Source organism: Ruegeria sp. HKCCA5839, from assembly GCF_013035585.1.
Lineage (GTDB): Bacteria > Pseudomonadota > Alphaproteobacteria > Rhodobacterales > Rhodobacteraceae > Ruegeria.
The window spans coordinates 1-57,671 of the sequence record NZ_WQIE01000008.1 but is presented as its reverse complement, the minus strand read 5'-3'; the positions used below and the strand labels follow the sequence as shown (position 1 = coordinate 57,671).

At 54.8% G+C, this 57,671-nt stretch carries 49 protein-coding genes (1 of these 49 running past the window's edge); 26 read left to right on the top strand and 23 right to left on the bottom strand.

Annotation, left to right across the window (positions count from 1 at the left end; all coding sequences use genetic code 11):
* The 3 genes from GOV38_RS18590 to GOV38_RS18580 all read left to right on the top strand — a co-directional run.
* Nucleotides 1-867: the 3' portion of an ABC transporter permease gene (locus GOV38_RS18590; RefSeq protein WP_171102568.1), read on the top strand. It extends 54 nt beyond the left edge of the window; the window shows 867 of its 921 coding nt (coding positions 55-921); the start codon falls outside the window, past its left edge; it ends in the stop codon at nt 865-867.
* A 31-nt stretch (nt 868-898) separates the two neighbouring features.
* Entirely contained in the window at nt 899-1,972 is a 1,074-nt protein-coding gene (locus GOV38_RS18585; RefSeq protein WP_171102570.1) for a BMP family ABC transporter substrate-binding protein, read from the top strand.
* Nucleotides 1,973-2,252: 280 nt separating this feature from the next.
* Nucleotides 2,253-3,956, top strand: a complete 1,704-nt coding sequence (locus tag GOV38_RS18580) for an adenylate/guanylate cyclase domain-containing protein (RefSeq protein WP_171209329.1) — start codon at nt 2,253-2,255, stop codon at nt 3,954-3,956.
* Nucleotides 3,957-4,015: 59 nt separating this feature from the next.
* On the opposite strand, the gene GOV38_RS18575 is transcribed toward GOV38_RS18580, so the two are convergent.
* The 10 genes from GOV38_RS18575 to GOV38_RS18530 form a co-directional block, all read right to left on the bottom strand.
* Nucleotides 4,016-4,441, bottom strand: a complete 426-nt coding sequence (locus GOV38_RS18575) for a VOC family protein (protein WP_171209330.1) — start codon at nt 4,439-4,441, stop codon at nt 4,016-4,018.
* Nucleotides 4,431-5,162 carry a proteasome-type protease gene (locus tag GOV38_RS18570; protein WP_171102576.1) on the bottom strand — a complete coding sequence of 244 codons (732 nt, stop codon included), beginning with the start codon at nt 5,160-5,162 and terminating at the stop codon, nt 4,431-4,433. The genes GOV38_RS18575 and GOV38_RS18570 overlap by 11 nt, the downstream gene beginning before the upstream one ends.
* Nucleotides 5,163-5,173: 11 nt before the next feature.
* Nucleotides 5,174-5,971, bottom strand: coding sequence for a transglutaminase family protein (locus GOV38_RS18565; protein ID WP_171209331.1), 798 nt, complete (start codon nt 5,969-5,971; stop codon nt 5,174-5,176).
* Nucleotides 5,972-5,974: 3 nt separating this feature from the next.
* Nucleotides 5,975-6,916, bottom strand: a complete 942-nt coding sequence (locus GOV38_RS18560) for an alpha-E domain-containing protein (RefSeq protein WP_171102580.1) — start codon at nt 6,914-6,916, stop codon at nt 5,975-5,977.
* 3 nt (nt 6,917-6,919) lie between these two features.
* Nucleotides 6,920-8,338, bottom strand: a complete 1,419-nt coding sequence (locus tag GOV38_RS18555) for a circularly permuted type 2 ATP-grasp protein (protein ID WP_171102582.1) — start codon at nt 8,336-8,338, stop codon at nt 6,920-6,922.
* A gap of 116 nt (nt 8,339-8,454) precedes the next feature.
* Nucleotides 8,455-9,297: an agmatinase gene (gene speB / locus GOV38_RS18550; protein ID WP_171209332.1), complete on the bottom strand. Its 843-nt coding sequence runs from the start codon at nt 9,295-9,297 to the stop codon at nt 8,455-8,457.
* Complete coding sequence (locus tag GOV38_RS18545) at nt 9,294-10,463, bottom strand: carboxynorspermidine decarboxylase (RefSeq protein WP_171209333.1); 1,170 nt, start codon at nt 10,461-10,463, stop codon at nt 9,294-9,296. Before GOV38_RS18545 ends, speB begins: the two co-directional genes overlap by 4 nt.
* 86 nt (nt 10,464-10,549) lie before the next feature.
* Nucleotides 10,550-11,761: a saccharopine dehydrogenase family protein gene (locus tag GOV38_RS18540; protein ID WP_171209334.1), complete on the bottom strand. Its 1,212-nt coding sequence runs from the start codon at nt 11,759-11,761 to the stop codon at nt 10,550-10,552.
* Between the two features lie 19 nt (nt 11,762-11,780).
* Nucleotides 11,781-13,670, bottom strand: a complete 1,890-nt coding sequence (gene speA / locus GOV38_RS18535; RefSeq protein WP_171209335.1) for a biosynthetic arginine decarboxylase — start codon at nt 13,668-13,670, stop codon at nt 11,781-11,783.
* 266 nt (nt 13,671-13,936) lie between these two features.
* Entirely contained in the window at nt 13,937-14,242 is a 306-nt protein-coding gene (locus GOV38_RS18530) for a YciI family protein (protein WP_171209336.1), read from the bottom strand.
* Nucleotides 14,243-14,330: 88 nt separating this feature from the next.
* On the opposite strand from GOV38_RS18530, the gene GOV38_RS18525 reads away from it, so the two are divergent.
* From GOV38_RS18525 to GOV38_RS18515, 3 genes are all read left to right on the top strand, one after another.
* Nucleotides 14,331-15,206 (top strand): LysR family transcriptional regulator, encoded by an 876-nt coding sequence (locus GOV38_RS18525; RefSeq protein WP_171209337.1) that lies wholly within the window; start codon nt 14,331-14,333, stop codon nt 15,204-15,206.
* A gap of 193 nt (nt 15,207-15,399) precedes the next feature.
* Nucleotides 15,400-17,112 carry an aspartate-alanine antiporter gene (aspT, locus tag GOV38_RS18520; RefSeq protein ID WP_174838758.1) on the top strand — a complete coding sequence of 571 codons (1,713 nt, stop codon included), beginning with the start codon at nt 15,400-15,402 and terminating at the stop codon, nt 17,110-17,112.
* 14 nt (nt 17,113-17,126) lie between these two features.
* On the top strand, nt 17,127-18,716 hold the full coding sequence (locus tag GOV38_RS18515; protein ID WP_171209338.1) for a bifunctional aspartate transaminase/aspartate 4-decarboxylase: 1,590 nt from the start codon (nt 17,127-17,129) through the stop codon (nt 18,714-18,716).
* A 48-nt stretch (nt 18,717-18,764) separates the two neighbouring features.
* On the opposite strand, the gene GOV38_RS18510 is transcribed toward GOV38_RS18515, so the two are convergent.
* The 4 genes from GOV38_RS18510 to GOV38_RS18495 form a co-directional block, all read right to left on the bottom strand.
* Complete coding sequence (locus tag GOV38_RS18510; protein WP_171209339.1) at nt 18,765-19,109, bottom strand: DUF427 domain-containing protein; 345 nt, start codon at nt 19,107-19,109, stop codon at nt 18,765-18,767.
* Between the two features lie 61 nt (nt 19,110-19,170).
* Nucleotides 19,171-20,961 carry an aminopeptidase P family protein gene (locus GOV38_RS18505; protein WP_171209340.1) on the bottom strand — a complete coding sequence of 597 codons (1,791 nt, stop codon included), beginning with the start codon at nt 20,959-20,961 and terminating at the stop codon, nt 19,171-19,173.
* Between the two features lie 166 nt (nt 20,962-21,127).
* Nucleotides 21,128-23,005 carry a cobaltochelatase subunit CobT gene (gene cobT / locus GOV38_RS18500; protein WP_171209341.1) on the bottom strand — a complete coding sequence of 626 codons (1,878 nt, stop codon included), beginning with the start codon at nt 23,003-23,005 and terminating at the stop codon, nt 21,128-21,130.
* 99 nt (nt 23,006-23,104) lie between these two features.
* Nucleotides 23,105-23,377 (bottom strand): hypothetical protein, encoded by a 273-nt coding sequence (locus GOV38_RS18495; RefSeq protein ID WP_171133103.1) that lies wholly within the window; start codon nt 23,375-23,377, stop codon nt 23,105-23,107.
* A 657-nt stretch (nt 23,378-24,034) separates the two neighbouring features.
* On the opposite strand from GOV38_RS18495, the gene GOV38_RS18490 reads away from it, so the two are divergent.
* From GOV38_RS18490 to GOV38_RS18460, 7 genes are all read left to right on the top strand, one after another.
* Nucleotides 24,035-25,060 (top strand): LacI family DNA-binding transcriptional regulator, encoded by a 1,026-nt coding sequence (locus GOV38_RS18490; protein WP_171209342.1) that lies wholly within the window; start codon nt 24,035-24,037, stop codon nt 25,058-25,060.
* A 94-nt stretch (nt 25,061-25,154) separates the two neighbouring features.
* Nucleotides 25,155-26,459 (top strand): sugar ABC transporter substrate-binding protein, encoded by a 1,305-nt coding sequence (locus tag GOV38_RS18485; protein WP_171209343.1) that lies wholly within the window; start codon nt 25,155-25,157, stop codon nt 26,457-26,459.
* 109 nt (nt 26,460-26,568) lie between these two features.
* Nucleotides 26,569-27,435, top strand: coding sequence for a carbohydrate ABC transporter permease (locus tag GOV38_RS18480; protein WP_171209344.1), 867 nt, complete (start codon nt 26,569-26,571; stop codon nt 27,433-27,435).
* 12 nt (nt 27,436-27,447) lie between these two features.
* Nucleotides 27,448-28,278: a carbohydrate ABC transporter permease gene (locus tag GOV38_RS18475; protein ID WP_171133107.1), complete on the top strand. Its 831-nt coding sequence runs from the start codon at nt 27,448-27,450 to the stop codon at nt 28,276-28,278.
* Nucleotides 28,279-28,290: 12 nt separating this feature from the next.
* A complete protein-coding gene (locus GOV38_RS18470) occupies nt 28,291-29,295 on the top strand; it encodes an ABC transporter ATP-binding protein (RefSeq protein WP_171209345.1) in 1,005 nt (334 codons plus the stop codon).
* On the top strand, nt 29,292-30,065 hold the full coding sequence (locus tag GOV38_RS18465) for an L-iditol 2-dehydrogenase (RefSeq protein WP_171209346.1): 774 nt from the start codon (nt 29,292-29,294) through the stop codon (nt 30,063-30,065). The genes GOV38_RS18470 and GOV38_RS18465 overlap by 4 nt, the downstream gene beginning before the upstream one ends.
* Entirely contained in the window at nt 30,065-31,579 is a 1,515-nt protein-coding gene (locus tag GOV38_RS18460; protein WP_171209347.1) for a mannitol dehydrogenase family protein, read from the top strand. The genes GOV38_RS18465 and GOV38_RS18460 overlap by 1 nt, the downstream gene beginning before the upstream one ends.
* 208 nt (nt 31,580-31,787) lie before the next feature.
* Here GOV38_RS18460 and GOV38_RS18455 read toward each other — a convergent pair whose 3' ends face one another.
* Nucleotides 31,788-32,474: a GntR family transcriptional regulator gene (locus GOV38_RS18455; RefSeq protein ID WP_171209348.1), complete on the bottom strand. Its 687-nt coding sequence runs from the start codon at nt 32,472-32,474 to the stop codon at nt 31,788-31,790.
* Between the two features lie 78 nt (nt 32,475-32,552).
* Between GOV38_RS18455 and GOV38_RS18450 the strand changes: the two genes are divergently transcribed.
* Nucleotides 32,553-33,617: an AbrB family transcriptional regulator gene (locus tag GOV38_RS18450; RefSeq protein WP_171209349.1), complete on the top strand. Its 1,065-nt coding sequence runs from the start codon at nt 32,553-32,555 to the stop codon at nt 33,615-33,617.
* A gap of 605 nt (nt 33,618-34,222) precedes the next feature.
* Here GOV38_RS18450 and GOV38_RS18445 read toward each other — a convergent pair.
* Nucleotides 34,223-34,522: a hypothetical protein gene (locus GOV38_RS18445; RefSeq protein ID WP_170418729.1), complete on the bottom strand. Its 300-nt coding sequence runs from the start codon at nt 34,520-34,522 to the stop codon at nt 34,223-34,225.
* Between the two features lie 569 nt (nt 34,523-35,091).
* Between GOV38_RS18445 and GOV38_RS18440 the strand changes: the two genes are divergently transcribed.
* The 3 genes from GOV38_RS18440 (at nt 35,092) to GOV38_RS18430 (ending at nt 36,971) form a co-directional block, all read left to right on the top strand.
* Nucleotides 35,092-35,607, top strand: a complete 516-nt coding sequence (locus GOV38_RS18440) for a DUF805 domain-containing protein (RefSeq protein WP_171209350.1) — start codon at nt 35,092-35,094, stop codon at nt 35,605-35,607.
* Nucleotides 35,608-35,680: 73 nt separating this feature from the next.
* On the top strand, nt 35,681-36,451 hold the full coding sequence (locus GOV38_RS18435; RefSeq protein ID WP_171209351.1) for a hypothetical protein: 771 nt from the start codon (nt 35,681-35,683) through the stop codon (nt 36,449-36,451).
* Nucleotides 36,435-36,971, top strand: a complete 537-nt coding sequence (locus tag GOV38_RS18430; protein WP_171209352.1) for a hypothetical protein — start codon at nt 36,435-36,437, stop codon at nt 36,969-36,971. The genes GOV38_RS18435 and GOV38_RS18430 overlap by 17 nt, the downstream gene beginning before the upstream one ends.
* A 437-nt stretch (nt 36,972-37,408) precedes the next feature.
* Here the strand turns inward: GOV38_RS18430 and GOV38_RS18425 are convergent, their stop codons facing one another.
* Both GOV38_RS18425 and GOV38_RS18420 read right to left on the bottom strand, forming a co-directional pair.
* Nucleotides 37,409-40,552, bottom strand: a complete 3,144-nt coding sequence (locus tag GOV38_RS18425; protein WP_171213028.1) for an efflux RND transporter permease subunit — start codon at nt 40,550-40,552, stop codon at nt 37,409-37,411.
* 12 nt (nt 40,553-40,564) lie between these two features.
* Nucleotides 40,565-41,725, bottom strand: a complete 1,161-nt coding sequence (locus tag GOV38_RS18420) for an efflux RND transporter periplasmic adaptor subunit (RefSeq protein ID WP_171209354.1) — start codon at nt 41,723-41,725, stop codon at nt 40,565-40,567.
* A gap of 87 nt (nt 41,726-41,812) precedes the next feature.
* Here GOV38_RS18420 and GOV38_RS18415 point away from each other — a divergent pair, with 87 nt between their 5' ends.
* Nucleotides 41,813-42,454, top strand: coding sequence for a TetR/AcrR family transcriptional regulator (locus tag GOV38_RS18415; protein WP_171209355.1), 642 nt, complete (start codon nt 41,813-41,815; stop codon nt 42,452-42,454).
* 260 nt (nt 42,455-42,714) lie between these two features.
* Here the strand turns inward: GOV38_RS18415 and GOV38_RS18410 are convergent, their stop codons facing one another.
* Entirely contained in the window at nt 42,715-43,188 is a 474-nt protein-coding gene (locus tag GOV38_RS18410) for a cupin domain-containing protein (protein ID WP_171209356.1), read from the bottom strand.
* Between the two features lie 36 nt (nt 43,189-43,224).
* On the opposite strand from GOV38_RS18410, the gene GOV38_RS18405 reads away from it, so the two are divergent.
* Complete coding sequence (locus GOV38_RS18405; protein ID WP_256368678.1) at nt 43,225-43,857, top strand: TetR/AcrR family transcriptional regulator; 633 nt, start codon at nt 43,225-43,227, stop codon at nt 43,855-43,857.
* A 283-nt stretch (nt 43,858-44,140) separates the two neighbouring features.
* Nucleotides 44,141-45,907, top strand: coding sequence for an adenylate/guanylate cyclase domain-containing protein (locus tag GOV38_RS18400; protein ID WP_171209357.1), 1,767 nt, complete (start codon nt 44,141-44,143; stop codon nt 45,905-45,907).
* A 576-nt stretch (nt 45,908-46,483) separates the two neighbouring features.
* Here the strand turns inward: GOV38_RS18400 and GOV38_RS18395 are convergent.
* Nucleotides 46,484-47,410: a LysR family transcriptional regulator gene (locus tag GOV38_RS18395; RefSeq protein WP_254430576.1), complete on the bottom strand. Its 927-nt coding sequence runs from the start codon at nt 47,408-47,410 to the stop codon at nt 46,484-46,486.
* 60 nt (nt 47,411-47,470) lie between these two features.
* Between GOV38_RS18395 and glyA the strand changes: the two genes are divergently transcribed.
* From glyA to GOV38_RS18380, 3 genes are all read left to right on the top strand, one after another.
* Entirely contained in the window at nt 47,471-48,781 is a 1,311-nt protein-coding gene (gene glyA, locus GOV38_RS18390) for a serine hydroxymethyltransferase (RefSeq protein ID WP_171209358.1), read from the top strand.
* A gap of 265 nt (nt 48,782-49,046) precedes the next feature.
* Nucleotides 49,047-49,403 (top strand): adenylate/guanylate cyclase domain-containing protein, encoded by a 357-nt coding sequence (locus tag GOV38_RS18385; RefSeq protein WP_171209359.1) that lies wholly within the window; start codon nt 49,047-49,049, stop codon nt 49,401-49,403.
* Nucleotides 49,372-50,556, top strand: coding sequence for a hypothetical protein (locus tag GOV38_RS18380; RefSeq protein ID WP_171209360.1), 1,185 nt, complete (start codon nt 49,372-49,374; stop codon nt 50,554-50,556). Before GOV38_RS18385 ends, GOV38_RS18380 begins: the two co-directional genes overlap by 32 nt.
* A gap of 647 nt (nt 50,557-51,203) precedes the next feature.
* Here the strand turns inward: GOV38_RS18380 and GOV38_RS18375 are convergent.
* Nucleotides 51,204-51,818, bottom strand: coding sequence for a response regulator transcription factor (locus GOV38_RS18375; protein WP_171209361.1), 615 nt, complete (start codon nt 51,816-51,818; stop codon nt 51,204-51,206).
* Nucleotides 51,819-51,953: 135 nt separating this feature from the next.
* Between GOV38_RS18375 and GOV38_RS18370 the strand changes: the two genes are divergently transcribed.
* Nucleotides 51,954-52,433 carry an oxidoreductase gene (locus tag GOV38_RS18370; RefSeq protein ID WP_171209362.1) on the top strand — a complete coding sequence of 160 codons (480 nt, stop codon included), beginning with the start codon at nt 51,954-51,956 and terminating at the stop codon, nt 52,431-52,433.
* Nucleotides 52,434-52,479: 46 nt separating this feature from the next.
* A complete protein-coding gene (locus GOV38_RS18365; protein WP_171209363.1) occupies nt 52,480-55,041 on the top strand; it encodes an ATP-binding protein in 2,562 nt (853 codons plus the stop codon).
* Between the two features lie 580 nt (nt 55,042-55,621).
* Here the strand turns inward: GOV38_RS18365 and GOV38_RS18360 are convergent.
* Together GOV38_RS18360 and GOV38_RS18355 are read right to left on the bottom strand one after the other, a co-directional pair.
* Nucleotides 55,622-56,455: a c-type cytochrome gene (locus tag GOV38_RS18360; protein ID WP_171209364.1), complete on the bottom strand. Its 834-nt coding sequence runs from the start codon at nt 56,453-56,455 to the stop codon at nt 55,622-55,624.
* 42 nt (nt 56,456-56,497) lie between these two features.
* The gene (locus GOV38_RS18355) at nt 56,498-56,971 is read right to left on the bottom strand and encodes a cupin domain-containing protein (protein WP_171133940.1); all 474 of its coding nucleotides are present in this window, start codon (nt 56,969-56,971) and stop codon (nt 56,498-56,500) included.
* 36 nt (nt 56,972-57,007) lie between these two features.
* On the opposite strand from GOV38_RS18355, the gene GOV38_RS18350 reads away from it, so the two are divergent.
* Nucleotides 57,008-57,640 carry a TetR/AcrR family transcriptional regulator gene (locus tag GOV38_RS18350; protein ID WP_256368677.1) on the top strand — a complete coding sequence of 211 codons (633 nt, stop codon included), beginning with the start codon at nt 57,008-57,010 and terminating at the stop codon, nt 57,638-57,640.
* Nucleotides 57,641-57,671 lie beyond the last annotated feature (31 nt).

The window sequence follows — 57,671 nt, the reverse complement described above, 5'->3', positions numbered from 1 at the left end:
GCAACACCGCTGCTGTTGGCTGCCATCGGAGAGTTGGTCGTCGAAAAAGCCGGCGTTCTGAACCTGGGTGTCGAGGGGATGATGATCGTGGGTGCGATCAGCGGCTTTGCGATTTCGGTCGAGACCGGCTCACCCTGGCTGGGCTTCATTGCCGCAGCAATTGGTGGTGCGGTGCTGTCGCTGTTGTTTGTGCTGCTGACGCAAGTGGCGCTGGCCAATCAGGTGGCGAGCGGTCTGGCGCTGACACTGTTCGGGCTGGGGTTCAGTGCGCTGATGGGGCAAGGCTATGTGGGCATCAAACCGCCCGATATGGCCGATATCCATATTCCGGTGATCAGTGATATCCCGGTGATCGGCCCCATCCTGTTTCAGCACGACCCGATCTTGTATCTGGGCATCGCGCTGACGGCCGCCGTCTGGGCCACGCTGAAATACACGCGTGTCGGGCTGATCCTGCGCGCTGTGGGCGAAAACCACGATGCGGCGCATGCGTTGGGCTACAAAGTCATCAAGATCCGCATCATGGCGATCCTGTTCGGCGGGGCCTGCGCGGGGCTGGGTGGGGCCTATATCAGCCTGATCCGTGTGCCACAGTGGACCGAAGGCATGACCGCCGGTGTGGGCTGGATTGCGCTGGCCCTGGTCGTGTTTGCCAGTTGGAAGCCATGGCGAGCCCTGCTGGGTGCCTATTTGTTTGGCGGCATCACGGTATTGCAACTGAATCTGCAGGCGGCAGGCGTTGCCATTCCCGTCGAGTATCTGGCAATGTCGCCCTATATCATCACGATCCTTGTGCTTGTGATCCTTTCGGCTGACAAGAGCAGCGCACCTGCCTCACTGGGCCGAACCTTCCATGCCTCACACTAGGGGCCAAATGAACCAACTTGGGGAGTAACACATGAAATTCACCACTCTATTGGCAAGCGCCGCCATGGCGCTTGGTCTGGCGACAAGCGCCATGGCCGAAGACAAAACAAAGGTCGGCTTTGTCTATGTCGGCCCCGTGGGCGACGGCGGCTGGACCTATGAACATGACAAGGGCCGTCTGGCCGTTGAAGAGCATTTCGGCGACAAAGTCGAAACCGTGTTTGTTGAATCGGTGCCCGAGGGGCCCGACGCTGAACGCGTGATGACCCAAATGGCGCTCGACGGCGCGGATCTGATCTTTACCACGTCGTTCGGTTATATGGACCCGACAATCAATGTCGCCAAGAAGTTCCCGAATGTGAAATTCGAACACGCAACCGGATACAAGACCGCCGACAACGTTTCGGTCTATTCCGCCCGTTTCTATGAGGGTCGCGCCGTTCAGGGGCATATCGCGGGCAAGATGACCGAGTCCAACATCATCGGCTATATCGGCTCTTACCCGATCCCCGAAGTGATCCGTGGCATCAACTCGGCCTATCTGCACGCCAAGGCCGTCAACCCGGATGTCGAGTTCAAGATCGTCTGGGCCTATACTTGGTTTGATCCGGCAAAAGAGGCGGATGCGGCCACCGTTCTGATCGAACAGGGCGCGGACGTTATCCTGCAACATACCGACTCGACCGCGCCGCAAGCTGCCGCGCAAGAGGCGGGCAATGTTGTGACCTTTGGCCAAGCCTCGGACATGAGCGAGTACGCACCCTTCCCGCGCGTCTCCTCGATCATCGACAACTGGGCACCCTACTACATCGCCCGCACCCAGGCCGTCATGGACGGCTCGTGGGAGACGGTGAACACCTGGGACGGTATCCGCGAAGGCATGGTTGAAATCGGCGAGATCTCGGACCGCGTACCTGCGGATGTCAAAGAAGAGGCGCTGGCCATGAAAGCGGCCATGGCCGCGGGCGAATACCATCCCTTTACCGGACCGATCAACAAACAGGACGGAAGCGTTTGGCTGGCCGAGGGCGAAGTGGCGGATGACGGCACCCTGGCCGGTATGAACTTCTATGTAGAAGGCCTTGAGGGCGAAATTCCTCAGTAAGCCGATCATCAAACGAGATCAGGCCCGCTGTGATCGGCGGGCCTTTTTTGTTTGGACATCTATCATCTGTTTGACACTGCCTTGCGCAAGCTGGCCCACCTTCAACATGTATTGATGAGTGCGAGCCTGCCCAAAACGTTTCAAAGAAACATCGCGCCCAATGGCCTTTGCGCGCTGAAGAGATTGCTCGAGTTTCCTCGTCAGATGTTTCCTCGCAATTGTTTCGCCAATGGATTTCCGACAAGCGTTTCGTTAGCTTCAACTGTGTATAGGAGCAGAAATGGCGCGACGGCTAGCAGCGATACTAATGGCAGACGTGGTCGAATATTCGCGTCTGATGCGAGAGGATGAGACCCGCACTCTGGCAGCGTTGCAGCAGTTTTGGGCTGAAATTTTTGATCCGATCGTCGCTGAGCGAAGGGGACGGATCGTAAAGAAAATGGGCGACGGAGCGCTCTTGGAGTTTTCCAGTGTGGTTGATGCCGTCGAGGCGGCGCTCAAGATACAACGGCGAAACATCGAGGTGAATGGTAAGATCCGACTTCGGATCGGCGTCAATCTTGGTGACATCATAATCGATGATGATGACATTTTTGGTGACGGCGTGAACGTAGCTGCCCGTCTCGAAGCTTTGGCCGAGCCCGACGGAATTTGCATTTCGTCGCTGGTGCACGAAAGTGTGGGAAACAGGGTCGAAGCGAGTTTCGTCGATGCCGGTGAGCACGACATAAAGGGGCTGGAGCGTCCAATCCGGGTTTTTCGCTGGCCTGAAAAAGGAGCGGTACAGGCAAAGCAGGATAAGCCATCTATCGCGATCTTACCGTTTGAAAACCTGTCGAGTGACCCGGATGACGAATACTTTTCCCAGGGTGTTGCGGATGACATCGCTACCGACTTGTCCAAAATTTCAGGTCTCTTTGTTGTGGCCCGTAACGCGACCCGAGAATACAAAAACCGATCCCAATCCGTTGGGGAAGCAGCGGTTGAACTGGGCGTTCGCTACATTCTTCAAGGAACTGTTCGCAGGGGAAGCGGTCGCGTGCGTGTGAACGCCAGTCTGATCGATACAGACAATTCAATCCAACTTTGGGCTGACCGTTTTGACGGCGATTTGGCGGAAGTCTTTGAGTTTCAAGATCGTATCGCCGAAAGCATTGTTGCCACTTTGGCCGTCACTCTTACTCAGGCAGAGCAAGATCGTGCGTTCCGAAAAGTGGTCAAAAGCTTGAAGGCTTACGACTATGTGTTGCAAGGCAATGCTTTTCATGCGCGCAGCACCAAGATCGACAACGCCAAAGCGATGGAACACTATTCCCGCGCCATCGAACTGGATCCCGAATACGCACCAGCACATGCAGGGCTCGCATGGGCCTTGGTGCACGACGCCAACCAACGGTGGGGGTCTGATCCCGAGGCCTCGCTTGATCTGGCTTTGAAGCATGCAAAACGTGCTGTGCAGTTAGACGTCAGCCTGGGCAAGGCTCACATGGTTCTTGGGGATGTTTATTGCTGGACAAAACGGCACTCGCTTGCGGTCGCAGAAGGGCGAAAAGCTGTCGAATTGGAACCCAGCAACGCCGACGCTCATTTTGCGTTGGGTTACTATCTCATAGCGGCCGGTGCGAGCGAAGAGGCCGTTAAAGAGGCGCAACTCGCTTTGCGATATAACCCGGTATTTGCCATGGGTTTCTATTACGAAGTGTTGGGAACGGCACTATACCTCACCAAGAGTTACGACGCTGCTATCGCGGCGCTTGAAGAGGGACTGGGAAAATATCCGGATCATGACGGGTTGCACCAGCTATTATCAGCCACCTACGCGAAGCTAGACGACTTGGACGCAGCTCGTGTGCATTCGCAAGAGTATCTTAGACTGAGACCAGAAGACTCACTTACGAAAATCTCTGAACGGCTTCCTTACAAAAACAAGAGTGACCTGGAACATCTCATAGACGGTTTGCGTCTGGCTGGCTTGCCAGAATGATCTTATCTGACCCTAGTGGCACCGAAAACAGCGTCGAAAACCGACAAGCAGAGCCCGCATCACATCATTGTCGAGACCTGTTGGTGAACCTCAATGATGTTGCCTTCGGGGTCTTGAAAGAACACCTGATGCCATTCCTTGGAAAACGTCGTGCCGTAGTCGGAATAGGGGATGCCCTTTTCGTCAAGCATCTTGAGGAACCCTTTTAGATCATCGGTGCGAAAGGCGATGTGGCCGCGTTCAACGGGGTTGATGACGTGTCCGTTCTTGAAGGCTACACCAAAATCGCGCTCGGCTAGGTGCATCTGCATATGGCCATCGGTGGCAAACTGGATGTTGCCGTCATAGCCCTTATCTTCATTGGCCTCGGATCGGGGGAAATTCTGCTGTGGGATGTCATCAAGACCCAACACATTCGTATAGAAGTCGTGCAAGCGGTCCACATCATCGGCCACAAAGTTTATGTGGTGAAATTCAAGTTTCATATTCGGGCAACTTGGATAGGGCCGATTTCAAAGCGTCTCCCCACCCGTCCGAGATTGTTCGGAAATAGGGGTCGTCGGCCTCGAACCGGGATTTCTCACCAGCTTCAAAACTGTCTTCGGTGTAAAGCAGCAAGTCCAGCGGGGCACCAACCGACAGATTAGCTTTGATCGTCGAATCAAAACTGACCAGCAACAGTTTCACCGTTTCGGGAAAGCTCATATTAGGGTCGTAGGCGCGCACCAATATGGGGCGGCCATATTTGGTCTCGCCGATCTGAAAGAACGGTGTATCGTCGCCTGCTTCGATGAAGTTTCCTTCGGGATAGATCAAGAAAAGGCGCGATTCCCCGCCTTTGATCTGACCACCCAGAATAAGGGTGGCATGGAAGGCGCTGTCAGCCTCTTGGCCCGACCGCCCGTGTTGTTCGATGACGTCGTTCAGTGTTTCGGCGACAATTTGCGCCACCTGGAACATCGTTGGCGCTTCAAGGATCGAAGGGGACCGATCTGCCGGGGCTTTGGTGCGTTCTTCCAGCAGGCTGATGGTTGCTTGCGTTGTCGCCAGATTGCCTGCGGTCAAAATGGTGATCGCCCGTTCACCCTCGACCGTCCAATTGAACATTTTGTTGAAGGTAGAGACGTTGTCGACCCCCGCATTCGTGCGCGTATCGGACATGAACACCAATCCGCGCTTCAAACGCATCCCTACTGCGTAGGTCATCTAAGTCTCCGTCACTGCTGTGCAACTTGCAACTGAACACTCAGTTGCTCGGCCGCATGCCCAAGCCTGCTGCCTACTACCGGGGCCGCCTGCGTATAATCCAGCCCTGTCGCAACGCGCACATAGCGATTGTCGGGCGATATGCCGTTCGAGACGTCGAACCCGACCCAGCCCAGCCCGTCCAGATGAACCTCGGCCCAGGCATGGGTGGCATCCTGAAGCTCGGTCTCGTTCATCATCAGATAGCCCGAAACATAGCGTGCGGGCAGCCCCATATGACGGGCACAGGTGATGAAGATGTGGGTATGGTCCTGGCAGACGCCGCACCCAGCTTCGATGGCGTCCTCGGCGCTCCAGTCCGGGCTCGAACTGCCGATCTTGTAGGTCACCGCCTGCCGGATTGCCTCGGAAAGCGCGTGCATCTGCTCCAAGGGTTCGAGCTTGGGCAGCGAGCGGACTAGTTCCATACAGCCCCGACCCGGCTTGGTCTGTGTGGTGCCGCGTTGAAACAGCCATAGGGGCGTTGATCCTTCGTGACGTCCCAGAACACCATGAGTATCCTCGACCTCGACCACGCCTTCCGAGATCAACACAACAGTCTGCGTGTTGGGTTCAAAGCTGATCAATTCAACCGTGTTGCGGTGATAGTCTTCAAAGCTCAGCTCTTTTCGACCACCTTCGATCTCGGTGGTCCAGTTGATGATCTGCTGATTGCGAAAGGATTTCGGCGTCTTTCTCAGCTGCTGCAGCCCAAACGGCACCGGCGCGTCAAAATCATATCGGGTTTCATGTTTGATCCGTAGTTTCATGGCTTACTCATAGAACCGATAGTCAATTTCGATCTGCCGACTTAACTGATTGAGATCCCTCAGAAAGTCCTCGATATATTCATGCAGGCCAGCCTCAAAAATATTCGCGATGCTTCTGTCGAGATACGTATCGAATAACGTGTTCGAGGCTTCGCAAGAAGACCCGGCGAAACCATAGTCCTTTTTCAGATAGGCCAGGTTTTCCTGAATCTTGCGGCAACAGAAATGCAGGCTTCGCGGCATACGCTGATCGAGGATCAGAAACTGCGCGATATCGGAGGGCGTTGTCTTTTGTCCATGGGTAATGCGGTAACCGCCACCCGCGCCCACCGAGCGCAGAATGCTCTCCCATTGGATATTGTCCAACGATGAGCCAACCGAAAACGCGGTGGGCAGCAGGACATAGTACTTTACGTCCAAGATCCGGCCCGTATTGTCCGCGCGTTCGACAAAGGTGCCGATGCGCGTGAAGTCGAACATGTCATTGCGCAGCATGGTGCCCAGGTTCGCGCCGCGCACCAAAGCCGCCTGATGGCGGATCATTTCCAGCACGCCAGGCAAATCGCGTTCACTGACACGGCGTTTCATGGTGGCATCGACCCGCATCCAGGTGGCGTTTACCGCGCTCCAGACATCATGGGTCAGCGCTGTCCGTACAAGTCGCGCATTGTCGCGCGCCTGTTTGATCACCGACCGGATTGACGAGGTGTTTTCCATGTCCCGCAACACCCAATCGATGGCGTTGTCTTTGGTGACCTCATCATATTTGCTCAGATATCCGTCCAGCACGCCCGTGGTCTTCAACACCGAAGCCCATTCCTCGACCGAGTTATGGGTTCGGGTCAAAGCCATACGCTGACCAGTTTCCAACAGCCTTGCGGAGTTTTCTGCGCGTTCCAGATATCGCGCCATCCAGAACAATCCGCCTGCGGTTTTTCCCAACATGGCCTAGTCCTCCAGAACCCAGGTGTCTTTGGTTCCGCCACCTTGGCTGGAATTCACAACCAGAGAGCCTTTCTTCAGCGCCACACGCGTCAGGCCACCCGGTGTGATTTTTACACCTTCTGGTGACACCAGCACAAAGGGCCGCAAGTCCACGTGGCGCGGGGCAAGCCCGGAACGGGCGAAAATCGGAACGGTCGACAGGGACAAGGTCGGCTGTGCGATGTAATTCCCCGGGCGCGCTTTCAGCTTGGCCCGGAAGGCCGCAATTTCCTTTTTGCTGGCGGTGGGTCCGATCAACATCCCGTACCCGCCCGATCCGTGCACCTCTTTCACCACCAGGTCAGAAAGGTTGTCCAAGACGTAAGCCAAAGAGTCCGGATCGCTACAGCGCCAGGTCGGGACGTTCTGCAACAATGGCTTTTCGCCGGTATAGAACTCCACGATTTCAGGCATGTAGGAATAGATAGCCTTGTCATCGGCGATCCCCGTCCCCGGCGCGTTTGCTATCGTAATGCCTCCGGCGCGATAGACGTCCATGATACCGGGCACACCCAGCGCACTGCTGGGATCAAAATTCAACGGATCAAGGAAGTCGTCATCCACCCGGCGATAGAGCACGTCAATCGGTTTGTAGCCCCGCGTGGTTCGCATACAGACGCGACCATCCACCACGCGCAGGTCATGACCTTCAACAAGTTCAACGGCCATCTGATCGGCAAGAAACGCGTGTTCGTAATAGGCCGAATTGTATATGCCCGGCGTCAACACCGCCACGGTTGGTTCACCTTCGGCGCACGCCGGTGCGCAAGCCGCAAGCGACCGCCGCAGGTTGCGCGGGTAATCCGAGACGTTCCGCACATTGGTCGCGCTGAACAGTTCGGGGAACATCTTGAGCATGGTTTCCCGGTTTTCCAGCATATAGCTGACACCGGAGGGCGTGCGCGCATTGTCTTCCAGCACGAAGAACTCGTCAGGCCCGGTACGCACCAAATCGATCCCAACGATATGCGTGTAGACCTGACCCGGAGGGGCAACGCCCAGCATCTGAGGTAGAAACGCCTCGTTGGACGCAATCATTTCGGCCGGAACACGCCCTGCCCGCACGATTTCCTGTCGATGATAGATGTCATAGAGGAAGGCGTTGATCGCCCGCACCCGCTGTTCGATGCCGCGTTCCAGGCGCTGCCATTCCCGGCCCGAGATCACGCGTGGAACGATGTCGAAGGGAATTAATCGTTCTTCGGCTTCGGCCTTGCCATAAACGTTAAAGGTAATACCCGTAAGCCGGAAAACCTCTTCCGCTTCGCGCTGTTTCGCCCGCAGCCGCGAGGCATCTTCCGCATTGAACCACCGACCGATTTCTTCGTAGGGCCCCCGAAGCGTCCCCTCGCCGGTGAACATCTCATCAAAATATTCACTCATAGAGTCAGTTTGACGAACGCACCGAGGTTTGCAAGAGGGACAATCTTAGGAAAGTCGCTACCTTGGGCGACGCGACTATTTTTCGGGCACCGCCCAAAACCAAGGGGACCGGCCATTCAGCACGCTGCCATAAGCCGGTACACGATCTGAGCAGCGGTGAAATCCCATGCGGCGTCGCCATTTGGGGCCAGTTCGACCACATCGAACCCAACACATTGCCGCCCCTGCAACGCGTTCTCAACCAAATGCAGCGCCTGATAGAACGAGATACCACCAGGCACCGGCGTGCCCGTCGCGGGCATTTGGCTTGGGTCGAGGCCATCAACATCAAAACTGACATAGACCTTTTGCGGAAAATCCTTGGGCAATTCGACCGAGTGGACATTGCCGGTCACCAGCTCTTCGGCGTCCACGTGAAAGACGTTGTTCGCGACACGGCTTTCCGCCTCTTGCGGGCAGAGCGCACGGACACCGAACTGTGCAAGGCGTATGCCTTGCTGGGTGAGCAGGTGCATGACCGAGGCATGGGAATGTACCTCACCCTGATACGCAATCCGCAGGTCTGCATGAGCGTCTATCTGCACGATGCCGATAGGTTCATCCAAAGCCCGCGCGACGCCTGAAACGGCGCCATAGCTCAGCGAATGCTCACCACCCAAAGCCACCGGGATTTGGCCGGCTCTAACAACAGCTTCGGTTTTGGCCGCGATACGCTCCATGACCTCGGGCAAAGGTCCGTCGCAGGCGACGGCGTCATGAGTGAATATGCCCGCAGCACAAGGCTCAATCCCCTTGCACAAACGCTCCAGTTCGTTCGACGCTTCAATGATGGCCGATGGCCCCGCCTGGGTGCCAGACCCATATGACACGGTGCGCTCCAACGGCACAGGAATGAGGTGAAAGCGAGCGCTTTGCTGTCGTTCGCTTTCAGACAATTCGCTGTCTAGAAAAATGCTCATGATAGCCGGTCCTTGAAGTCGTCATAGCCGAACTGCCTAACGATTTTCAGTTCATCCGTTTCGCTGTTCCACAGCGCAATCGTCGGCAAGGGTACGCCGTTGAACGTATTGGTCTTGACCATCGAATAATGCGCCTGATCAAGGAAAGCAAAGCGTTGGCCGATTTCCAGCGGCCTGTCCCACGTGTAGTCCCCGATCACGTCGCCCGCCAGACAGGACGGCCCACCCAGACGGTACGTATGGCCTGCTTTGGCCTCATCCATCAGCGCAGGGCGGTAAGGTGCTTCGATCACATCGGGCATATGACAGGTGGCCGAGATATCGGTAATGGCGAGGTTCATGGCATTCACCGGGAGGTCAAGGATCTCGCCCACAAGGATACCGGCGTCCAGCGCCACGGCTTCGCCGGGTTCGAGATAGACATCGGCACCATAGGTTTCTCGGATGGATAGGATAAAGGCGACCAACCCATCCCGATCATAATCATCGCGGGTGATGTGATGGCCGCCACCAAAGTTCAGCCATTTCAGCTGGCCAAGATAGGGTTTGATTTTGGGTTCAACGGCCGCCCAGGTTCGCTGTAGTGGCGCGAAGCCCTGTTCGCAGAGCGTATGTATATGCAGCCCGTCGACACCTTGCAGAATGTCCGGGCCTAATTGGCTGACCGGAGTGCCCAAGCGCGAGCACGGGGCACAGGGGTCGTATTTAGGGATTTCGCCCTCAGAATGTTCGGGATTGATCCGCAGCCCAACCTGAACACCTGCGGCCTGTGCTTTGGCCCGGAAACGGTCCTTTTGCGCCGGAGAATTAAAGATCACGTGGTTAGAGAGCGACAGGATTTCGTCAATATCGCCGTCTTTGTAGCCCGCGCAAAACGTAGCGACCTCGCCGCCATATTCCTCGCGGCCCAGACGCGCCTCATAGATGCCGCTGGCACAGGTGCCGCCCAGGTGTTGTCGCACCAGGGGGGCCAGCGCGAACATCGAAAACGCCTTGAGCGCGCTGAGGACATGCGCGCCGGAACGGTTGCCGATATCGGCCAGTGTCATCAAATTACGCTCAACCGCCTTTTCGTCGACCACGAAACACGGGGATGGGACGCGGGTAAGGTCGAATTCGCGGAAAACACCGGCATCTCCGGCTCGGGTGGTCATCATATCGGACATGTCAGGCGTCTCCGCTGCTTGGAGAAGCCGGGGGGCGCTGCCCCCCGGACCCCCCGAGGTATTTTTGAACAGAAGAAGTTCTGGAGTTAGAAATCGACGGGACCGTCGAGCTCATGAACCTGCCAGGGCAAACCGTGGGTGTTGAGCATGTCCATGAAATCATCAGGGTCGAGCTGTTCCATGTTCCACACGCCGGGATCACGCCAATTGCCTTTCAGCACCTGCGCCGCGCCGATCATGGCGGGAACACCGGTAGTATAGCTGACGGCTTGGCTGCCGACCTCGGCAAAACACTCTTCGTGATCGCAGATATTGTAGATATAGAAGGTCTTTTCGCCCGAGCCGTCGTTGGCCTGACCCGTGGCGATATCGCCGATGCAGGCTTTGCCTTTGGTTTCGGCCCCCAGATCGCCGGGATCGGGCAGCAGGGTTTTCAGAAACTGGATCGGGATGATTTCCTTGCCGTCATGCATGACCGGGTCGATCCGGGTCATGCCGACATTTTGCAGCACCTTGGCATGGGTGATGTAGGCGTCGCCGAATGTCATCCAGAACCGGGCGCGCTCGATCTCGGGGAAGTGGGTCGAAAGCGATTCCAACTCCTCGTGATACATCAGGTACATGTTCTTGGGACCGATGGCGGGGAAGTCGAATTCGACCTTGTGGGTCATTGCCGGGCTGTGGTGCCATTTGCCCCCTTCCCAGTGGCGCACCTCGGCCAGCACTTCACGCAGGTTGATCTCGGGGTTGAAATTGGTGGCAAATTCCTGATCGTTCGAGCCGCCATTGGCGTCCAGCACATCGATCTGGCGGATTGTCTCAAGCTTGTGTTTCTTGAGCCATTTGGCGAAGACGGATGTAACCCCGGGATCAAAGCCGGAACCCAAAATGGCCGTCAGACCAAGCTCTTCGAATTTTTCCTGATAAGCCCATTGCCAGTGGTATTCGAACTTGGCCTCATCTTCGGGCTCGTAGTTCGCGGTGTCGAGATAGTGACACCCGGCCTCAAGGCAGGCGTCCATCAGCACCAGATCCTGATAGGGCAGCGCCAGGTTCACAAGGATCTCGGCCCCGGTTTTGCGGATCAGCGCCACCGTATCTTCGACCTTATAGGCATCCAGTTCAGCGGTTGCGATATCGACGCCGACACGTTCCTTGACCGATTTGGCAATCGCGTCGCATTTCGATTTGGTGCGGCTGGCCAAGGTGATTTCGGTAAAGATGTCCGAATTCATCGCCATCTTGTGCACGGCAGCGTGGCTGACGCCGCCGGCCCCTACTACAAGTGTCTTTCCCATAGTCTTCTCCTTACCGAGATCATTCAAAATAGGTATAGCCATTCATCGAGTCGCGATACGCCCCGATCAGAGTTTTCCGTTCATTGGCCTGGATCGCACCGGCCGAGATGGCTTCATCCACGATTTTGCGGAAGGCGGCGACGCAATCGGCTGGGTCATATTCGACATAGGACAGGACCTGAGCGATGGTGTCGCCCTCTTGTTCGTGCAGCAGGTCGAACTTGCCATCCGGGCGCAGGTCGATTGTCACCACATTCGTGTCGCCAAACAGGTTGTGCAGATCACCAAGGGTTTCCTGATAGGCCCCCACAAAGAACACGCCCAGGTAATAGGGCTGATCTTCGGGCAGTGAGTGCACCGGAAGAGACGGAGCGATATCCCCGGCCAGTATGAACTGATCCATTTTTCCATCACTGTCACAGGTGATATCGGACAGCACCGCGCGCCTGTCTGGCGTTTGGTTTAGCATCTGCAACGGCACAATCGGGTGCAATTGATCGATGGCCCAGACATCCGGGAGAGACTGAAAGACCGAAAAGTTGCAGTGGTAGACATCAGCGATTTTTTGCAGTTCGCGGTCCAGCTCGGCGTTTTGCGGGTTACCCTGCGCGATATCCTTGATCCGGGCCATCAGGTTCAGATAGATGCGCTCGGCTCGGGCCATTTGACGGATATCGACATAGCCGCGCCGGAACAGGGCGCGCAGCTCGTCCCGATAAAACCGGGCGTCGTTCCAGCATTCCTGCGCCCGATCTTCAACCAGATAGCCCGATACGGCAGCAAGGTCCGAAACCAGATGGTGATCATCGGGTTCGACCGAAGGTGCATCTGGCGCATCGTAAAGCGTGCTTTCCAGAACGTCGAAGATCAGCATCGACGAGGTCGCCGAGACCGCCCGCCCGCTTTCGGTGACCAGAACAGGGTGATCGATCCCGGCCTCGTCCATCGCATAAGCCACGGTTTCCACGATATTGGCGCAGTATTCAGCCACCGAATAGTTGATCGAATTCTCGGTTGCGCGTTGCTCACCGGTGTAGTCCACACCCAAACCACCCCCAAGGTCCAGATGGGTCAGTGGTACACCGTCGCTGGTCAGCTCGGTGAAATAGCGGCAGGCCTCGGTGACCGCGCGGCGCACATCGTTGACGTCGGGAACCTGGCTGCCCAGATGCGAATGCTGGAGCTTGAGGCAGTGCAACAGGTTTGCACCGCGCAGACGGTCGACGACGCGCAGCAGTTGATCGGTGTTCATGCCGAACGCAGACCGATCCCCCGAACTGCTTTGCCACTTGCCGCTGATCTGGTTGGTCAGCTTGACCCGAACGCCCAAGAGCGGATCGATGTTCAGCTCTTGCGCCACTTCGACCACGATCTCGGCCTCTTTGGGGCTTTCCAGGACGATGACGGTGTTGAACCCCAGCCGACGCGACAGGACTGCCAAACGCACGAATTCGGCATCTTTCACCCCGTTGCACACGATCAGCGCGTCCTTGGCCAAACGGTGCGCCAAGGCGATCACCAGTTCGGGTTTTGACCCGGCTTCCAACCCATAATCATACTGCCGCCCAAAGGCGACAATCCGGTCAACCACCTGTGCTTGCTGGTTCACCTTGATCGGGAAAACGCCGCGATACTGGGCCTTGTAATTCGACTTTGCGATTGCTGCGGCGAAGCTTTCGTTCAGATGACGGATTTCAGCCTCAAGAAAGCTTTTGACCCGCAGAACCATCGGGCTGGCAATGCCGCGCTGTCGCAAGTCGTCCAAAATACCGGGCAGACTGATCGGCGGCGCCTGAGGGTGCGCCGGGTCCTTCAGCGCCACATCCCCATTGGGCAGTACAGACAGCAGATCTTTGCCCCAACGGTCGATACCGTAAACAGAGTCGGAAACGGGCTGTTCAGCAGACATGGGAACATACCTTTTTCAGTATTTAGGTGAGGATAGAGGTTTCGACGCGACAGAGGAATAGCGCGGTTCTAGGCGGGCTCTATCTGTCCAGCATTCAGAAGATGATGCCACATCATCAACGTACTCCAATACCCAAAGGCGGCCCAGAATCGTACGACCCGCACGCGCATCGTATCTGATTTTCGCAGGCTAAAATCAACATGTGAAACTCGGCACAAAGCGTGGTCACTGCATTAGGGTGCTTGTGCGCCGAGCCCATGGTGGCCCTATGTTACTTTGAACCGGCTTACGCCGCCTGAAAACACTTGGGTCCACGGGATGATCACGTAGGACTGACGTAGGCCCGTCGGCCAAAACGGGTCCTCGTGCACAAGCTTTTCGATTTCGGCTTGAGAATCGGCTTCCAAGATCCACAGGCCGTCGCGGCCTTTGTTTTCGGGGTCGGCCAATGGTCCCGCTGCCTCGACCTTGCCCTTGTTCTGTTCCAGAAAGGCCAGGTGCCGGGACATATGAGTTTTGCGGATGTTCGGGTCAGAGTCAGGGTTATCCTCGAAAAGTATGATGTATTTCATAGCTCATTTCCTTGGTTTGGTGCGCACAATGCATCGCACGGCAAACTTGAAGATTGAGGTGCAAATTTTGCCGACCTAATCTGCATTTATGCAGCCTCATGATTGGAACGATCTCAAATACGCTCTGGCCCTCTTTCGTACGGGAAAACTGAAAGAGGCGAGCCGATTGCTGGGCGTAAGCGAAACAACCGTATCCAGAAGGATCAAGGCGCTTGAACTCAGTCTGGGCACCTCTCTTTTTCTACGCAGCCCACAAGGTCGCTATGAACCCACAGATAACGCACTGGCGATCCTGCCTCGGGCAGAGGCCATTGAGCGCGAAAACTTGGCCTTGAGCGAAAGCATCGGACAAAAGCCGCATCAGATCGTTGGGCAAGTACGCGTCAGTTCGGTGCCTTTGATCGTCAATCGTTTTCTGGTGCCCAAGCTTCGGCCGATGTTGCAAACCCATCCCCTCTTGACGGTCGAACTGGTTCCGACGTCAGAGAACCTTGATCTCTCAAAGCGCGAAGCCGATCTTGCGGTCCGCCTTGGGCGTCCTTCAAGTGGGGGTTTGCGCACAAAGGCTCAGAAATTGGGTGCGCTGACATTTGGGGTCTATGCGGCAAGTTCGTGCCCCGCTGCGCATCCCGATACACAGTGCTGGATCACCTATGATGATGTTCATGCCGAACTCCCACAGGCGCGCTGGCTTGAAGCCCATGTTCTGGATCCAGAAAGGAAGCGGTCCAACCTGAGGGTTGCTGATGCGGAAACCGCGCTAGAAGCTGTGGCCAAAGGTCTGGGCACATCACTTCTTCCGGACGCCGTCGCTGCGCATGACCCAAGATTGAAACGCCTTTCCGGTGACAAACTGACAAACCTTCCGACGCGTGAAGTTTGGCTGTTGTCTCATATCGATCAGTCTTCGCGCAGATCGGTTGTTGCCGTCAAAGAATGGTTGGCAAACCTTTCCTGGGTTTGAACAATTTACCAGGCAAGTCGCATAGACTTGGTTTTTGCCCATCCGAAGCACACTCAAAATCGCTGGCGCGCGCGTCACGTTGTGCTTGCGCGCTGCGTAAATAAGCCGAGACGACCCAAAGATGGGCTTGTTTTGTCACCTGAAAGTGGCTGTAATAACCCAATAGTTGAATTTGTATTTGATAGGGTTGCCCATGATTGATGCTGTTGAACATCTTTTCACAGTTGCACCGTTTGCAGCCCTTTTTGTGACGATCGCCTTAGGGTTCTTGGTTGGAAAGCTAACAATTGGCCGCTTTGTCCTAGGTGGGATCGCAGGCACTTTGCTGGTCGGTGTTGTCATAGGGCAGTTTGGTGTCGAGCTGGACGCCAGCGTCAAAACCGTTTTCTTTGCCCTGTTTATCTACGCGGTTGGATATCAGGGCGGGCCTCAATTTGCCCATGCGTTGAATTTGCGGTCGTTGAACCAGCTTGCTTCGGCATTTGTCATGTGTGTTGCGGGTCTGGCCTGTGTGATCATTGCCGCTTTGGTCTTCAATCTTGACCGGGGAACCGCTGCGGGGCTGGCAGCAGGAGGTCTAACGCAATCAGCGATCATCGGAACGGCGGGGGGCGCTATTTCGAAACTGGATGTCTCGGCCGATCTGATGCGCGAGATGGAGACCAATGTCGCGGTTGGATATGCGGTGACATATATCTTCGGCTCGCTTGGCCCAATTCTGATCGCCACATGGTTCATACCCATGATTATGAAATGGGATATTCGCGCCGAGGCTATCAAGCTGGCGGAGCAGATGTCCGGGGGGCGCACGGTTTTGGGACCTGGACAGTTCAATGCAGTCCGGGACGTAGTTACGCGGTTCTTCGAGGTCAGCCCTTCAGCCTCGGTCGTTGGTAAGTCGCGGTCTGACGCCGATGGAATGATCGGTGATGCTGCGATTGAGGCAATCATTCGAGATGGAAAAGCTTTAGATCTGACAGATGCGCTTGAGATCGCCGCAGGAGATGTCATTGCGGTTTCGGGCCCAACGGCTTTGGTTCAGAAAAGCGCTCCTTCGATTGGCGAAGAGGTGATTGCACCTGCGGGTTTCGAACTGGTTCAGGAAGGCCGAGAGATCGTTTTGTCCAATCGCGCTTTGGTCGGCAAAGAGCTGCGCCAGTTGCACGACGAAATCGGGGCAGACATCCGTCATGGCGTGTTTCTGACAAGCGCGAAACGACTGGGTCACGATCTTCATATCGCGCCGAAACTGGAACTGCGGCGCGGCGACGAGTTGCATTTCACGGGTGCGCCCAAGGATCTCGACCGGATCGAAAAACTGGTCGGGTACAAGATTTCGGCGGCTGCCGTGACCGATTTTGTGTTTTTCGGCCTGGGGCTGGTGATCGGCTTTTTGCTGGGTTTGATCGAATTCAAGATAGGTGGCGTGCCCGTCAGCATCGGAACCGGCGGTGGATGCCTGCTGTCCGGCCTGTTCTTTGGCTGGCTACACAGCACGCATAAACGCTTTGCGGCTTTGCCCGTTGGGGCTTCGAATTTCCTGAGGGATTTCGGGCTGGCTGTCTTTGTTGGCGTCGTTGGAATTTCAGCTGGACCGCAAGCCCTGACCACGCTCAAAGAGTCGGGGCTGACGCTGTTCTTTCTGGGCGTCTTCGTTACGATCGTGCCGCAGATCGTGGTCTTTTTCTTTTCCTATTACGTCTTGCGCATCCAGAACCCGATTGAAGCTTTGGGCTGCCTTGTCGGTGGACGCAGCGCAAACCCGGGTTTTGCGGCGCTTCTGTCCAAAGCCGGAAACGCTACACCTGTTGTGTCCTTCACGGTGACCTATGCGGTTGCAAACGTCTTTCTGACACTTTGGGGGCCGATCATTATCGGCGTCGTCACAACGAACCCGACACCATAACTCGGAGACAATCCATGAGTGATATCGATACTGCCAAGTTAGCCGCGCTCAGCCCGTTCGAGCTGAAGGACAAGCTGATCGAGATTGCCAGCTCCGACGCGGAACGGATGATGTTGAATGCGGGTCGTGGCAACCCGAATTTTCTGGCCACGCTACCCCGTCATGCCTTTCTAAAGATGGGAGAGTTCGCGTTACAGGAGGCTGAAAGGTCTTACTCCTATCTGAACAGTGGCTTTGGGGGATTGCCGGAAACTGACGGCATCGTCGGTCGGTTCGAAGCCTTCGCCAACACGCATCACGATGACAAGGGCATTGGCTTCATTCGGGCGGCCATTGCTTATGTCAAAGACCAGTTGGGATTGGACCGGGCCGCATTTCTGTCTGAGGCCGTAGGGGCGTTCTTGGGTTCAAACTATCCAGTGCCACCGCGCATGCTTCGCCATGCCGAAGAGATAACCAAAGCCTATATTGCCCAGGAAATGTTTGGAAAGATGCCGCGGCGCGGTGACTTTTCGCTGTTTGCGACCGAGGGCGGTACCGCGGCGATGACCTATATTTTCCAGACGCTCAGCGTGAATGCATTGGTCAAGCCGGGGGACAAGGTTGCGCTGGCAACCCCCATATTCTCGCCTTATCTGGAAATCCCGCCGCTTCCTGGGCTGGACCTTGAAGTGGTCGATATCCGTATGGATGAGGAAGACGACTGGCAGCTTCCGCAAAGCGAGATCGACAAGCTCAAAGACCCGTCGATCAAAGTTTTCTGTGTGGTCAATCCCAGCAACCCGCCCTCGGCCAAACTGTCTGACGCATCACTTGCGAAAATCGCGAAGCTGGTCGATACCGAACGCAAAGACCTGATCATCGTCACCGATGACGTCTACGGCACTTTCGCGGATGATTTTGTCTCGCTCTTTGCAAGCTGCCCGCGCAATACGCTGTGCGTCTATTCCTTCTCGAAATATTTTGGCGCAACGGGATGGCGCTTGGGTGTCATCGGGCTGCACGAAGACAATGCGCTGGACGACGCGCTGGCAGCGCTGCCAGAAGAAACCAAACAAATACTCGATCGCCGTTATTCGTCTCTGACCACCGAGCCACGCGCGATCAGGTTTATCGACCGTCTGGTGGCAGACAGCCGCGCCGTTGCGTTGAACCACACCTCTGGACTGTCACTGCCGCAGCAGTTGCAGATGACCTTGTTTGCGCTGAACGGGTTGATGGATATCAACGGCGATTACAAGGCGGCGGCAAAACGACTGGTCCGGCATCGGTTTGATACGCTTTATGCCCATATGGGTATTTCGCTGGTCCGCACGGAAAACGATATCGCCTATTATTCCCTGATCGACCTGAAAAAGCTTGCTTCAAACCTTTATGGCGATGGGTTTTCCAAGTGGTTCGAAGACAACGACAAGGCGACCGATTTTCTGTTCCGTCTGGCCAAGGAAACGGGGGTGGTGCTGTTACCGGGCAAAGGGTTTGAGGTCTTGGACCCCTCGGCGCGTGTGTCGCTGGCGAACCTGACGGAACATGACTATGCGAGCATAGGCAGATTCACACGCCAGGTCCTGGACGAATATTTCGCAGAGTACCAAAAAGGCTGAGGGTGGCGCCGACCAGAGGCCGGCCCAGAAAGCAGTTGGCGAATTCGCTTACAACTGTTCGACTTTGACCGAGTCGGACTGATAAAAAGCGAGGTACCCTTTGATTTCCGATACCGCATCTGAAGGGTCTTCATAGCTCCACGCAGCATTTTCGGTCACCGAGGATTTGTTGACAATCGAATAATGTGTCGCCGTCCCCTTGGTCGAGCACTGGCTTGTCTTGTCGGTCTGGTCCAAAAAAGCCATCGCGATATCAACGCGTGGGAAATAGATTACCGGGTCGTGATCACCTTCAAGCAATTCCAGCGCGTGCAGCGTTTCCCCCAAGATAGCGCCGCCCGAGCGAACACTCCACTTACCGGTGGCTTTGCGTATTGTGATCTTATCGGTCATATTCCGTTGTCCTTTGTATTTCAGCGCTGTTCCTGTGCCTGCCAGATGTAACAACTTGGTGTCAAATCGGGGCAGTTGCGGCATCCAACCACAGTTGCGCAGCCTCACCCACCCGATGGCGCGTCTTTTGCGCGACTTCATGGTGGTAGGCGTTCAACCATTCGCGTTCGGCCCCGGTCAGCATATCGACGTTGATCAAGCGCCGGTCAATAGGAACATAGGTCAAGGTCCGCCAGTGCAGCATGGCCCTTTCGGCATCGCCTTGGGGCAAATTGGGTGCGTTTTCGACGACCACAAGGTTTTCAATCCGAATACCAAAGGCACCCTCGCGGTAGTATCCCGGCTCGTTCGACAGGATCATTCCCGGCTCGAGCGGGACATGGCTGACCCGCGATAGCCGTTGGGGCCCTTCATGGACGCTGAGATACGCCCCAACACCATGGCCCAAACCATGATTGAAATCCTGCCCCGCCTGCCATAACGGCGCCCGCGCCACGCATTCGATATCCCGCCCGGCCAGACCCATCGGCCAGCGCAGCATCGACATTGCAATCATGCCCTTCAGGACCCGCGTGAAACAGGCTTTCTCTTCATCACCCACCTCTCCGATCGCGATGGTCCGGGTGATGTCCGTCGTCCCGTCCAGATATTGCCCACCACTGTCGAGCACTAGAAGATGGCCGTTTTCCAGCACAGAATCCGTCTCTTCGCTGACGCGGTAATGAATGATTGCGCCGTTGGGCCCGGTTCCCGAGATCGTGTCGAATGAAATGTCCTGCAATGCATTGTCGCGGCGCCGGCTTTCTTCGAGACGGGTCACCACTTGTGTCTCAGTCACGCTGCCCGGGGTCTGCGCATCCAGCCAACAGAGCAATTCGATCACGGCAGCTGCGTCGCGCAAATGGGCCTGCGCGCTGCCCTCAATTTCGGCCGCGTTCTTGCAGGCCTTGCGCAAGGCACAGGGGTCGCTGCCTTTCACCAGCTTTTCGCCCAATCGGTCGGCGACGATTTGAGGTACGGTTCCGGGATCCACTTGGATCTTGCCTTGAAGGCCCTCAAGCGCAGACAGAAACTCCGCTGGCTCGCGTTGTATGACCTTTGGATCCAAATGATCGTCGAGCCCCGCAAGTTTGACCGCGGACATGAACAGATCCACCTGCCCGTCGCTGTGCAAAACAGCAAAGCCGTGTGCAACAGGGTTGTAAGAGATGTCCGAGCCCCTGATGTTCAGCAGCCACATAATGGAATCGGGCAAGGTGATCACCGCCGCCGCGTGCCCGTCTTTGTCCAAAACCTGCGCCAAACGCTTGATCTTGCTTGCCGCCTCTTCCCCTGCAAATTCGATCGGATGGGGTTTCACCGGGTTCATGGGCGGTTCCGGCTGATCCTCCCAGATGCGATCCACGAGGTTTTCGCTGCGCACCAGCTCGATCCCGGTCCCTTGCAACTGCGCCTGCGTCTCGGTGATCTGACCCAGCGAATGCAGCCAAGGGTCAAAGCCCACCTTACCTCCGTTTGGCAATTGCTCTTTCAACCAGGCGCTCAGGCTGACATCCGGCCAGGGAACAGGCGTGTACTCTGCCGCCACCTGAGCCTTCACCTGTGTGCGATATCGCCCATCGACAAATACCCCCGCGATATTTCGCAGTGCGACACAGAACCCAGCCGATCCCGTGAAGCCGGTCAACCAGGCCAGACGCTCATCACGCGGAGCCACATATTCGCCCTGATGCGCGTCCGAACGCGGGATCAGAAACCCATCCAACCCATCGCGTTCCAATTCTCCGCGCAAAGCCGCAAGCCGGGGCGGCCCCTGCTCTGGTCGCGCGGTCACTTCGAATGATTGGAACATGGCAGGCCTCGTTTTCAGCGGTTCACGAGAACCTGATGGGCAAACCCCCAAATGTCCAGAAGCAGTTCCCCTGAGCACTTTCAACGGAGGATGAAATCGTCGCAACGATGCGCGATGCTCGCGACCAACAGCTTCTCAAAACCAGCTAAACGAAGGCAGGACGCGTCTAGCTGGCCCGCTTCATCCCCATGACACGCGCCCTTGCGCGGGGGTCGCTGTCGAACAGGGCGGCAAGCTGTTCGGTCATGGCACCCGCTAGCTGCTCGACATCGGTGATCGTCACAGCGCGGTCGTAATAGCGGGTCACGTCATGGCCGATGCCGATGGCCAGCAGCTCGACCATCTTGCGCTTTTCCACCATAGCGATCACGTCGCGCAGGTGCTTTTCAAGATAATTCGCCGGGTTCACGCTGAGCGTGGAATCATCAACCGGGGCCCCGTCAGAAATAACCATCAGGATCTTGCGCTGTTCGCGTCGGGCCAGCATGCGCCGATGGGCCCATTCCAGCGCCTCACCGTCGATGTTTTCTTTCAGCAGACCCTCTTTCATCATCAGGCCCAGATTGGGCCGCGCGCGTCGCCATGGGGCATCAGCCCCTTTATAGATGATATGGCGCAGGTCGTTCAGACGGCCCGGTTGCAGCGGGCGGCCATCGTTCAACCAGGCCTCACGCGCTTGACCGCCTTTCCAGGCGCGCGTGGTAAAGCCCAGGATTTCGACCTTCACGTTGCAACGTTCCAGCGTCCGCGCCAAAACATCCGCACAGATCGCGGCAATAGAGATCGGACGACCGCGCATCGAGCCCGAATTGTCCAGCAGCAGAGTTACAACCGTGTCGCGGAACTCGGTATCTTTTTCGACCTTGAAGCTGAGCGGCGTGGTCGGGTTGGCCACAACACGTGCCAGACGGCCGGCATCCAGAATGCCTTCTTCGCGGTCAAATTCCCACGACCGGTTCTGCTGCGCCTGCAAGCGGCGTTGCAGCTTGTTGGCCAATCGGCTCACGGCACCTTTCAACGGTTCCAGCTGTTGGTCCAGATAGGCGCGCAGCCGTTCAAGCTCGGCCGGTTCGGCCAAATCTTCGGCGGCGATTTCCTCGTCGTGAGTGTCCAGATAGACCTTGTAGTCGGGGTCGGCCTCGGATGCGGGTGGCGGCGCAGGCGGTTCCAGCGGAGCCTCGCCCTCGGGCATCTCCGCCTCATCGCCCATCTCCTCTTCGGCCATCTCATCCATCGAGACCTGGGCCTGGGATTGGTCCTGCTGCTCTTCCTGAGACTGTTCGGGGTTGGCGTCGGCGTCCTGTTCGTCTTGATCGTCCTGACCCGTGCTGTCGGGATCGGGCTGTTCTTCGGCGTCTTCTTCGGCCTGATCTTCCTGTTCTTCGTCCAACTCATCCGGGTCGTCACCCAGCTGGTCTCCATAGCCCAGATCCTTGATCATCTGACGGGCGAATTTGGCAAACTCCGCCTGATCCGAGATCACGTCGTCAAGGTTTTCAAGCAGGCCGCCGGCCTGTTCCTCAATAAAACCGCGCCACAGGTTCATGATATTGTCCGCAGCTGGCGGCAGGTCTCGCCCGGTGGCCAGATGCCGGATCAGATAACCCGCGGCAACCGACAGGGGCGCATCGGCAGGTTGCTTGCATTGATCGTAGCCACGCCGGATTGCCTCATGCCCGATCTTGACGTCGATATTGCTTGCGGTACCGGGCATATCGCGCGCGCCCATTGCCTCGCATCGCGCGACTTCCATCGCCTCATAGAGATCCCGCGCCATATCCCCCGGAGGCGCATAGCGCGCATGGGTGGAATCGTCGTGATACTTTCGCTGCAGCGCCAAGGCATCCGCAGTTCCCCGCGCCAGAAGAACCTCTTCTCGGGTCATCCGGCGCGACACCTGCGGCAGGCGCATGGACTCGCCCGTCATGCCCGACGGATCCACCGTATAGGTCACGTTCAACTCGGGATCATCCGCCATCACCTTGGTCGCTTCGGCCAAGGCTTTCTTGAACGGATCTGCGGGGTTGTCGTTGGGCTTGTTCATCGGCTGCGGGTCCGGCGCTGTTCTTTCCGGGCAACCTAGAGCCATTCAGACCCCTTGGCCATAGGGCCAGCCGCGTTTTCCCATCAAACCAGCTGAGGTCTAGAGCACAACCTTCCGGCATTCGGCAATGCGATGGCCGAGTTGCCGATTGGCGACCTGAGTGATCCGCGCATCAAAACTGTAATCCACGTCTGCCAATAAATAGGCGATCTCAACCCAACCGCGCACGCGCCACCGTTTTGGCTCTTGTGTATCGACGCCTTCCATAAGGGCCGAGGGCAAGACCGTCTCCAGCAGCAGGTCAAACTGCTCTTGCATTGCGATCGTACTGTCCAGATCCTTGCTTTCCAGTGCGCGCTGTCGGGTCGCCAAAGCTTCTAGCCTGCCAGAACAGATAGCAAATAGCTCTGCCCTTGCCGAAGACGTCGCCGGAAGCGCCGAGGCTGATGTTGACAGCACCAACGCGCAAAAAAGCCCGATAAGTGAGGTATGTAATCTCGACATGCTTTAAACATACACTTGATGCAATATGTATAAAACAAGTATATACAGCTAACGCTGCTCCATGTGTTGATCATGTAACAGGATGGTAGGCGACCGACGAAGGCTTTGACCCTCGCCTAAAACCGGCAGCTGACCAGTTCGACTAAGCAGCGTGAAAAGGGCGTCCCTGACCTGCGAACTCGTACAGCTGGTGCTTTCGCATATTTTATTTTGAAAAGCAGAGACTTACGCCCAGAGACCGTTAACACGCGCCCGTATTTTTTTGGTCAAATCCCAGAACGGCAAACAAACGATGCAAAGCTGAACTGAACCGTAGGTCCTTGATATGCGTAGCTTACACAGCATGGGCTACCGTAAACCCATCAAGAGGATCTGCGTCTCGCATTAGCCCCCTCTTAAGCCCGATCACATCAACAAATCGTTGTCACGCGTGTACCAGCCCTGCTATTGCTTTTTTTGGCGCGCGCAAAGAATATGTAAAGTTATGATAAGACTAAGGCGGCCAGGACCCGCAGGCTGAACGGCATGACAAAAATAAAAAACATGGAAGAGTTCGCGACCCTGAGCGGCATCTCGCGACCCACAGTTTCTAAATACTTCCAAGATCCTGACAGTGTTCGTGCAACTACCCGGGCACGCATCGAAGACGCTCTGGAACGGTTCGACTATCGCCCGAATATGTATGCGGTGAATCAGAACAGGAAATTGACCAAGAATATCGGTATTGTTGTACCTTATCTGGCCGATCCCTTCTTTGCAGAGATAGCCCGCTATCTAGAGCAAAGCTGTATTGCCGCAGGGTATCGCCCATCTCTTTTCAGTGCGCATGGTGAGCAAAAATTGGAGAACGATATTCTGGACGGGCTTCAATCCATGAAACCCGCCGGAGTTCTGTTGGCCCCGTTGGGTCGGATCTCTGACAGATCCGCGATCGAGAAATTTTGCGCCAATGTGCCGACTGTTCTGTTCGACAGCAACCTCGACGGTCTGGGCGCTGCGTTTATCGGATCTGACAATCACAGCTTTGTATCGCAGACCGTGGAATATATGACCCGCACCGGAGAGCCACCCTCGTTCTTTGAAATGCGCACCCCTGCCAACCCCAACGCCAACAAGCGCAGAAAAGCCTATGTTGAAGTGATGGAAGGTCTGGGGTTCGAACCTCATATCATCAAAGTTGATGGCAAAGGCTGGGCGTTTGAAGAAATTGGGCACAAGGGTGCGCTGAAAGTTCTGGAAGAGCGTGGGTTAAAAACGGATTCCGTCCTGTGCAGCAATGACCGGCTTGCCATCGGCTTTTTGGCAGCATGTTTCGAACAGGGGATTCGGGTCGGTCGCAAAGAGGATTGCACATTGCGCTTGGCGTCGAACGATGATCATCCCTTCGCAAAGTTCACCTGCCCGTCGCTTACCACAGCGGCCCACGACTATGACAACGTGGCCACGCGGGCCGTGGAAACCTTGTTTGAACTCATTGAAAACGGTGGGAAATTCGAGAATCGAACCGAGACGCTTTTCCCGACACGACTTGTATTAAGGGACTCCGCGTAAGCTATTTTTTTAACGCGCGTAAAGTTTTTATTGACGGCGCGACAATTTACGATCTACCCTCCCTGCACGACATCCAAGCTCAGGGAGGACAGGGATGTATCTAAAGAACGCACTTCGTGCGGCGACTGCGCTGACTTTCGTCGCCACCGCCGCGGCTCAGGCACAGACGATCACAATCGCCACAGTGAACAACGGCGACATGATCCGGATGCAGGGCTATACCGACAACTTTACCGAAGCGACCGGAATTGATGTCGAATGGGTAACGCTGGAAGAGAACGTACTGCGTCAACGCGTGACCACAGACATCACCACCAAAGGTGGTCAGTTCGACATCATGACCATCGGTATGTACGAGACACCCATCTGGGGTGCAAATGGCTGGCTGGTTCCGCTGGACGGCATGTCGGAAGAGTATGATGTGGGCGACCTGTTGCCTGCAATGGCCGGTGGTCTGAGCCATGAAGGCACGCTTTATGCCGCGCCTTTCTATGGCGAAAGCTCAATGATCATGTATCGCACCGACCTGATGGAAAAAGCGGGAATGGAGATGCCCGAGGCGCCGACCTGGCAGTTCATCCGCGAGGCGGCGGCGGCCATGACCGACCGAGACAACGACATCAACGGTATCTGCCTGCGCGGCAAGGCCGGTTGGGGTGAAGGCGGTGCGTTTATCACAGTTACCGCAAACTCATTTGGTGCCCGCTGGTTTGACGAAGACTGGAAACCTCAGTTCGACCAACCCGAATGGAAAGAGGCTTTGACCTTCTTTGTCGACATGATGAATGAATCTGGTCCGGCGGGATATGCGACCAACGGGTTCAATGAAAACTTGTCGCTGTTTCAGCAGGGCAAATGTGGCATGTGGATCGACGCCACGGTTGCGGCCTCTTTTGTAACCAACCCGAATGACTCGACAGTGGCCGACCAGGTTGGGTTTGCCTTGGCTCCGAACTCGGAAGGTGTTGAAAAACGTTCAAACTGGTTGTGGGCTTGGGCGCTGGCAATCCCAGCAGGGACGCAGCAAGAAGATGCGGCCAAAAAGTTCATCGAATGGGCGACCTCGAAAGACTATATCGAATTGGTTGCCGAGAACGAGGGTTGGGCTAACGTTCCGCCCGGCGCCCGGACATCCTTGTACGAAAACCCGAACTACAAAGACGTCCCATTTGCCGCAATGACGCTGGAATCGATCTTGGCCGCTGATCCGCAGAACTGCTGCGCTCAGCCAACGCCCTATACCGGCGTCCAGTTCGTCGCGATCCCCGAGTTCGCAGGTATCGCCACCCAGGTGAGCCAGGAATTCTCGGCGGTTTATGCCGGACAGCAAACAGTGGATGAAGCCCTGGCCAAGGCGCAGGCCTTCACCGAGGAAGAAATGGAAGCCGCAGGCTACTGACGGCACACTCCCAGCGGGCGGGCAGTGTCTTGCCCCCCGCACCACCCTTCCCCAACTCGCGTTTTTCTCGCAGGCTGGACCTACCGCCTGAACAGAGAGGGTTTGCGTTATGGCTACTCAACACTCCCGATCCGTCGCCCGGCTGATGATGGCACCCGCTGTGGTCCTGCTGCTTGGTTGGATGCTCGTACCGCTGACGATGACGCTGTACTTTTCCTTCAAGAAATACCTGCCGCTGCGCGGAGGGGATCTGGGTTGGGTCGGGTTCGACAACTACATACGTTTCGTCTCATCCAGTTCCTTCTGGCCTGCGGTCCAGGCGACCCTGACAATCGTCGGCGGAGTTCTGATCATCACGGTCATCCTCGGCGTCTTGCTGGCGATGCTGTTGGATCAACCGATGTGGGGCCAAGGCGTCGTCCGCATTCTGGTCATCGCACCCTTTTTCGTAATGCCAACGGTATCCGCTCTGGTCTGGAAGAACATGTTCATGGATCCCGTCAATGGCCTGCTGGCGCATCTGTGGCGCTTTTTTGGGGCCGAGCCGATCTCGTGGCTGTCCGAGGCGTCGATGACCTCGATCATCATGATTGTCTCATGGCAGTGGCTGCCCTTTGCTACGCTGATCCTGTTGACCGCGATCCAGTCGCTGGACAGCGAACAGCTGGAAGCCGCCGAGATGGATGGTGCGCCGCCATTGAAACGCTTCTATCACATCATCCTGCCGCATCTCAGCCGCGCGATCACAATCGTGATCCTGATCCAGACGATCTTTCTTCTGTCGATCTTCGCCGAGATCTTTGTGACCACCGGCGGCGCGTTCGGCACCCGCACCCTCACCTACCTGATCTTCCAGCGCGTTCTGGAAAGCCAGAATGTCGGTCTTGGGTCGGCCGGAGGGGTATATGCCATCATCCTTGCCAATATCGTTGCCATCTTCCTGATGCGCATCGTCGGCAAAAACCTGGACGCGTGAGGAGGTAAGACCATGGCCCGCGCTGTCACATCCCGCCGCAAAACACTGAACACCGCCCTTGCCTGGGCCGTTGGACTGCTGATCTTTTTCCCGATCCTCTGGACCATCCTGACCAGCTTCAAGACCGAGGCACAGGCGATTGCCAGCCCGCCTCTGTTCCTGAATTTCGACTGGACGCTTGAAAACTATGCCATCGTGCAGGAGCGCTCGGATTATATGCGGTTCCTGTGGAATTCGGTCATCATCGCGGGTGGCTCGACCATCCTGGGTGTGATCATCGCGGTGCCTGCGGCCTGGGCCATGGCCTTTGTACCATCCAAGCGCACCAAGGATATCTTGCTGTGGATGCTGTCCACCAAGATGCTGCCTGCGGTGGGGGTTCTGTACCCGATCTACCTGCTGTTCATCCAACTGGGTCTGCTGGACACGCGCGGCGGGCTGGTTGTGGTGCTGATGCTGATCAACCTGCCAATCATCGTATGGATGCTTTACACCTATTTCCGCGAAATTCCCGGCGAAATCCTCGAAGCCGCCCGCATGGACGGAGCCACGTTGAAAGAGGAAATCCTCTATGTCCTGACGCCCATGGCCGTGCCCGGCATCGCCTCGACCGTATTGCTGAACTTCATCCTGGCCTGGAACGAAGCATTCTGGACCCTGAACCTCACCGCCGTTGACGCGGCCCCGCTGACCGCCTTTATCGCCAGCTATTCCAGCCCAGAGGGCCTGTTCTTTGCCAAGCTCAGCGCGGCCTCGACCATGGCGATTGCACCGATCCTGATCCTGGGCTGGTTCAGCCAGAAACAACTTGTCCGCGGCCTGACCTTCGGCGCAGTGAAATAAGGAACACGACGTATGGGACGTATCCAACTCAAGTCTGTGACCAAAAGCTTCGGCGACGTGCAGGTCATTCCGCCGCTGGATCTGACCATCGAAGATGGTGAGTTCACCGTATTCGTCGGCCCCTCGGGCTGCGGTAAATCCACCCTTCTGCGCCTGATCGCGGGGTTGGAGGATATCACCTCGGGCTCCATCGACATCGATGGCGCGGATGCCACCGACGTACCGCCCGCCAAACGCGGGTTGGCGATGGTGTTCCAGTCCTATGCGCTCTACCCGCATATGACTGTACGCAAGAACATCGCTTTTCCGCTGCGCATGGCCAAGCTGGATCAGGCTGAGATCGACAAGCGGGTTGAAGGGGCGGCAAGCGTGTTGAACCTGACCGACTATCTGGACCGCCGCCCCGGGCAATTGTCTGGCGGTCAACGTCAACGCGTTGCCATTGGTCGCGCGATCGTGCGGGAGCCCGCCGCGTTCCTGTTTGATGAACCACTGTCCAACCTCGACGCTGCCTTGCGCGTAGGGATGCGACTTGAGATCAGCGAGCTGCACGAACGTCTGGCAACCACGATGATCTATGTAACACATGACCAGGTCGAGGCCATGACAATGGCCGACAAGATCGTCGTCCTGCAAGCCGGTGTGATCGAACAGGTCGGCAGCCCGCTGGATCTGTATCGCACGCCGCGCAACCTGTTTGTGGCGGGCTTTATCGGCTCACCCAAGATGAACTTCATCGAAGGGGAAGAGGCCGCAAAACATGGTGCCCACACAATCGGCATTCGGCCCGAACACATCGCTGTGTCAGAAAGCCAAGGGGACTGGTCGGGGGTTGTCAGTGTTTCCGAACATCTGGGGTCAGACACGTTCTTCCACGTACACGACACCGGGCTGGCCGAGACGATAACTGTGCGTGCCGATGGCGAGGTCGGTTTTCGCCACGGGGACCGGATTCACCTGACCCCACGCGCGGATGTGATCCACAAGTTTGACGCCAAGGGCCTGCGGATCGAATGACACGTCTGGCCGGAAAAACCGCCCTGATCACCGGGGCCGCACGGGGCATCGGGCTGGCCTTTGCCAAAGCATATGTGGCCGAAGGCGCGCGTGTTGCCATCGCTGACATTGACGTCCAACGCGCAAAGGAAGCTGCCGAAGAGATTGGCGCGGCCGCATTGGCTGTCGAAATGGACGTGACACGCCAATCAAGCATCGACAACGCCGTCGACAAGACCATAGAACACTTCGGCCCCATCGACATCCTGATCAACAACGCGGCCATCTTCACCGCCGCACCGATCACCGAGATTGAGCGCGCCGATTATGACCGCGTGTTCGCCATCAACGTAGCGGGCGCGCTGTTCACGATGCAGACCGTCGCGCGCCACATGATCGAACATGGCACCAAGGGCCGGATCATAAACATGGCGTCCCAAGCCGGACGCCGGGGCGAACCGCTTGTGGCCGTCTATTGCGCGAGCAAGGCGGCGATCATCTCTCTGACCCAATCTGCGGGCCTCAACCTGATCTCACACGGGATCAACGTCAACGCGATTGCTCCCGGAGTCGTGGACGGCGAACACTGGGACGGGGTCGATGCGTTCTTTGCGAAACACGAAGGCAAACCCCCCGGCCAAAAGAAACGAGAGGTTGCAGCCGCCGTTCCCTACGGCCGCATGGGACGCGCCGAGGACCTGACGGGCATGGCGGTGTTTCTGGCTTCGGACGAGGCCAAGTACATCGTGGCTCAAACCTACAATGTTGACGGTGGAAACTGGATGAGCTGATGGATCCCGAGGCGACTGCAATCCCCCTGACAAAACTGCACCGCGACCGGTTTGCCGCTTTGCCGGTTGGTGTGAGCGCTCCGACCTATCGCAGATCAGATCTGACACCCGGCATCGTTCATATCGGCGTGGGGAATTTTCACCGCGCTCATCAAGCTTGGTACATTCACCAAATGATGCAAAACGGGCTGGCCCATGACTGGGCCATCATAGGTGCCGGGGTAAGAGATTACGACGCCGCGATGCGCAAGACGCTTATTGCACAGGACTGCCTGACAACATTGATAGAGCTTGACCCAAAGGGGATTTCTGCCGAGGTGATCGGCCCAATGATCGACTATCTACCGATCGAGCGAAATAATGCAGCCTTGATCCAAAAGATGGCCGACCCAGCCATCCGCATTGTGTCTCTGACCGTGACGGAAGGTGGCTATTTCCTGGATGCAAATACCGGTGCATTTGACACCGACCACCCCGATCTAAAGCATGATGCCACCAACCCCGACCAACCCCGCACGGCCTTTGGCGCTCTGGTGGCAGCACTTGATCAACGTCGCCTGAACGGGGCTCAACCGTTCACGGCGCTCAGCTGCGACAACCTTCAAGGCAATGGTTCGATCCTGCGAAGCTGCGTTGTCGGATTGGCGCAAATGTCCAACCCTGATCTGGCCAGCTGGATTGACCAGAACGGCGCGTTTCCAAATTCGATGGTCGATTGCATCGTCCCGGCGACAACGGACCAGGTGGTATCTCAATGCCATGCGCTTGGCCTTGATGATCAGGCACCCGTTTCCCACGAAAACTTTCGTCAATGGGTGGTAGAAGACGATTTCTGCGCGGGGCGCCCCCCTTTTGAACGGGTTGGTGTAACGCTGACCCGCGATGTGCACAGCTATGAGACAATGAAGCTGCGTATTCTGAACGGTGGACATCAATTGCTTGCGAATGTGGGTGAAGTTCTGAATGTTCCCACAATTGCCTACTGCATGCAGGATCCCGATATCGTTGCGTTTTTCAGGAAGGTTCAGACAGAAGAAATTCTGCCCCATGTCCAAGCGGTCCCGGGAACAACAGCGCAGGAATACCTAAGTTTGGTCGAACGGCGATTTGCAAACACCGCAATCCATGACACCACCCGCCGCGTGGCCTTTGACGGCTCATCACGGCATCCGGGGTTCTTGCATCCGTCTTTGAACGACGCAATTGCGGCTGGATCTTCCTTGTCAGGCTTGGCACTGGCCGAAGCATTCTGGTGTCGGATGTGCGCAGGGGTTCGTGAAAACGGCTCGGAAATCGAAGCCAATGACCCTCAATGGGAAGACCTACATCTGACCGCTCGGGCCGCGAAAGCCAACCCTGAACTCTGGATCAGGAAAACGCAAAACTTTGGCGACATGACCCAGCAGCAAGGCTTTGCCAAAGCGTTTGCGCACTGGTTGACCCTCATCTGGGGGCGTGGGTGCCGCGCAGCGATCGCTGAATTTACCGTTATTGGTTCTGCTTCGATCCAATAGAGTTCGAGACCGAAGATCATGCTGCGCACTCTCGGCAGGCGAACACGATTCCAACGGCGCGAGCCACGAATTCAATACGGCTTAGGCGTTGTTTCCGTGATCAAAACGCTTGCTTTGGTATCAGCGGTGGTTATCGCTGCGGATCTGTGAGCGTTGCCAACACCAATTAGTCTGAGGTCGTACTCTTCGGTCCGAGCGGCCACCGCGCTTACGCTTGGTGGTTCTCATCCGACGAACGGTCACGTTGTTGCAACGCGCGAATACGCATTCTTTGAGCCGCTTCAATATGAGCGCGCATTTCCGTTTCAGCTGCTGCACCGTTTCGTTTCTTCAACGCTGCCATGATACGTTGGTGTTCTGTGACAGCGGCCTCTGATCTTTCGCTGTCCAACAACTGTGATGGCCCAAGGATCAGCAGCGCTTTTTGCAAAGACAACATGGATTTAGCCAGAAACCGGTTCTTCGCAGCGTCCAGTAGTGTAGCGTGGAAAATACGATTAATCCGAATTGCCTCGGGGCCAGTACCCGCGTCGGCCAGGTGTTCGTTTAGGGTTTCGAGCTCGTCCAGTTCAACATCTGACGCCGCCCGCGCAGCCAACCGCGCTGCGGTTCCTTCCAAAACCGCGCGCATCTCATAGAGCTCCATGACCTCGGCATAATCCAGAAAACGCACCGTCGCGCCCTGCCTGGGAACATGCGAAACCAACCCGTCAGCCTCCAGTTGACGGATTGCCTCGCGTATCGGTGTACGACTGACACCCAGTCTCTCTGAAAGCTCTATCTCGCGAAGACGTTCACCCGGCGAAAGGCTGCCACTTCGGATTTCGTCCAGCAGGCGTTGATAGACCGAATTCCCCTGCGGGCCGTTCTGAATTGGGTCGTCTTGAAACGTCATCTTAAGGCCTCTTGCGCGCGTGTGTCCTGTTGCATACAATTGAATACAATCTGGGTCAATAACTCTGGAACGGTCGTTTTGCTCTTCCGAACCAACGAACATTCTCTGGCAGTTAAACGCGCCGTCACTTTGGGTCTGGCGCTTTTGGGGACAGGGCTTTTCTGGGTGTTGGGCTTGCCGCTGCCATTCCTATTTGGCCCGATGAGCGCGTGTCTGATTGCGGCCCTAGCCCACGCCCCGATGGAGGGTTTTGGGCAAGTTTCCATTGCCGCTCGCACCATCCTCGGGGTGGCGGTTGGCGCGTCGATCACCCCATCACTATTCGTCGAATTACCAAAAATGGCAGCATCCGTTGCCCTTGTTCCATTTTTCATTTTGCTAATTGCGTTGGTCGGGGTGCCATTCTTTCGCAAGGTTTGGGGCTTTGATACGACCACCGCGTTTTACGCAGCCATGCCCGGCGGGTTGCAGGACATGATCATCTTTGGCTCTGAGGCCGGGGCCAATCCGCGCACTTTGTCCCTGATCCATGGAACGCGTGTGCTGATAATTGTCACGCTTGCCCCGCTGTTTCTGACAGTTTTTTACGACGCGAAGCTCACAAATCCAATCGGGGAACCCGCGCTTGATCTGCCGATTCACGAGTTGGGTCTAATGGTTTTGGCGGCTTTTGTTGGCTGGAAAGGCGGAGAACGGATCGGATTGTTCGGTGCGTCCATCCTTGGCCCCATGATCGTGACCGCTGCACTCTCACTCGGCGACTTGATACACACCCGACCACCCCGAGAAGCGATTTTGATAGCGCAGTTTTTCGTTGGCTGCGGGATCGGTGTGCAGTTTTTGGGTATTACCTGGGTCGAATTGCGCAGAATCGTGGCAGCAGGCGTTGCCTATGTCATTGTTCTCGCAGCACTGGCCGCCGGTTTCACTGCTGCTATTACGACATTGGGATTTGGTCAGCCGGTCGAGGCCTTTCTGGCCTTCGCCCCTGGTGGCCAGGCCGAAATGACCGTTCTGGCAATCGTTTCAGGTGCCGATCTTGGCTTTGTGATCATGCACCATCTTACCAGAATTGTACTGATAATCATCGGCGCACCGATAGCGGCCAGCCTGATCTTACGACGTTCCAAACCTCACAACTAGTCGCGCGCTCGGGCTACCACCGCAGAAACGCGCGCCTAATTGAAAAGGTCTGAGGATTTCAGGTCAAACTCGTCGCAGATCACAAGACCTACATGCGAATGAGGTACCAAATGAGAATGAACCAAGACCATATCACTGTCTGCAGAGCACGATTTTCCCGTTAGCTCGCGACAACCGCCATTTCTTCCAATGCAATCAAAGGAAAGTGGCGGACCGAGGAGCAACTATATATTTTTTGTAATTATTTGTTTAATTTTAATAAAAAAAATAGCCATAATACACATACCACTAAATATACCCCACTGAACATAGAATCTGGTGTTTCAGAGCCTCAGGTTCGAGCATGATACAACGACCGGTAAGACGTAATATAACAGACACTCACACAGATTGCAGCAAACGACTGCTTTGAGCCCAAAGTGCCAGATGCTGCAGCCCGCGCTAACGACGGCAATGCGCAGAAAGCTGACTTTGCAAAGTTGCCGTTCAAAGTTTCGCTTGCCTACAGAACAGCGAATACGATGATGGTGGTTCTACAAACCAAGTCGAGCCTCAGAAGACCAAGCCTGTGCTGCGCAGCCGATTTCAGCTACGCAGCAGACAGGTCACAATGCGCCTTCGTCACCCAGGAACTCGATACCAGCTGTCGTGCCATCACTGTAAGCAATGCAGTTCCAAGGAGCGCGATCCTCGCCAACGCCGACTGTGACCTGTGTTCCCGCCTCGCTAAACGCGGATGAGAGCACCACGACTTGTGAATTGTTCGTTGTGCTGGCTACATCTCGCAAACACGCTTGCTGAGCCGGCGTGAGTTCGGCGGACGCGCTTGATGTACTCGTATCGTCGCAGGCCGCAAGCAGTGCGAAACATGTCGTGCCTGCAATCATCACCATCTTGTTAGACATTTTCTTCTCCCTCTGGTTCCCTTGAAATTAGTGAAATTGGATGGGCTTGTTTGAAGTTCTCGCGTCAGAGCGGGCTATGGAACATACTTCGACCCTGTGATTTCCCTTTCCAACAACTTGTCGCGGGGGGCTTGGCGGGCAGAGCGATTTTACTTTGACTACCGAGACCGCCGACGACGTGTGAAAGCTGAATGACGACACTGGCAAAAGCTCGAGCGAATTCTGGAAATAGGGCGAGTACGTTTAGTCTGAGCATCGCGTCCTCCCAGCGCTCAATCATTGTAAAGTGCCTTCCGACCGCCAGCACTCACTCCAGCAGTCGGAAGGGCTCGGCACAGCGAGCAGCAACGACAACAACGGAGGTAAAATAAAGTTGTGTCGAATTCGCATGTTTGAATCTAATTTTTAATAAATCAATATTTTTTCCGCGCGTAAAATTCTTTACGCTCTCGCACGATAGGCTTCTGCTTTCAAACAAAAAGGTAAGAGGGAGCATCCTTAGGGGCGAGTGCGTTCTCCCGAGCGGCGAAGCGTTTGAGACCGCACAGAAAGTAAGAATGGAGTGAAATATGGGATTTGGTGAAGCAGTTAAAACGTGTTTCTCGAAATACTTCCAGTTCTCCGGTCGAGCTTTACGCTCAGAATACTGGTGGTTCTTCTTGTTCGTAGTTCTCGCGAGCGCTGCTTTAGCTGTGCTGGATACGATCATATTCGGGACCAACCCAGAAACTGGGCAAGGATCTCGGGTCCTGTCCTCTGTTTTCCAACTGGCTGTTCTCATACCTATGCTGGCCGCCGGTTGGCGGAGACTGCATGATACAGGACGACCTGGCTGGTATTTGCTGCTGCCGATGGCGCTCAGCATTACAACGCTCTTTGTTATGCTGGGTGGGGTGGCGTTCTTCTCGGTATTGGAGCAAGGGACCGAGAACCCTGACGCATTGCGAGGACCTGCGGCAGTCCTGGGCGTGACCGGTATTGTTGTTGTCTCAATTCTTCAATTGGTTCTGTCCATTCTGATGATCTGGTGGTTGACGCGCCCTTCGGAAGAAGGCGCAAACGAATACGGCGAACCTGTTTCCTGACCTGGTTGTCCAGGCAACAAGCCGGCACCTTTGCTGAATGACAGTGCGAACCGCAGCGCCATGGAGAGAGAAAATGAGTTGCAAGCCGATTTCCCTTGGAATGTTACTGATGGCTATGGCGACCACAGCATCAGCGGAGTGGTCGTTCAGTTCCGGGCCTAATCCCAATGCATTTATTCAGACCGGAAACATGACGCTGGAACTTCAGTGTAACCGTATCCGATTTGCTCCAGCTGGATATGAGGACAGCCAGGACATTGTGGAGAAGCACGGGCTTTCCATTCGATTTTTGAAGAACGGCACCACCGAAGTTGGGGCATTTCAAGTTGGCGCAGAAAACGCGGCTTTGAAGATCGTCGACAATTTTCCTGTCGAGGTCAGTTTCAATAGTCAGCAAGACTATGGTTTTGTGCTGGACCAGCTTGCGGCCAATGCATCGGTTAATTTGTCGATGATTGATCAAGATGTCAGCTACGGAATCTTTGACTTGAAGGGTTCCAGCGCGGCAATCCGGTCCCTTCGTTCCGCCTGCGAGTCAGATATTAACCAGGGGGCCTCCTACGAAGCGCCCGAAGGCATTGTCTATTGTGGTGGCGGGGCGATAGAGCGCGTGATCGAACCCGTAATTTTGGACAATCCAGAGGGGGAGTGGGACGCGCGAGTAACGGTCAACGGCGAGTCGATCAGAGCCATGACAGCCTACAGCTACTTCGGAAACTCTGAGCCACCGGCCGGATTTGTCGTCGCCCTTCTTGGTGAAGACAGGTCCGAATTTCTGATTTTTAACGAAGGCTCGGCAAACTGGCTGGAATATGGGGACTACAGGTATGAACAATGCAATTGAAGCCACCTTCCAACCGGCTTCCCAATTGGCAAGTTACTTGAAACGTTTGGTATCTGTGATCCTGCTTGGTTCGGGCCTGGTTTGGATCTCACCAGTTGTCGCGGCTGACGTTTCGCACCTTCCAACCGGTTTGCGAGCAAAGGTTGATCTGGCGGCGCAGGCATGCGCGGAGTTCAACAACGGTCAGTTTGACTTAGATTGGGGCGCGGTTGAAAGGGTCGATTTCGACGGAGATCTACAACGCGACTGGGTTTTGAATGAGGCTGGTTTTGCGTGTTCGAGCGCCGCATCTCTTTACTGCGGAACTGGCGGATGCATGTCGCACTTTTGGGTAAGCGAAGAGGTGCACTCCTTGCTGAACCAAGGCTGGACAGTCGTTGATTTTGGGCGTCAACGCGTTGTTGTTGCGGATATTCATGGATCCAATTGCGACGGAATAAACCCAACGCCTTGCGTCACCGCCAGTGTTTGGGATGCGGAAGCTAAGACGTGGCGCTCGTCTGCTGGTGATTGGGAGTAAACTGTAATTGGGCACCAAAGATAAGCCTGAGAACCTTTTTGTTCGGTGGTTCCTTTGTGGCATGCAAACTTGTGGGCAAACTTCCAAGCTTTTCTTTTATGAAACCAATGTCAGAAACGCAGCGTTATGAGCGCACCCACATCCGGTCGCGGAAATTACAAAGTCTTGTCACGATTGTTCGCTTTGGGTGGATTGCGGTCCTTTGGAGTAAAAATGCGGATATCCGCAAAGTCCGCACAGCGGTCATTCAAGCCGAGTGCTGCGAATAGCTGCTTTGAGCCCTTGGTTACCGATGCTGCACGATGCACGAATGCCGAAAACGCGCAGAAACCAGACTTTGCGAAATTCAGCGTGCGGCCCCTACCAGAAATGGGCCTTGCTTCGAACAAAGACGGCTTTGAAGCATGCCAACTCGTAAGGCGAAGTAATCTCAATACTCATTCTGCCACAAGCGCGACAATTGCTTCTTGAGGCTGGGAAGGTTGGTTGTTTGCCTCGAGCGGTTTGTCGAGCTTACCACGATACACCAACGCAAACATTGGCGGGGTGAAATAAAACGATACGACAGTCGACAACAGTACACCCCCGGCGATTGCAACGGCGAATGGTGGCCAAAATGCTCCACCGCCTATGATTAAGGGTAGGAACCCGCCAAAGGTTGTGACCGTTGTTGAGATGATGTGCCGACTTGAACCAGTCACAACACGTGCCATGGCCGTTCGGTCGCCTTGGCTTGCGTCAACGTCTTGTTGCAAACCGGTTAGAATTATGATCGCCGCGTTGATCGAAACACCGATCGAGCCGATGACTCCTATGATCGCCGTAATTCCGAAAGGGAATTGCATAACGGCCAGCGACAGCATGGAAAGGCCTGCAGACAATACGCACACGACCAAGGTCACGAGGGTCAGCCGGAACGAATTGAAGGTCAGAACGATGGTCGCGATGGAGAGTGTGACAATCAAACCGACAGAGGCAAGAAGATTGCCCACAGTGTTGGATCGGGCATCACTGTCGCCGCCTAAGGACATCGAATAGCCTTGCGGCAACATAAACCCAGATGCATCAAGCGCTTCGAGTATGTCCTGCAAAGCCTCTTCGGGTAAAACACCGGGGACGATAAACGCCTGTATGGTGTTTTCACGCACGCCATCCGTTCGGGTTATAACGCTTTCCGCAGGTTCGATCACCGGTCTGGCTAGTTCCGACAAAGGTACCGCGGGGAAAACTCCGATCGCGGATATGGCGGCGGCATTGGGCAGCAGGATCGGCATACTGACAATGGCGCTTAGGTCTGATCGCACCTCGTCGCCGAGACGAACACGCACCGGCAACTGTTCAGTCCCTTCGATCAGTGATCCACCGGTGATGCCAACAAGCGCTGTGTCCAGCTGACCAGCTATATCGGCTACGTCCAGTCCCAGCAGACGCGCTTTGACCTCATCAATCTCGAACCGGATTTGAGGGTTGCCGCCGTTCACGCTGGCGCGCGCCTGGGTTACCAGATCGAGATTGGCCATGACTGAACGCACCTCGTCGCCCAGATTACGTAAAACCGTGACGTCCTGCCCCTGAATTTTGACTTCAACCGGTGCGGCGACCGGAGGGCCCTGAACAAGACTGCGAACGATGATCTGCGCGTCAGGAAAGTCGGTATCCAGACGACTCTGCAACGTTCCAACAAGGCGGGCGGCGTCGTCGGCCGTGTCGGTCGTGATCATAGCTTGTGCAAACCCAGGCTCGCGTGAGCGGTTTCCAACGATGTTGTAGTAGAATGCCGGGCCGGACTCTCCGGCGGTCCAGTAGACACTTTTGACTCCGTCGTCGGCCAGTAGCATTTCATCGATCTGGCGGGCGGTTGCTTCGGTGGTGGCAATTGACGTTCCACCCGGCATGTCGACTTCGATATAGAATTGGTTGCGGTCGACGCCCGGGAAGAATTGCGCGGTCAGCGTTGGAAAGGCCGCAAAGCCAAGCACCGGCAAGATCAATGCCAACGCGATAGATCGCACCGGATTGGCGACTGACAATCTAATTGAGGCCTCGAACATACGGGCAAGTGGCGGGATGCTGATACCGCGGCTCAGCATTCCTGCGTCTGGGCGATCGGACAGTAGCCAGCCCGCAATCGCCGGGGTCACAGTCAAAGCCACAACCAGGGACCAGACCAGCATAAGAACCACGGCTATAGCGATGGCGCCGACAAAATCGCCTGCGGGTCCCGGCAGCAAGATCATCGGCGTGAAGGCAAGCGCCGTTGTCACGGTTGATGCCAGCAGTGGCGCGGCCAACCTGCGAACAGCATCTCGCACGGCTGCAAGTCGCTCCATGCCAACCTGCAGACGACGTCGGATTTCATCGGTCATCACGATGGCTGCGTCAACGAGCAGTCCGAGGGCAACAATCAGTCCGGTCACAGACATCTGATGGATTGGCAATCCAATCATGTTCATCGTCGCCAGGGTCGCCAATGAGACAACCGGCAAAACCAAAGCCACAATCGCGGCTGCCCGAACCCCTAACGTAACAAACAAAACTGCCACGACCAGAGCCACGCCAATGGCCATGTTGACCCCAACCTCTGACAAACGATCCGTCGTGTACTGGCTTTGATCAAACAGCAGTATTTCCTGCATGCCCAAAGGTACCGACGCGGCGCCGGCATCAAGCTCATCCCGAAGGAAGCCTGTCCAACGGTCGATCTGTACGCCGTCCTGCGCCAGAATCCCGACCAAAACGGAGGGCTTTCCGTTGGCAAACGCGATTGAGGACTGCGGTTCGCGTGCGCCACGGTCTACGCTGGAAATATCTCCGAGCTTCACCACTGTACCGGCTGCGTTTTCACGCAGGACGATGCTCCGAATGCGATCCAAACTCTCAATTTCTCCGCTGACGCCGATGGTCAGGTCGACATCAGATTGCAACCGCCCAGACTGAACCTTTCCGTCTGCTTCGGCGATCCGCTGGGAAATCTCGGCAGCGCCAAGCCCAAGCGCAGCGGCCTTGTCCAGATCCACACTTACGAGCACCTCTTCTTCCGGCTGACCGAAATAGTCCACTGCTCGCGTGTTAGGTATCGCACGCAATCTGTCGCCCAGTGCTTCGGCATGACGTGACAGCAAAGTTAACGGAAAGCCCGGATCCTCGGCTGCAACTGCAATGACCGCAGAATAGGCAGAAATGCCCTTGGCATCGAATTCCGGTGGCAATACTCCTGTGGGAAAAATCTGGCGCGCATCTTCAACGGCGTCCCGAGCCTCGGCCCAAACCTGCTCAATGGTGGCTTCATCGAGCGTTTCCAGCAACTCTACCGAAACAACCGACACGCCCGAGCGGGATACAGAACTGATCTCATCCACCTCGGCGATTTTCCGCAGTTCTTCTTCGATTTCTGCAGTCACCAGCGCTTCAACCCGTTCTGGATCTGCACCCGGGAACTGTGTCGTTACAGTTGCGAAGAGGTTGGTGATCGTAGGGTCTTCTTGTCGCCCAAGAGACAGGAACGAAGACAGACCTGCGGATACAAGCACTAAAACGATTAGGGCAACCAGCCTGGGGTGGCGAAAGGTAAGGGTTTCCATCAGATCGCTCCGTTACTCGCCAGTGTTGAAGGCAACGCGTTGACCAACGCTGACTCGCTGCGGCCCCTGATCGATCAGGACGGTGCCGTCCGGAAACGCGCCACGCACAAAGACGCGGTCGCCTTCGGCATGCAGCACTTCGACCGCCGCTAGCCGCACAGTTTTTTGCGCGTCGGCAACGAGCAATGTCCATTGCCCGCGCGTTCCTTCCTTCAGAGATGTTGTAGGCACCCAGGTCCCCGCACTTTGGACGGGATCGAGTACATGCACACGTGCGGTTTGTCCGAAGGCAACGTCCGGCGCGTTCTTCAAACCGAACAGCGCGGTGCGGGTTCGGGTCACCGGGTCAATATCGGGCCGTAAAGTCGCAAGCTCAGCCTGATAGCTTTGACCTGCAATTTCGATTTCAATGTCAGTCAGCAGCGCCGGATCAACATCGAGAGGGATACCTATCCGAACTTGCGGCGACACGACCTCGACCATACCCAGAACCAACTCGCCCGAGCGCAAAGTTTCACCGCCATCCACGTGTCGCGCGGTTATTTGACCCGCAAACGGAGCCTCGATACTGGATTTCTCGATTCGAACGGTCACATCACGCAAGGCCGCATCTAACTCGCCAATCCTGGATAGCAATTCATCCTGCTGAGAAACGGCCTCGTCCAAACGGGCTTGGCTGGTAAAGCCTTGTTCAATTAGTTTCGCGTTTCGCTCGACCGTTTTCTTTGCAAATGAAAGTTGGGCTGCAATGGCGTCACGTGATGCTGTCAGACGGTCGCGTTCGACCTCCAGCAGTGCGATGTCCAGTGTCGCAAGAAGTTGACCCTTGGCAACCTCATCACCTTCATCGACCAGAATTTGATCCAGCGTCCCGTTCAGTTCGAAAGAGATATCTGCCGAACGCTGAGGTTCGACCTGCCCGATGAATACACGGTCGACTGTGTAAGCGCTCTCGGACGTGATCGGTGTCACGGACACGGGTGTCACAGCGGCGGCATCCGGTGCGGGTACAGCGTCCGCTCTACGGGTGAGCTCGGATGCGCCAAAGTAAACGGCGGCCGCTGCAACAGCTATAAAACTGACGGTCACTCCCAGGCGCACAGTGCCGCGCAACACACGTGCAAGTGGGCTCGGTTTGGTCGCTTCAGTAGATGAAATTGCAGGATTCGGCATTTGGGGACCTCATCAAGTTAGCGTCTCTAACATATGTTAGAAGTTCTCACTTTGACAAGAGATACGTGATCTGGCACATGTTGGATCATGAGCAGCACCGAAAAAAATCATCCGACAAACAGACAAGCGGCTGGTCTTTCCGTTAGCAAGAAAGCCTATCATCACGGCGATCTCCGCGCTGCACTGATCGAAGCAACCCGACAGTTGGTTGAAGAAAAAGGTCCGGACAGTTTTTCTGTATCCGAGGCGTGCAGACGCGCGGGCGTATCAACCGCGGCACCTTACAAGCACTTCAAAGACAAGACAGAAATGCTGGTTGCCACTGTCCTTGAAGGAATGGATCGGCACCGAGACAAAATGCTTGCCGCGCTGGAAGGTGTTCCTGAAGGATCTCCCGAGCGCCTTACTGCCATAGGAATGGAGTATATTGCCTTCGCGTTAAATGAGCCCGGAATCTTCAGACTGAAATTTGGCGGCTTCACAGACCGTATTGCGGACCCCCGGCTGGAGGAAGGCGGTCAGCAAAGTTTCGGGATTCTTTTAACTGAAGTAGCAAAGTGTCTCGGTGAACCGGGAATCACAGACGAAGTTCGCCGCCGTGGTTTTTTGTTGTGGAGTTTCGTGCACGGGCTGTCTTTCATTCTGCATGACAAAGGGCTTGCGGAGAAAGGCGAAGAATTCGATCTTCATACCCTTCTTGAGGATGTTTCGGAAAGAATGCTGAGTTGAGCGTTCTCTAACCAAAACGAACTCAACCAAGCACTGAGAGCAGACCATCTAAGCCGCTATCCCGCCTACGCTTGAACGATTACTCTGGTTCACATAGAAGACATTTTGGGAAAGCTCCGCGAATGTCCGCTATCCTGTATCGCAAGGTCTCGTCGTGAATGTCGGCGTCGAGTTGAGCCAGTATTGCAAGGTAGGGTGTACGGCAGAAGCTTTGTACCAAATCCTCCGTTTCGCAACCCGGAGTTATGCACGTGCGTTCGTTAGCTGGGAACGTCCGCAGGCGCCAGGATCGTCATTCCCACTCGACCTGCCACCGCCATGATCGTCGGAATGTCTGGTGGTCCATCTGGCGCAGGAATATCAGTCGTACCGTCAGGCATTGCCTCACCAGCCTCGGTGAAGAACGTGTCGTGCATCGCGCCTGGCGAGTTAATACACAACAAGCGACCCGGGGTTTCTCCAGTACACGTGAACGCGTGAACGGCTCCCTCCGGCACTTTTACGAAATCTCCGCTCCGGACACCGCGCGTTTCGCCATTTACAAAGAACTCAAATTCTCCCTCCAGAACGAAGAAGCTCTCGTCCTCGCCGGCGTGATGATTGGGCGGCGCACCAGCACCTGGGGCGGTTTTGATTTCAACAATTGTGTAGCGATCTCCGGTGTCCGCCGGAAAGGCGTGGAACGTCAGGAGATTTCCGAGAAGGTGATAAGTTCGAGGGCGAGGCTGCGTCATTTCGACTGTTCCCAATGCTTGCGATTCTATTCGTTTATGGTACACAATTCTATTTATGAGACAAGTGTATCATTAAGTGAGGTCAGTTTGGCACCCCGAACCAACCAGAAGAATAGAACTCGCGAAGCTCTTCTAACCGCGACACGAGAGCTGATGTCCGAGGGAAAAGAAGTGACGTTGGCCAAGGTGGCAGAGCGTGCGAGGACCAGTCGCGCGACGGTCTACAGATACTTCTCAGACCCCGGGGTTCTGGCCCTTGATGCCACATTAGACATCGAGGTGACACCGACGTCCGAGCTTCTAGAAGGAATAGATGACGTTCGAAGTCGCGTGCACGCCGTGGCGCGCTACTATCTCGACTTTTCTCGCGATCACGAAGCCTACTTTCGTCAGTTTCTGGCAGAATCCTTGAAGGCTGCGTTGGAAGACGGAACGGTCAAAATGCGCGGCGCGAGAAGACTGGCTGCCTTTGCCGAAGCGCTCGAACCGATCCGCCCCGCGATGAGACCAAGCGAGTTCGAAGCTCTGACACAGCGCCTATCAATGACCTCGGGAATGGAGCAATTAATCATACTCGAGGATATTCTTCGTGTCGATCAGAAGACCGGGAATCGATTGCTCGAAGGCCTCGTTGACGCGTTGTTGGACAAGTATTTGCCAGGAGCATGAAGTGACGTCGCCAATGTCCGAATAGTCCGCAAAGCAGTCGTTCACTCTGAGTGAAACGCACGACCGCATCGTAAGCCAATTCGGACAGTTGCAACGACCTATCCTGCTCGTGCCTGTGCTTCATACATACGAGGCATTTCCTGGATGTTTTCGGAGTGTCTTAGGCTAAAGCGCTTATTTTATCGGATTGCTTTAGGCCTCAATATTTCCTGTCAATTCCGCGCAATCGATTAAAGTTTTCCGAGCTGCTATACTGCCGCAGCTTGTTAACCGGGAGACCAGCATGGAAAGACGCCTTGCCACGGTGCTTGCGACAGACGTTGTAGGATACTCCGCTTTGATGCAACGCTCTGAAGCGGATACAATTTCGCGCCTAAAACGGTTGCGTAATATAGTAAGCGAATTAGCGGAACGTCATGGTGCTCGGGTGATTAGTTGGGCCGGTGATGGAGCATTGGCAGAGTTCGCTAGCCCGGTTTCCGCGGTACGAGGCGCATTTGAATTGCAGCGCGAGCTTTCTGCCCCGCATAATAGTCAGGAAATCGGCCTCCAACTGCGGATCGGCATACATCTTGCCGACGTGGTTGTTGATGGGAAAGATCTGCTTGGAGACGGCGTGAACATTGCTGCGCGGATCGAAGCAGAGGCTGAACCGGGCGGGGTTTTGGTCTCGCACGCCGTTTTCGAACAGGCTAAACGCGGCGCGCAAGTTCGGTTCAAGCCAATTGGTCACCGGCGTTTCAAAAACATCGACGAAGCAATCGAGCTTTATTCAGTCGAGGGCGATCTCGGATTGCATAGTTGTATGCTTACAAAGGGGTTGCCTCAAACACAGGCTACTAAACCCCAGCAACGCGACAATGGTGTAATCGTTCTTCCGTTCCAAAACCGCAGTACAGATCCAGAGCAACAATATTTTGCGGAAGGTTTCACAGAAGATGTGATCACAGAACTCTCGCGATTCACCGAGTTATTCGTGATTTCACGAAACGCTAGCTTCTCTTTGGAAGAGCGCGATTGTTCGCCCGATACGATTTGCGGAGAAACGGGAGTTCGTTACGCCGTCGAGGGTGGCGTACGTGTTTTGGGCGAACGCGTCAGGGTCTCAGCGCGTCTTTTTGACGGGTCTAGCGGTGCTCAAGTTTGGTCTGAGAATTATGACTGCGAAGTGGACGAACTGTTTGATGTTCAGGACGATATGGTTGCCAAAATCTCAGCTGCCGTCGCAGGACGTGTCGAACAACAAGCAGAAAAAACGGCCAGGGAAAAACCGACCAGTGACATGGCCGCTTACGATTGCTTGAAACGTGGGCTTCACCATCACCGCATTGGTGGTGTCACGCGCGAGAATGCTGAAACCGCAATGAAGTGGTTGAAAAAGGCTTTGGAAAAAGACCCGACGTTCGGCAGAGCTCAAGCATGGTTGGCTTGCGCCGTCGCAACGCGGGACGAATGGCTTGGGATAAAAGATGACGATCTTTACTGGGAAATGGGGCGTCGGGCGTTAGAGTTAGATAGCAATGATGCTGAAGTCCACAGGATCATGGGGTCACTGTCTTTGTACAAGGAAGACTTTGACAATGCACTTTATCATTACTCGCGCGCGCTCGAAATAACGCCAAACCACGCATATATCGTCGCCCACGCGGGAAATGTTCACAATTACTTAGGCGATGGGGAAAAGGGGCTTGTTTTTCAAAGGCGTGCCGAAGCACTTGATCCGTACCTTCCGGAGTACTGCCGAGAAGTTGGAGTAATTGCACATTACACACTAAGAGATTGGGAAGCTTGTTTCCAGGCGGCAACGGCATTCCCGCGACTTACCCGTCGCGCCGCCGCGTACAGAGCCGCCGCCGCTTTGCATTTGGATGATACAGAGCGGTTGAAACGGGCTATTCGAAGACTAGCCACGATAGATCCAGAGTTCGATTTAGAAGGGTTCCTTTCTATTGAGCGCTTTCAGGACAGTCAGCGCAATGAACAACTCCGCGAAGAGATGTCTCAGGTACTAGGGTTTATGAACGAAGGTCTATTGCACGCAGTCGTGTGACAAACTTTTGATACTGAGATGAATATAGCAGCTAGCAACCTAACTCTATAGCATTCTTCAGCTTTGTAGGTGGCTGGTTGGATCATTTTTCAATGAACTTTGAGCCCGCACATAGATGCAATGGGTTTGGTCTTTTGTGGACCCGCGCTCAACACAAACAGCAAGTTCGCTGGATATATTGCGAATAGCCCGTATTGGATTTTTCTGGTGAACCGATGGCATTCCAACCCTCTGTCTCCAACTTAGTCACGGTTTTGGCCAGCAGGTCCAACGTTGGTTATTGAATCAGTCTTTCGAAATTCGGCATCTGTACATCTCCATTCCAATCTACCGCATGGAAGTGGAGTGCGCCCTTCTAAACAGCTAGTTGAATTCTGCCAGAAGCTTTTTCGATCTTGCCAGAAGCACTTGGGTCGAAGCGGGCAGATTTAGGAGTCTGGGAACTTGAAGCTAAAGATTATTTTGTCTCTAAAAGGCGCTTGTGTAACTGATCTGCTGGTATTCGGACAACGATGCGCAGCACAGCGAATGACCGCACCGAGCCCAAAGCGGACATATTCGCCGTCTCAACAAGTCTCATCCGTCAGGGTGCCGTCCTTCCTCTCGAAGTAGACTAACGACCTCGTCGATCCCAGGATGGCGTCTAGATCTATGTGGAAGCTCGAGAGCCAACACCCGACCAGTTCTGATGTTTTCGGATGAAACCTTCGTGAGCTGCCCTGACCGAAGCGCCTGCTCGACCAGGCAACTATGTCCCATAAGCACGCCTGCCCCAGACTTCGCTTCTTCCACGGCAAGGGCATAGAGCGAGTATCGCGGCCCTCTTAGGGGATCACCAACTGAAACACCCGTCGCCTCTGACCACATGGACCAGTCTTCTTGCCACGACTGGTCGTGCAGCAACTGTGCGGCCTCGAGATCGAGACCATCTGCCATCTTCGGTGAACAAACGGGGAGGATTTCGTCTTCCGTAAGCACGATCTGATCCGATGTTTCAGCCTGGACGGGAAAGAACACCGAAAGATCAAATTGTTCTCTCGACAGGCTCGGAGGGGTCTCCATCGCGGTTACAGAGACATTCAGATCGGGGCGCTTCTCGCGCAGTTTTCCCAAGCGCGCCGGTAGCCACAGCTGCGCAATTGAGGGCAAAGCGGCTATGTGGATCTCAGGGTTCGGCGCCAGATTTCGCAAACTTTGCGTAGCCGCCGCGAGGAGATCAAAGGCATTTGTGAACTCTCCTGCCAGCTTGCGACCAGAGGAGGACAAAGAGACGCCGTGGGCGCTTCTTTCAAACAGGGTTGTTCCAGCCCAAGCCTCTAAAGCTTTTATATGTTGAGATACCGCACCGGCCGTGACGCCCAACTCCTCTGCCGCAGCAACGAAACTTTCCAGCCTTGCCGCAGCCTCGAAAGCGCGCAGAGCATTAAGGGGTGGACCCTTGGGGCGACGTGGTAGGACCGCCATAAACATAAGCCTTAGTTTTTCTACGCCAAGAAATAGCAAAACTGGTTTGCGTTGTCATGCGATCTGTCCAATCTGTGTGCAGCCAAGGAGTGAAATGCGATGACCATAGAAATGAGAAACTGGGTGCCGGCCGACAGCGAAGCACTGGTCCAGAAGATCGCGACCGAAACATCACGCACCTCATCCAAGGCGCTGCTGGACCGCATTGAGCATTTAGCCATCCGAAACCGGGAAATCCACGAGCAAGAATGCTTCAACCTAAATCCGGCAACCAATGTGATGAACCCGAGAGCTGAAGCATTACTGTCTTCAGGAATTGGGTCTCGCCCGTCGCTTGGATACCCGGGCGATAAATATGAGATGGGTCTTGAAGCCATCGAAGAGATCGAAGTTATCTCCACTGAGCTCTGCGCGGAAGTTTTCGACGCGAAATTCGCAGAAATCCGCGTGCCTTCTGGCGCGATTGCGAACCTCTATGGCTTCATGGCCACCTGTAAAGCCGGCGATACGATCATTGCGCCTCCTGCGTCGATCGGAGGGCATGTAACACATCACATCGCAGGATGCGCTGGGTTGTTTGGTTTGCGTACAGTAGATGCACCAACCGATGCCGATGGCTACACCGTCGATCTTGACGAGTTGCGCGCGCTTGCGCGAAGGGAGCGTCCCAAATTGATCACGGTCGGCGGCAGCCTAAACCTTTTTGAGCACCCGGTAACAGAAGTACGCGCCATTGCAGATGAAGTAGGTGCCAAGGTCATGTTTGACGCCGCGCACCAATGCGGGATCATCGCAGGAAAAGCCTGGCGTAGCCCGTTGGTCGAGGGTGCGCATTTCATGACCATGAGCACGTATAAGAGCCTTGGCGGCCCTGCAGGCGGTCTAATCGTTACAAACGATGCTGAGATCGCAAGAGCTCTGGATGCCATTGCATTCCCTGGCATGACAGCAAACTTCGATGCCGCAAAGTCAGCTGCTCTTGCGGTGACGATGCTTGATTGGCGCGACTATGGACGAGACTACGCTGCCGAGATAATCTCCATGTCCCGCGCATTGGCCCAGAGCCTCGACGCTCAAGGTGTTCCAGTTTTTGCCGGGCGCGAGGGCTTCACGGCCTCTCATCAATTCGCTGTTCTGGCTGAACGCTTTGGCGGTGGACAGGCTGCATCCAAGACCCTGCGCAATGCCGGCTTCCTGGCTTGCGGCATTGGTCTGCCTGTGCCTGAAGTCGAAGGTGACATGAATGGCCTGCGTATAGGTACACCCGAGTTGGTGAGATGGGGCATGACGTCTGATCACGCCGGCAGATTGGCTTCTCTAATTGCTCGGGGCCTGAAGGGCGACGATATTGCTGCCGAAGTGGCTGACTGGCGACGCGACTTTGCGAGTGTGCACTTCGTTCATGGCTAAAATTGCTTGAGTTTGCCACTAGAGGATGGATGTCCGTTTCGTCCGCATAGCCGACATCGGCTCCTTTGTGTGTAGTCAAAAGTCCGCATTGAGCCCAAGGTTTCCATCACGCTGCAACGTTGCGAATGACAGCTGGCTTACGCTCAGAAAGGCGCGTTCTTCGGCAACGACGCCCAACCTTATTGTGTCCGACCCGCGGATTTCGCCTGTTGCTCTGGCAGTTGCAGCAAGTAGTCTGCTTTGGATATCGACGGGGGGTCAAGAATTGAGTCGCAAGCTGGCCGCTGTATTGGCCGCAGATATAGTTGGCTATTCAAAGCTCGTCAGCGAGGATGAGACAGCCGCTTTGGCAGCGTTGCGGGAGTTCCGCGTCAACTCGGTTCGTCCATTTGCGACGCAGCACCGGGGTGAGATTGTAAAAAGCATGGGCGATGGCTGGCTGATTGCCTTTGCCAGCGCACAGGATGCCGTGAGTTGTGCGATCAAGCTGCAAGGTGCGCAGGAGGAACACAAAAAGATCAAGCTTCGCATCGGCGTTCATATTGGCGACGTTACGCGCGAGGACGAGGATATTTTTGGCGACGGTGTCAATGTCGCCGCGCGTCTGGGTGCGGGCGCCTGATGGCGCGCGCATCACCGCATCGACACGCGAACTGGGTTTCCCGCGCCTCATGGTTCAGCCTGTGCAAACCAAGGATGGTCGGGCAGATGTGATCGGCCTGGCTGAGGGGCTTGGGTCGGATATCGGTCTCTACCTCAACGCGGTAGCCTGGCTTGAGACCGGTGCAGGGTATGAACTGACGCAGAACTTACGGGCTCAAGGAGAGCGTTTGCGGCTGGAGTGCCGTCTGTCGGCACCAAACGGAAGTGTTGTCTGGTCTGCGAAACACGATGGAACGCTCGCAGACAGTTTTGACTGGCAGGACCAAATCGGCGAGGTCGTTGCAAGCGAAGTTCTGGGTGTGATTCTGAATGTCGAAGGCGAGAAACTGGGCAAAATCCCTCAGCAGGACCTGACGGCACAGCAGTGTTCTTTACTAGGCAAGATGAGCTTTCGGAACCAATCGGAAGAGAATTTCGTCACGTCCATCGGCTATCATGCCCTCGCAATTGAAAAGGATCCGACCTTTGGGCTGGCCTATGCAAATGCACTTTTTGAGACGGCAGGCGCACGAACTCTCCATTTCGAAAAAACAAGAAAATTCGCTGCAAAAATGCCTGAATGGACCGCCGCTGCGCGCGGGGCTCACGCTTCGTCGCCATTGCTACAAGTCGCTCTAGCCTGTGTGGATTACCAGAAAGACTTTGACCCAACGAAATTTCGCCCGGCCATTGAACGCGCGGTCTTGCGCGCACCTTTTGATGTAGAAGTTCTAAATGCCTGCGCATGGGGGTACATCTGGATGGGCGACCCGGTTCCTGCACTTTCTTTGTTTGAGACCTTTCGGAAACTTGGGCGACTTAGCCCGTATTGGAACGTGGCCCTGGCAGGTTCGGCAACCGCGCTTGTTCAGAGTGGGCGGTTCGAAGAGGCCATAGAACTCGCACGGAAAACGATCCGTATCGCGCCCGACTACCGATCACCCTACATGTCGCTCGCCTCCGCTCTTGCACATCTTGGAAAGAAAGACGAAGCAACAAAAGCAGCCAGCGAGGTTCTTAGAATCGATCAGACCGTTTCCATTTCAAACATCCGGGCAACGTCGAATTATGGAGGAACGCCAGAAGGCGAGCGCTATCTCGAAGGCCTTCGCCTCGCCGGGCTTCCAGAATGATGATTTGCTTGGCTTTGACCGTCACCTGTTCCGGAAAGCTGCCATTCAACTGTTTGACCGCAACGTCCGGAAAGTCCGCAAAGCAGACTCGCACAAAAAACCTGCGAATGACCGAACAGAGCCCTAAGCGGGCATTTCTGATAGTTAGGCTCTTTGCGTTTAAGGTTTGCTTTGTATCAAAACTGTCGCTGAAAAGATTTTGACGAAAGGCTGAACAGCTACGAGTTTAACTCAATCACGTCACACCGATGTTTTTTCTCGATTCCAGCATTCAGATTTCCTATACTAAAGTAGCAATCGGTGAGTGGTTGCTTTATTTAATCGATTCTGGTCGCTCCTCCCAACTGTGGGCGGAGCGACAAATTTTTTTTACGATGCTTGACGAAAAGCGTTCGAACCAGCTTCTTGATCCGATTGTTTGAATGCTTCATTTGTTTTCCTCTAAAATAAGTTAGGCTAATATTGCCGCTTTCCAAGTTCACTGAGTTTTTTTGCTGCGCTCGAGCATAACGCAGGGTTTACTACTGACCGTTCTAGAGTTCGCGAACAAGACTAAGGTCTAGGATAGGGGCGGGTCCACAAAAGCAACGTGAACTGAGCAAATCGGATACTTCACATCGATCGGGCGAGCGTTCAAAAGGTCCTAACTAAAGCCGGGAGTTCGAATTTGCTAGCAAAGCGGCTTGTGTTCTATTACTCACCCGCAGTTTTCCGAGAATATTCGTTATATGAAACTTCACGGTTACTTCTTTTAAACCTAAATCTTGCGCTATCGATTTGTTGGATTGACCTGATGCCAGCATCTGTAGGATCTGCCTCTCCCGAGCTGTTAAGCCATAGATTTTCAGTCTGTCTTCAGATTGTTCCAGAGAATTGTCACTTGAGTGATCAACAGGATTATTCGCAATCAGTTCGTTGATACTAGATAGCATCAAATCCACAGGCATAGACTTTGGAAAATAGGCGAGCGCCCCAAGTTCAATGGCTTTATCCGCAACTTCAGGAGAGGCCACTCCGGAAATTATCACTGTTTTCTGGTTTGGAAACCGCGATCTGAGTCTCACTAGACCCTCTAACCCGTCCATTCCTGGCATCTGATAGTCGATAATGGCGAGATCGATGTTTCTGAAAGCTGAAAGCGATACGTATGCTTCCTCAGCGCTTGAAGCTACCTTTACTTCAAACCCAGCTTTTTCTGTCAGATAGGCGGCCAAGGTGTCGCGAACCAGTTGGTGATCATCGGCTAGTAAAATGGTATGCATCGACGACTAGGGTGCCTCCGAAAAAGAACTATTGTCCACCAAGCGGCGATTGGCTCGACTTTCCTTACAGTATGTTCGCTGCCCAATTAAATGGTAACATCACTGTAACACCATGCATTTGGGGAGGCCAACTCTATGATATCAAAAAGTGTTCTGAGCATCGGTTTAGCACTTGTCGCGATGTGTTTTTCATCAGCTAACGCACAAAATTCAATTCAATTGACGGTAGTACTTGTTGGGGGAGAGCAAATAGAACTCTCATTGGAGGACTTGGATTCGTTGGAACAGGTTTCCTTCTCTACTTCTACAATTTGGACTGACGGAGTCCGACAATTCAGCGGCGTGCCGGTTTCCGGCCTGCTCGGGCACCTCAACGCCGAAGGTAGTCTGCTTAAACTATTCGCTTTAAACGATTATTCAATAGAAATGCCCGTTGCAGAGTTGGAGGCGGAAGTGCCGATAATTGCGACCCGTATTGACGGCGCCACAATATCGGTTCGTGAAAGAGGACCTTACTGGATAGTGTTTCCGTTTGACGACAGTCCTGACTATCAGACAGAGTCGACTTTCGCTCGCTCAATCTGGCAGTTGCAACGAATTGTTCTCCTCGAATGAGTTGTAAGCGACTCTAATCTAAAAGGCAGAGACTCGGGGAGTTGTGATGCAAGATAAACTGGCCAGGATTCTTATTCCGGCATCCGTGTTATTTCTTGTTGCGCTCGTGGTTGCCTTGGGGCGGAATCTTTGGCTTGAACAGCGCACTTTGTCCACTGCTGGTAACGAAAATGCCCAGTGGACAATTTTGCAGCTGGACACTGAGTTTGCTAATTTGCGTTCTGTTTTGCTTGGGGAATCTTCAAGTCTCAGCCCCGACAATGCAAGGATCGACATACAGACCCAAATCGCCTTGAGCCGAATAGACCTCGTTAGTGAGGGAGTCGCTCGAGAAATAATCGAGAGCGATAACCGTGCTACGGAGCTGTTGCAACAACTCCAACAATTCGCCGAAGAAGCTACCAAACTTACTCAAAGTGATAGCCTACCCGCTGTTGTTGATGAACTTTTCGACTTGACGACACTTTACAAGCCAGTGGCAAGAGAATTGTCGTTGCTGGGAGTGTCTATCGGAGCCGAAAGAACTGAAGCTCGCCGACAAGAGTTTTCATCAACTCTTAGAAATGCCGGTGTGATCGCAACTTCGGTCGTCATTTTATTGGCTGCTGTGCTTTTGTTTTTGTACAGAATGTTGCGGATATCAAGGAAGCGCGACCTCGCACTTCGCGAAACGACAGCCCGGTTAGAGTCGACAGTTTCAGCTTCGCTTGACGCTATAGTGATTGGAAATGAGAAGGGAGAAATTGTAGAATTTAATCAAGCTGCTGAGCATGTTTTTGGCTCGAAGAAGAAGGAAGTTTTAGGTAGAAAAATTGAAGGCACGATTCTGCCTGCTGTACCTTCCCAAGAAGGTAATGAGGCCGATAATACCGAACTTCCCAATCTTCTTTCTGGGTTTTCTGAAAATAAGCGAGTTGAGATTTTAGGGACTAGGCGAAACGGGGAGGAATTCCCGGCTGAAGTCAATGTCATAAGGGCTTCAAAGGCCGGTAGCCCCTTGGTTGCCGTTTACCTGAGGGACATAAGTGAAAGAAAGCGCAATGAGCGAGCGCTATTGGAGGCCAAGGAGAAAGCAGAGCGAACTGATAGGGCAAAATCTCGGTTCTTGGAGATAATGAGCCATGAAATGCGAACTCCTATCACTGGCATCCTAGGAGTTTTGGACCTCCTCAAGACCACAGACCATACGGAGAAACAAAGCCACTTCTTGGAGGTGGCCATCGCGTCTGGAGAAATTCTGCTGAAGCAGGTAAACGAAGCCCTTGATATTGCGCGAATAGAGTCTGGATCTCCGGTTCTGTCACCTGCTAAGTTCAACCCACACAATAAAATATCGCAAGTCATTGCAATTCTTCAACCATTGGCGATGGCAAAAGGATTGAAACTGAAAACCGACCTTGATCCTGACTTGTACGGCTACTTCATTGCTGACGAAGTGCGTGTCGGCCAAATCGTTACGAACCTGGTTGGAAACGCTATCAAGTTTACTTCCGTTGGAAGTGTCAATGTCAAGTTGCGCGGCAACATCTCGCAGCAGATCACTAACTTAATTTTGACTGTCTCAGACACGGGAGACGGGATACCAGAAAACCAATTTGAAAAAGTTTTCGAAGACTATGTGACTCTTACACTAGACAAAGGTCGACTGCCTAGGGGAGATGGTCTTGGACTACCAATTTCAAGAAAAATTGCGAGGATGATGGGGGGAGACATTACTGTTTGCTCACAGTTGGGACGCGGAAGTCATTTTACCCTAACTATACCCATGAAAAAAGCGTCCGACTCTCTGCGAAATGGACCTAAGATCGATCACTTAAACTCAGTAAGATCCGCCCCGAGTGTGCAGAAACTTTCTGTTCTCGTCGTTGAAGATAACGCCGTCAACAACTCGGTTCTTTGTGAAATGCTATCAAGCTTGGGTCACGACGTTCAAAGTGCGCTCTCAGGGGACGAAGGATACGAATTGGCAATGAGCACAAAGCATGATGTCATTCTTATGGACATTGGTTTACCTGACACTGATGGGTGTAAACTGACTGAGAGGATCAGAATGTCGGGTGGCCCGAACAAAATCAGTCGGATTCACGGGCTTTCTGCTTACGATGAAGGGGAATATCTCGAAAATGCTCTGAAATCTGGCATGGACGGTTATTCAACCAAACCAATTCGCCTCCGGGATCTCCAAAAGGTATTGCTGGGAGAACCGTTGGATTCGGGCCCTGTGAGGGGAGATGCATCTTTAATTGATACAAAAATACTGCAAGAACTTGGCGATACACTAGGTCAAGCTCAAATGGAGGATGCTCTGCGGGAATTCTTCGAAGAGATGTTCAATTTCTGTGTGGAACACGAGATGCTTCCTGATTTGAATGAGAGAAGGGAACTAGCATCCCACCTACATAAGCTCAGCGGTGCAGCCGCTTTGTTCGGTTTTCGCTCGTTGACGAAAGTTGTTGAGCACACCCGTAAGCAAGCTGTCGAGGCAGATACAAACTCACTAGAAATCGCTTTAAGCCGCTTAAAGCAAGAGACCGAAGAGACTCGCCGGAGAATGGAAAAACTAGAATTCTTTAAGAAAACTGACGGTTCGCGCCCGCACACTAGCTAGTTTTTTGTCTACTTTTGGCGAGTTCTGTCTTGCCGAGCTATTCTAATTGGTAGGTTGATAAAATTTATCGGCAGCAGATAATGCGGAGATCAAAAACAAAAGAACGGTACTCACTCACCGGAACAAACTATCGTTCTTAGCCCGCCGACGCTGTTCGGCGGGTGTTTTTGTTGGTCTGGTCGAAAAAATTTGGGTCGAAGCGGGCAAGAAGCTGTCGTCGCTTCCAATCAACAAAACAAGGTAGCCATCCAAGTACTTGAAAAACAAGACCCGTGATCATTCGTCCGGCTGTGAAGCTGAATGTGTGGTTCTCTCTTCGCTTCGAAATGTAAGAAGCCTCACACACGAGCGTGGCATCGTAGCAAGTCATGTAACTTTGCTCGTAATACGGTAGTGCAGATCACCTTCATACGCCGCTCTGAAGAAACGGCAGCTTTGTCCGCATGGCGGTCATTCGAGCCTCTCGAAATAATCAATTACCGATTGAAGCCGCTCAGTGACTACTAGTAGCCAGAGCTCGCGCTTGAAGACATCTCCGACAAGGCGCTTGAGTAGGATACTTGTTTTGAACCAGTGCGTATTATGGATCGGGCAAGGGTAGGATCGTCCGCAGGTACAAAACGATTGCCTCTAGATCTTCCGAAGTCATTGTAGCGTAGTAAGCATACCCCATCGGGGGAAGCATCCGACTGCCATCCGGTCGCTTGCCCACTGTGATAATCGCCTTCAGTTCATCATCGGAATAACCTGCAAGACCGTCTTCATGGCTTGTAATGTTGGGCGCGACGGAGACTCCCCATGGCCCGTGGAACTCAAAACCACCTGCGCCGAGATGTGTTTCGAACATCGGCCCAGTCGGTCCGAAAGTAGTATGACATTCCGTACAATGCGCCACCGGCCCCGCAAGATACGCACCGTAATCGACACTAACGCCGCGAGGAGGCGCAGAGACAGTTTCGATCGGCGGCCCGTAGGCAGGTGGAAGTGGGAAGTTGTAGGTCGAAGCAGGGGTTTCGTTGTCGCTGGCCGGTACTGTGCGCAAGAACATGACCATCGACATGAGATCATCGTCACTCAATCCGCGATAAAGGCCAATCGGCATCGGGGGGCCAATCAACGTACCGTCCGGTCGGATGCCCTCGCGTATCGCTTTGGCCAGCTCCGCGTCGCTCCAATCCGCTACACGGCTGCCGGGCGTGATATTGACAGCCCAGGCCTCCATCATCTCATTCTTCTCAACCATCATGCCGCCCAACTCGTTCGACATGTCCGGTCCGTTTGGACCTTGTGGTGTGTGGCAGTTACCGCAGGCAGCCGGTCCCCGAACCAGATACTCTCCTCGCTCGACGCTCGGCTCCGCGAAGGCCGACAGTGGCAGAAGCACACTCGCGGCGGTCAACAGAACTCTGTTCATTTCTCATGCTCCCGAATTTTGGGTTTGTGCGCTGTAGTCGGGTTAGGCAGGCGCTTCGTCGGGCGTCAGGATGGTCATGCCAACCTTATCAGCCACGGCCATGATTGCCGGGATATCGGGAGGCCCGTCAGGCTTCGGTACTTCTGTCGTTCCATCCGGCATTGCCTCACCAGCCTCGGTGAAGAACGTATCGTGCATCGCGCCTGGCGAGTTAATACACAACAAGCGACCCGGGGTTTCTCCAGTACACGTGAACGCGTGAACGGCTCCCTCCGGCACTTTTACGAAATCTCCGCCTCGGACACTGCGCGTTTCGCCATTTACAAAGAACTCAAATTCTCCCTCCAGAACGAAGAAGCTCTCGTCTTCGCCGGCGTGATGATTGGGCGGCGCACCAGCGCCTGGGGCGGTTTTGATTTCAACAATTGTGTAGCGATCTCCGGTGTCCGCCGGAAAGGCGTGGAACGTCAGGAGATTTCCGAGAAGGTGATAAATTCGAGGGCGAGGCTGCGTCATTTCGACTGTTCCCAATGCTTGCGATTCTATTCGTTTATGGTACACAATTCTATTTATGAGACAAGTGTATCATTAAGTGAGGTCAGTTTGGCACCCCGAACCAACCAGAAGAATAGAACTCGCGAAGCTCTTCTAACCGCGACACGAGAGCTGATGTCCGAGGGAAAAGAAGTGACGTTGGCCAAGGTGGCAGAGCGTGCGAGGACCAGTCGCGCGACGGTCTACAGATACTTCTCAGACCCCGGGGTTCTGGCCCTTGATGCCACATTAGACATCGAGGTGACACCGACGTCCGAGCTTCTAGAAGGAATAGATGACGTTCGAAGTCGCGTGCACGCCGTGGCGCGCTACTATCTCGACTTTTCTCGCGATCACGAAGCCTACTTTCGTCAGTTTCTGGCAGAATCCTTGAAGGCTGCGTTGGAAGACGGAACGGTCAAAATGCGCGGCGCGAGAAGACTGGCTGCCTTTGCCGAAGCGCTCGAACCGATCCGCCCCGCGATGAAACCAAGCGAGTTCGAAGCTCTGACACAGCGCCTATCAATGACCTCGGGAATGGAGCAATTAATCATACTCGAGGATATTCTTCGTGTCGATCAGAAGACCGGCAATCGATTGCTCGAAGGCCTCGTTGACGCGTTGTTGGACAAGTATTTGCCAGGAGCATGAAGTGACGTCGCCAATGTCCGAATAGTCCGCA

Excerpts from the sequence above, each read along its gene's own strand:
- GOV38_RS18510 (WP_171209339.1), bottom strand. The coding sequence starts at position 19,109 with ATGACCGATAAGATCACAATACGCAAAGCCACCGGTAAGTGGAGTGTT.
- GOV38_RS18480 (WP_171209344.1), top strand. The coding sequence starts at position 26,569 with ATGGCTACTCAACACTCCCGATCCGTCGCCCGGCTGATGATGGCACCC.
- GOV38_RS18515 (WP_171209338.1), top strand. The coding sequence starts at position 17,127 with ATGAGTGATATCGATACTGCCAAGTTAGCCGCGCTCAGCCCGTTCGAG.
- GOV38_RS18405 (WP_256368678.1), top strand. The coding sequence starts at position 43,225 with ATGGTACACAATTCTATTTATGAGACAAGTGTATCATTAAGTGAGGTC.
- GOV38_RS18435 (WP_171209351.1), top strand. The coding sequence starts at position 35,681 with ATGAGTTGCAAGCCGATTTCCCTTGGAATGTTACTGATGGCTATGGCG.
- GOV38_RS18460 (WP_171209347.1), top strand. The coding sequence starts at position 30,065 with ATGGATCCCGAGGCGACTGCAATCCCCCTGACAAAACTGCACCGCGAC.
- GOV38_RS18350 (WP_256368677.1), top strand. The coding sequence starts at position 57,008 with ATGGTACACAATTCTATTTATGAGACAAGTGTATCATTAAGTGAGGTC.
- GOV38_RS18445 (WP_170418729.1), bottom strand. The coding sequence starts at position 34,522 with ATGTCTAACAAGATGGTGATGATTGCAGGCACGACATGTTTCGCACTG.
- GOV38_RS18380 (WP_171209360.1), top strand. The coding sequence starts at position 49,372 with ATGTCGCCGCGCGTCTGGGTGCGGGCGCCTGATGGCGCGCGCATCACC.
- GOV38_RS18465 (WP_171209346.1), top strand. The coding sequence starts at position 29,292 with ATGACACGTCTGGCCGGAAAAACCGCCCTGATCACCGGGGCCGCACGG.
- GOV38_RS18575 (WP_171209330.1), bottom strand. The coding sequence starts at position 4,441 with ATGAAACTTGAATTTCACCACATAAACTTTGTGGCCGATGATGTGGAC.
- GOV38_RS18365 (WP_171209363.1), top strand. The coding sequence starts at position 52,480 with ATGCAAGATAAACTGGCCAGGATTCTTATTCCGGCATCCGTGTTATTT.
- GOV38_RS18420 (WP_171209354.1), bottom strand. The coding sequence starts at position 41,725 with ATGCCGAATCCTGCAATTTCATCTACTGAAGCGACCAAACCGAGCCCA.
- GOV38_RS18565 (WP_171209331.1), bottom strand. The coding sequence starts at position 5,971 with ATGAAACTACGGATCAAACATGAAACCCGATATGATTTTGACGCGCCG.
- GOV38_RS18410 (WP_171209356.1), bottom strand. The coding sequence starts at position 43,188 with ATGACGCAGCCTCGCCCTCGAACTTATCACCTTCTCGGAAATCTCCTG.
- GOV38_RS18415 (WP_171209355.1), top strand. The coding sequence starts at position 41,813 with ATGAGCAGCACCGAAAAAAATCATCCGACAAACAGACAAGCGGCTGGT.
- GOV38_RS18475 (WP_171133107.1), top strand. The coding sequence starts at position 27,448 with ATGGCCCGCGCTGTCACATCCCGCCGCAAAACACTGAACACCGCCCTT.
- GOV38_RS18355 (WP_171133940.1), bottom strand. The coding sequence starts at position 56,971 with ATGACGCAGCCTCGCCCTCGAATTTATCACCTTCTCGGAAATCTCCTG.
- GOV38_RS18360 (WP_171209364.1), bottom strand. The coding sequence starts at position 56,455 with ATGAACAGAGTTCTGTTGACCGCCGCGAGTGTGCTTCTGCCACTGTCG.
- GOV38_RS18505 (WP_171209340.1), bottom strand. The coding sequence starts at position 20,961 with ATGTTCCAATCATTCGAAGTGACCGCGCGACCAGAGCAGGGGCCGCCC.
- GOV38_RS18555 (WP_171102582.1), bottom strand. The coding sequence starts at position 8,338 with ATGAGTGAATATTTTGATGAGATGTTCACCGGCGAGGGGACGCTTCGG.
- GOV38_RS18455 (WP_171209348.1), bottom strand. The coding sequence starts at position 32,474 with ATGACGTTTCAAGACGACCCAATTCAGAACGGCCCGCAGGGGAATTCG.
- GOV38_RS18425 (WP_171213028.1), bottom strand. The coding sequence starts at position 40,552 with ATGGAAACCCTTACCTTTCGCCACCCCAGGCTGGTTGCCCTAATCGTT.
- GOV38_RS18370 (WP_171209362.1), top strand. The coding sequence starts at position 51,954 with ATGATATCAAAAAGTGTTCTGAGCATCGGTTTAGCACTTGTCGCGATG.
- GOV38_RS18530 (WP_171209336.1), bottom strand. The coding sequence starts at position 14,242 with ATGAAATACATCATACTTTTCGAGGATAACCCTGACTCTGACCCGAAC.
- GOV38_RS18375 (WP_171209361.1), bottom strand. The coding sequence starts at position 51,818 with ATGCATACCATTTTACTAGCCGATGATCACCAACTGGTTCGCGACACC.
- GOV38_RS18490 (WP_171209342.1), top strand. The coding sequence starts at position 24,035 with ATGACAAAAATAAAAAACATGGAAGAGTTCGCGACCCTGAGCGGCATC.
- speB (WP_171209332.1), bottom strand. The coding sequence starts at position 9,297 with ATGAGCATTTTTCTAGACAGCGAATTGTCTGAAAGCGAACGACAGCAA.
- GOV38_RS18525 (WP_171209337.1), top strand. The coding sequence starts at position 14,331 with ATGCAGCCTCATGATTGGAACGATCTCAAATACGCTCTGGCCCTCTTT.
- aspT (WP_174838758.1), top strand. The coding sequence starts at position 15,400 with ATGATTGATGCTGTTGAACATCTTTTCACAGTTGCACCGTTTGCAGCC.
- speA (WP_171209335.1), bottom strand. The coding sequence starts at position 13,670 with ATGTCTGCTGAACAGCCCGTTTCCGACTCTGTTTACGGTATCGACCGT.
- GOV38_RS18585 (WP_171102570.1), top strand. The coding sequence starts at position 899 with ATGAAATTCACCACTCTATTGGCAAGCGCCGCCATGGCGCTTGGTCTG.
- GOV38_RS18400 (WP_171209357.1), top strand. The coding sequence starts at position 44,141 with ATGGAAAGACGCCTTGCCACGGTGCTTGCGACAGACGTTGTAGGATAC.
- GOV38_RS18540 (WP_171209334.1), bottom strand. The coding sequence starts at position 11,761 with ATGGGAAAGACACTTGTAGTAGGGGCCGGCGGCGTCAGCCACGCTGCC.
- glyA (WP_171209358.1), top strand. The coding sequence starts at position 47,471 with ATGACCATAGAAATGAGAAACTGGGTGCCGGCCGACAGCGAAGCACTG.
- GOV38_RS18430 (WP_171209352.1), top strand. The coding sequence starts at position 36,435 with ATGAACAATGCAATTGAAGCCACCTTCCAACCGGCTTCCCAATTGGCA.
- GOV38_RS18470 (WP_171209345.1), top strand. The coding sequence starts at position 28,291 with ATGGGACGTATCCAACTCAAGTCTGTGACCAAAAGCTTCGGCGACGTG.
- GOV38_RS18560 (WP_171102580.1), bottom strand. The coding sequence starts at position 6,916 with ATGTTGGGAAAAACCGCAGGCGGATTGTTCTGGATGGCGCGATATCTG.
- GOV38_RS18440 (WP_171209350.1), top strand. The coding sequence starts at position 35,092 with ATGGGATTTGGTGAAGCAGTTAAAACGTGTTTCTCGAAATACTTCCAG.
- cobT (WP_171209341.1), bottom strand. The coding sequence starts at position 23,005 with ATGAACAAGCCCAACGACAACCCCGCAGATCCGTTCAAGAAAGCCTTG.
- GOV38_RS18580 (WP_171209329.1), top strand. The coding sequence starts at position 2,253 with ATGGCGCGACGGCTAGCAGCGATACTAATGGCAGACGTGGTCGAATAT.
- GOV38_RS18485 (WP_171209343.1), top strand. The coding sequence starts at position 25,155 with ATGTATCTAAAGAACGCACTTCGTGCGGCGACTGCGCTGACTTTCGTC.
- GOV38_RS18545 (WP_171209333.1), bottom strand. The coding sequence starts at position 10,463 with ATGTCCGATATGATGACCACCCGAGCCGGAGATGCCGGTGTTTTCCGC.
- GOV38_RS18570 (WP_171102576.1), bottom strand. The coding sequence starts at position 5,162 with ATGACCTACGCAGTAGGGATGCGTTTGAAGCGCGGATTGGTGTTCATG.